The sequence below is a fragment of the Curtobacterium sp. 18060 genome (genome assembly GCF_902706105.1).
Taxonomy (GTDB): domain Bacteria; phylum Actinomycetota; class Actinomycetes; order Actinomycetales; family Microbacteriaceae; genus Curtobacterium.
Genome location: NZ_CACSJV010000023.1, coordinates 1 through 57,257, shown reverse-complemented (window position 1 = coordinate 57,257; position 57,257 = coordinate 1). Strand labels below are relative to the sequence as shown.

The 57,257-nt window shown below is 70.5% G+C and carries 46 protein-coding genes and 1 pseudogene; 44 read left to right on the top strand and 3 right to left on the bottom strand.

Annotated elements, in window-relative coordinates; all coding sequences use genetic code 11:
• The first annotated feature begins 287 nt into the window (after positions 1-287).
• The 25 genes from mraZ (at position 288) to GVL05_RS11955 (ending at position 28,841) form a co-directional block, all read left to right on the top strand.
• The gene (gene mraZ, locus GVL05_RS12075; RefSeq protein WP_071254530.1) at positions 288-719 is read left to right on the top strand and encodes a division/cell wall cluster transcriptional repressor MraZ; all 432 of its coding nucleotides are present in this window, start codon (positions 288-290) and stop codon (positions 717-719) included.
• A gap of 106 nt (positions 720-825) precedes the next feature.
• Positions 826-1,791 carry a 16S rRNA (cytosine(1402)-N(4))-methyltransferase RsmH gene (gene rsmH, locus GVL05_RS12070; RefSeq protein ID WP_123292832.1) on the top strand — a complete coding sequence of 322 codons (966 nt, stop codon included), beginning with the start codon at positions 826-828 and terminating at the stop codon, positions 1,789-1,791.
• A 1-nt stretch (position 1,792) separates the two neighbouring features.
• Positions 1,793-2,500, top strand: coding sequence for a hypothetical protein (locus tag GVL05_RS12065; protein ID WP_159573281.1), 708 nt, complete (start codon positions 1,793-1,795; stop codon positions 2,498-2,500).
• Positions 2,501-2,549: 49 nt separating this feature from the next.
• The gene (locus GVL05_RS12060) at positions 2,550-4,319 is read left to right on the top strand and encodes a penicillin-binding protein 2 (RefSeq protein ID WP_159573280.1); all 1,770 of its coding nucleotides are present in this window, start codon (positions 2,550-2,552) and stop codon (positions 4,317-4,319) included.
• Between the two features lie 14 nt (positions 4,320-4,333).
• On the top strand, positions 4,334-6,004 hold the full coding sequence (locus GVL05_RS12055) for a Mur ligase family protein (protein WP_159573279.1): 1,671 nt from the start codon (positions 4,334-4,336) through the stop codon (positions 6,002-6,004).
• The gene (gene murF / locus GVL05_RS12050) at positions 6,001-7,509 is read left to right on the top strand and encodes a UDP-N-acetylmuramoyl-tripeptide--D-alanyl-D-alanine ligase (protein ID WP_159573278.1); all 1,509 of its coding nucleotides are present in this window, start codon (positions 6,001-6,003) and stop codon (positions 7,507-7,509) included. The genes GVL05_RS12055 and murF overlap by 4 nt, the downstream gene beginning before the upstream one ends.
• On the top strand, positions 7,506-8,609 hold the full coding sequence (gene mraY, locus GVL05_RS12045; RefSeq protein WP_123938314.1) for a phospho-N-acetylmuramoyl-pentapeptide-transferase: 1,104 nt from the start codon (positions 7,506-7,508) through the stop codon (positions 8,607-8,609). Before murF ends, mraY begins: the two co-directional genes overlap by 4 nt.
• 4 nt (positions 8,610-8,613) lie before the next feature.
• Positions 8,614-10,143, top strand: coding sequence for a UDP-N-acetylmuramoyl-L-alanine--D-glutamate ligase (gene murD, locus GVL05_RS12040; RefSeq protein WP_159573277.1), 1,530 nt, complete (start codon positions 8,614-8,616; stop codon positions 10,141-10,143).
• A complete protein-coding gene (gene ftsW, locus GVL05_RS12035) occupies positions 10,112-11,371 on the top strand; it encodes a putative lipid II flippase FtsW (protein ID WP_123938312.1) in 1,260 nt (419 codons plus the stop codon). Before murD ends, ftsW begins: the two co-directional genes overlap by 32 nt.
• Positions 11,368-12,507 (top strand): glycosyltransferase, encoded by a 1,140-nt coding sequence (locus GVL05_RS12030; RefSeq protein WP_235035957.1) that lies wholly within the window; start codon positions 11,368-11,370, stop codon positions 12,505-12,507. The genes ftsW and GVL05_RS12030 overlap by 4 nt, the downstream gene beginning before the upstream one ends.
• On the top strand, positions 12,504-13,907 hold the full coding sequence (gene murC, locus GVL05_RS12025; protein WP_159573276.1) for a UDP-N-acetylmuramate--L-alanine ligase: 1,404 nt from the start codon (positions 12,504-12,506) through the stop codon (positions 13,905-13,907). The genes GVL05_RS12030 and murC overlap by 4 nt, the downstream gene beginning before the upstream one ends.
• On the top strand, positions 13,904-15,277 hold the full coding sequence (locus tag GVL05_RS20015; protein ID WP_200849217.1) for an FtsQ-type POTRA domain-containing protein: 1,374 nt from the start codon (positions 13,904-13,906) through the stop codon (positions 15,275-15,277). The genes murC and GVL05_RS20015 overlap by 4 nt, the downstream gene beginning before the upstream one ends.
• 145 nt (positions 15,278-15,422) lie before the next feature.
• Positions 15,423-16,583, top strand: coding sequence for a cell division protein FtsZ (gene ftsZ / locus GVL05_RS12015; protein WP_111085783.1), 1,161 nt, complete (start codon positions 15,423-15,425; stop codon positions 16,581-16,583).
• 7 nt (positions 16,584-16,590) lie between these two features.
• The gene (locus GVL05_RS12010; RefSeq protein WP_159573275.1) at positions 16,591-17,316 is read left to right on the top strand and encodes a YggS family pyridoxal phosphate-dependent enzyme; all 726 of its coding nucleotides are present in this window, start codon (positions 16,591-16,593) and stop codon (positions 17,314-17,316) included.
• Positions 17,317-17,359: 43 nt separating this feature from the next.
• Positions 17,360-17,938: a cell division protein SepF gene (locus GVL05_RS12005; protein WP_123292468.1), complete on the top strand. Its 579-nt coding sequence runs from the start codon at positions 17,360-17,362 to the stop codon at positions 17,936-17,938.
• 71 nt (positions 17,939-18,009) lie between these two features.
• Positions 18,010-18,306 carry a YggT family protein gene (locus GVL05_RS12000; protein ID WP_111085780.1) on the top strand — a complete coding sequence of 99 codons (297 nt, stop codon included), beginning with the start codon at positions 18,010-18,012 and terminating at the stop codon, positions 18,304-18,306.
• Positions 18,307-18,493: 187 nt separating this feature from the next.
• Positions 18,494-19,180, top strand: a complete 687-nt coding sequence (locus GVL05_RS11995) for a DivIVA domain-containing protein (RefSeq protein ID WP_165900993.1) — start codon at positions 18,494-18,496, stop codon at positions 19,178-19,180.
• Positions 19,181-19,182: 2 nt separating this feature from the next.
• Positions 19,183-19,851, top strand: a complete 669-nt coding sequence (gene lspA / locus GVL05_RS11990; protein WP_260095333.1) for a signal peptidase II — start codon at positions 19,183-19,185, stop codon at positions 19,849-19,851.
• A complete protein-coding gene (locus tag GVL05_RS11985; RefSeq protein WP_123672602.1) occupies positions 19,848-20,777 on the top strand; it encodes an RluA family pseudouridine synthase in 930 nt (309 codons plus the stop codon). The genes lspA and GVL05_RS11985 overlap by 4 nt, the downstream gene beginning before the upstream one ends.
• Before the next feature lie 387 nt (positions 20,778-21,164).
• Complete coding sequence (gene dnaE, locus GVL05_RS11980; RefSeq protein ID WP_159573274.1) at positions 21,165-24,698, top strand: DNA polymerase III subunit alpha; 3,534 nt, start codon at positions 21,165-21,167, stop codon at positions 24,696-24,698.
• 13 nt (positions 24,699-24,711) lie between these two features.
• Positions 24,712-25,062: a DUF2200 domain-containing protein gene (locus tag GVL05_RS11975; protein ID WP_200849216.1), complete on the top strand. Its 351-nt coding sequence runs from the start codon at positions 24,712-24,714 to the stop codon at positions 25,060-25,062.
• Entirely contained in the window at positions 25,059-25,934 is an 876-nt protein-coding gene (locus GVL05_RS11970) for a hypothetical protein (RefSeq protein WP_159573273.1), read from the top strand. The genes GVL05_RS11975 and GVL05_RS11970 overlap by 4 nt, the downstream gene beginning before the upstream one ends.
• Positions 25,935-25,946: 12 nt before the next feature.
• Complete coding sequence (gene hisD / locus GVL05_RS11965) at positions 25,947-27,254, top strand: histidinol dehydrogenase (RefSeq protein ID WP_123340378.1); 1,308 nt, start codon at positions 25,947-25,949, stop codon at positions 27,252-27,254.
• Positions 27,255-27,267: 13 nt separating this feature from the next.
• Positions 27,268-27,768: a transcriptional regulator NrdR gene (gene nrdR, locus GVL05_RS11960; protein WP_132100573.1), complete on the top strand. Its 501-nt coding sequence runs from the start codon at positions 27,268-27,270 to the stop codon at positions 27,766-27,768.
• Positions 27,765-28,841: a quinone-dependent dihydroorotate dehydrogenase gene (locus GVL05_RS11955; protein ID WP_131878962.1), complete on the top strand. Its 1,077-nt coding sequence runs from the start codon at positions 27,765-27,767 to the stop codon at positions 28,839-28,841. Before nrdR ends, GVL05_RS11955 begins: the two co-directional genes overlap by 4 nt.
• A gap of 419 nt (positions 28,842-29,260) precedes the next feature.
• On the opposite strand, the gene GVL05_RS11950 is transcribed toward GVL05_RS11955, so the two are convergent.
• A complete protein-coding gene (locus tag GVL05_RS11950; RefSeq protein WP_235035956.1) occupies positions 29,261-29,836 on the bottom strand; it encodes a DUF3043 domain-containing protein in 576 nt (191 codons plus the stop codon).
• Between the two features lie 53 nt (positions 29,837-29,889).
• Between GVL05_RS11950 and GVL05_RS11945 the strand changes: the two genes are divergently transcribed.
• The 6 genes from GVL05_RS11945 to GVL05_RS11920 all read left to right on the top strand — a co-directional run bounded on the left by GVL05_RS11945 (position 29,890) and on the right by GVL05_RS11920 (position 36,569).
• Positions 29,890-31,317: a dipeptidase gene (locus GVL05_RS11945; RefSeq protein ID WP_131920555.1), complete on the top strand. Its 1,428-nt coding sequence runs from the start codon at positions 29,890-29,892 to the stop codon at positions 31,315-31,317.
• 58 nt (positions 31,318-31,375) lie between these two features.
• Positions 31,376-31,747, top strand: a complete 372-nt coding sequence (locus GVL05_RS11940) for an iron-sulfur cluster assembly accessory protein (RefSeq protein WP_111085771.1) — start codon at positions 31,376-31,378, stop codon at positions 31,745-31,747.
• A gap of 143 nt (positions 31,748-31,890) precedes the next feature.
• Positions 31,891-32,793 (top strand): cytochrome c oxidase subunit II, encoded by a 903-nt coding sequence (coxB, locus tag GVL05_RS11935; RefSeq protein WP_111085770.1) that lies wholly within the window; start codon positions 31,891-31,893, stop codon positions 32,791-32,793.
• Between the two features lie 11 nt (positions 32,794-32,804).
• Positions 32,805-34,541 (top strand): cytochrome c oxidase subunit I, encoded by a 1,737-nt coding sequence (gene ctaD / locus GVL05_RS11930; protein WP_173168381.1) that lies wholly within the window; start codon positions 32,805-32,807, stop codon positions 34,539-34,541.
• A gap of 4 nt (positions 34,542-34,545) precedes the next feature.
• Positions 34,546-34,962, top strand: a complete 417-nt coding sequence (locus GVL05_RS11925; RefSeq protein ID WP_111085768.1) for a cytochrome c oxidase subunit 4 — start codon at positions 34,546-34,548, stop codon at positions 34,960-34,962.
• Positions 34,963-35,195: 233 nt separating this feature from the next.
• Positions 35,196-36,569, top strand: a complete 1,374-nt coding sequence (locus GVL05_RS11920; protein ID WP_123292491.1) for a glucose-6-phosphate dehydrogenase — start codon at positions 35,196-35,198, stop codon at positions 36,567-36,569.
• 102 nt (positions 36,570-36,671) lie between these two features.
• Here the strand turns inward: GVL05_RS11920 and GVL05_RS11915 are convergent, their stop codons facing one another.
• Both GVL05_RS11915 and GVL05_RS11910 read right to left on the bottom strand, forming a co-directional pair.
• Positions 36,672-38,603: a glycoside hydrolase family 15 protein gene (locus GVL05_RS11915; protein WP_159573272.1), complete on the bottom strand. Its 1,932-nt coding sequence runs from the start codon at positions 38,601-38,603 to the stop codon at positions 36,672-36,674.
• 97 nt (positions 38,604-38,700) lie between these two features.
• Positions 38,701-39,765 carry an App1 family protein gene (locus GVL05_RS11910; RefSeq protein ID WP_131920550.1) on the bottom strand — a complete coding sequence of 355 codons (1,065 nt, stop codon included), beginning with the start codon at positions 39,763-39,765 and terminating at the stop codon, positions 38,701-38,703.
• A gap of 139 nt (positions 39,766-39,904) precedes the next feature.
• Here GVL05_RS11910 and GVL05_RS11905 point away from each other — a divergent pair, with 139 nt between their 5' ends.
• The 13 genes and pseudogenes from GVL05_RS11905 to holA all read left to right on the top strand — a co-directional run bounded on the left by GVL05_RS11905 (position 39,905) and on the right by holA (position 57,129).
• Positions 39,905-40,552 carry a TetR/AcrR family transcriptional regulator gene (locus tag GVL05_RS11905; protein ID WP_235035955.1) on the top strand — a complete coding sequence of 216 codons (648 nt, stop codon included), beginning with the start codon at positions 39,905-39,907 and terminating at the stop codon, positions 40,550-40,552.
• Between the two features lie 215 nt (positions 40,553-40,767).
• A complete protein-coding gene (locus GVL05_RS11900; RefSeq protein WP_159573270.1) occupies positions 40,768-41,691 on the top strand; it encodes an ABC transporter ATP-binding protein in 924 nt (307 codons plus the stop codon).
• Entirely contained in the window at positions 41,688-42,404 is a 717-nt protein-coding gene (locus GVL05_RS11895) for an ABC transporter permease (protein WP_123292494.1), read from the top strand. The genes GVL05_RS11900 and GVL05_RS11895 overlap by 4 nt, the downstream gene beginning before the upstream one ends.
• Positions 42,401-43,129 (top strand): ABC transporter permease, encoded by a 729-nt coding sequence (locus GVL05_RS11890; RefSeq protein ID WP_159573269.1) that lies wholly within the window; start codon positions 42,401-42,403, stop codon positions 43,127-43,129. Before GVL05_RS11895 ends, GVL05_RS11890 begins: the two co-directional genes overlap by 4 nt.
• Positions 43,126-44,046, top strand: a complete 921-nt coding sequence (locus GVL05_RS11885; RefSeq protein WP_123340387.1) for an ABC transporter substrate-binding protein — start codon at positions 43,126-43,128, stop codon at positions 44,044-44,046. Before GVL05_RS11890 ends, GVL05_RS11885 begins: the two co-directional genes overlap by 4 nt.
• Before the next feature lie 274 nt (positions 44,047-44,320).
• Positions 44,321-45,733: a cytochrome ubiquinol oxidase subunit I gene (locus tag GVL05_RS11880; RefSeq protein ID WP_123292497.1), complete on the top strand. Its 1,413-nt coding sequence runs from the start codon at positions 44,321-44,323 to the stop codon at positions 45,731-45,733.
• A gap of 1 nt (position 45,734) precedes the next feature.
• Entirely contained in the window at positions 45,735-46,739 is a 1,005-nt protein-coding gene (cydB, locus tag GVL05_RS11875) for a cytochrome d ubiquinol oxidase subunit II (RefSeq protein WP_123340389.1), read from the top strand.
• A gap of 10 nt (positions 46,740-46,749) precedes the next feature.
• The gene (cydD, locus tag GVL05_RS11870) at positions 46,750-48,408 is read left to right on the top strand and encodes a thiol reductant ABC exporter subunit CydD (protein ID WP_159573268.1); all 1,659 of its coding nucleotides are present in this window, start codon (positions 46,750-46,752) and stop codon (positions 48,406-48,408) included.
• A complete protein-coding gene (gene cydC, locus GVL05_RS11865; protein ID WP_159573267.1) occupies positions 48,405-50,111 on the top strand; it encodes a thiol reductant ABC exporter subunit CydC in 1,707 nt (568 codons plus the stop codon). The genes cydD and cydC overlap by 4 nt, the downstream gene beginning before the upstream one ends.
• 50 nt (positions 50,112-50,161) lie before the next feature.
• Complete coding sequence (gene leuS, locus GVL05_RS11860; protein WP_159573266.1) at positions 50,162-52,702, top strand: leucine--tRNA ligase; 2,541 nt, start codon at positions 50,162-50,164, stop codon at positions 52,700-52,702.
• 184 nt (positions 52,703-52,886) lie between these two features.
• Positions 52,887-53,645, top strand: coding sequence for a helix-hairpin-helix domain-containing protein (locus GVL05_RS11855; protein ID WP_235035954.1), 759 nt, complete (start codon positions 52,887-52,889; stop codon positions 53,643-53,645).
• A 3-nt stretch (positions 53,646-53,648) separates the two neighbouring features.
• A pseudogene (locus tag GVL05_RS20365) lies at positions 53,649-55,493 on the top strand (ComEC/Rec2 family competence protein); the annotation flags it as partial.
• A 616-nt stretch (positions 55,494-56,109) separates the two neighbouring features.
• Positions 56,110-57,129 carry a DNA polymerase III subunit delta gene (holA, locus tag GVL05_RS11840; RefSeq protein ID WP_123292542.1) on the top strand — a complete coding sequence of 340 codons (1,020 nt, stop codon included), beginning with the start codon at positions 56,110-56,112 and terminating at the stop codon, positions 57,127-57,129.
• Positions 57,130-57,257 lie beyond the last annotated feature (128 nt).

Below are 57,257 nucleotides of genomic sequence, written 5' to 3'. Positions count from 1 at the left end.
GCGCCGAGCAACGCCGAGCAGCAGCGCGACACACGCCGCCGCACCTCGGCGCGCCACGGGACGCTCCACTGGCTGCGAAAGTCCTCCACTTTCCTCCACGGCCGCCACACCCGCCCAGATCCCCGGCATGACGGGCATCCGCCACCGCTGTCCGGGCTTCGGCGCTGCCGAAACGGCCCCAAAAGGGGTGCCACGGGGCGAAAAGGGAGCGGAATCCTGGCCGAAGGGAGGGCAGTGGAGTAAAGTGGGGCTTGCAACGGTCCGGTGGAGCGGAGGGGAGGCCCGACGTGTTGCTCGGTACTCATGCCCCGAAGCTCGACGAGAAGGGTCGCGTGATCCTCCCCGCCAAGTTCCGGGACGAACTGTCCGGGGGACTTGTGATGACCCGCGGCCAGGAACGCTGCGTCGTGGTCTTCAGCGCCCGGACGTTCGAGGAACTCCACGAACGCATCCGGACCGCACCGATGACGTCGAAGCGCACCAGGGACTACATGCGCCTGTTCCTCTCGGGGGCCAGCGCCGAGCAGCCCGACAAGCAGAACCGCGTGACGATCCCGCAGAACCTCCGTGAGTACGCGGGGCTCGAACGGGACCTGACGGTCATCGGCAGCGGTGACCGTGCCGAGATCTGGTCGACCACCGCGTGGGAGGCCTACTACGCCGAAGCCGAAGAGGCGTTCGCCGACAACGACGAGGAGGTGATCCCGGGGATCTTCTGATCCGTGGATCGGGACTCCCAGCCGTGAAGCCCTGACATCACTTCCCCGATGTCAGGTCGCATGGATGGGGATCCGGACCCGCGGCCCGGAAGACGAGGGGCTGCACATGGCCGACAACGACAACGGGACACCACGCTTCCCGCACACGCCGGTGATGCTCGAGCGCATCGTCGACCTGTTCACGCCGACGCTCGACGGACCGGGCAAGGTCGTCGTCGACGCCACGCTCGGCATGGGCGGACACTCCGAGGGGCTGCTCGAGCGGTTCCCGGACCTGACGCTGATCGGTCTCGACCGTGACACCGACGCCCTCGGCATCGCGGGGGAGCGCCTGGCCCGCTTCGGCGACCGCGTCCGCCTGGTGCACACCGTGTACGACGGCATCGTCGACGCGATCGAGGGCGAGGGCTTCCGCCAGGTCGACGGCGTGCTGTTCGACCTCGGCGTCAGCTCGCTGCAGCTCGACCGGGCCGAGCGCGGCTTCGCGTACAGCCAGGACGCCCCGCTCGACATGCGCATGGACCGGACCGAGGGGCAGACCGCCGCCGACGTCCTGGCCACCTACGACGAGGGCGAACTGCGCCGCATCTTCCAGCGCTACGGCGAAGAGAAGCTCGCCGGCCGCTACGCCCGGGCCATCGTCGACCGCCGCGCGAGCGTGCCGTTCGAGATGTCGGGCGACCTGGTGCAGGTGCTCCACGACGCGACCCCGGTCGCGATCCAGCGCCAGGGCCACCCCGCGAAGCGCGTGTTCCAGGCTCTCCGCATCGAGGTGAACGCCGAACTCAGCGTCCTCGAACGCGCGATCCCGGCGGCGCTCGACGCCATCGCGGTCGGCGGTCGCATCGTCGTGGAGTCGTACCAGTCGCTCGAGGACCGCATCGTCAAGCGGGCACTGGTGGCGCGCACGAAGTCGAGCGCCCCCGCCGGGCTGCCGGTCGAGCTCCCCGAGCACGCCCCCACCTTCTCCCTGATCGTCAAGGGCGCCGAGCTGGCCGACGAGGCCGAGCGCGCCGCCAACCCCCGAGCAACACCCGTGCGCCTGCGCGCGGCCGAGCGGATCCGGAAGTGACATGAGCACGAACCTCGCACTCGTCGACCCCGCCGTCGTCCCGTCCCGCGCCCCGCGCCCGGACCGTCAGCACCGACCGGAGCTCGTCGAGGTCACGCCGACCGCGGCCCAGCGCCGTGCACGGCCCCGCATCGGCTACGCCGTCACGGCGGTCGTCGCGCTCGGCATCCTGCTGCTCGCCCAGCTCGGCATCAGCATGGTGCTCAGCCAGGGGGCCTACACGCTGAGCGCCCTCGGCACGGAGCAGACGAACCTCTCCCGCACGCAGCAGTCGCTCTCCGAGGAACTCCGGGTGCTCGACTCGCCGCAGAACCTGGCCCGCAACGCGCAGTCGCTCGGGATGATCGCCAACTCCACGCCGGTGTACCTCGACCCCAAGACGGGCCGGGTGTACGGCACGCCGACGCCGGCGGTCGCCGACCAGGCCACCGCAGCGACCTCGAACCAGGTGCCGAACTCCCTGCTGAACGACGTCCCCCTCGCTGCGAAGCAGGGCGACACGTCGACGAGCAAGGAGACGGGCTCGACCACGGGCAGCGCCAGTACCGACGCGAAGGCCGACGACACCGCCGGCAACAGCACCGCCGACAGCACCACCGGCACCGCCGCGTCTGAGAAGACGAGCGGCGCCAGCGCGTCGGACGGGGGTTCCTCGAAGTCCTCCGTAGAGTCCGACGCGAACCAGCTCCAGGCGCCCTCCACCCGGTGACCTGCGGGTCTGAACCACCCTCAGCACCATCCGGGAAGGACCGCACCGCGTGACGAAGACGATCCGCAACCGCCGACTGCGCTACAGCATCGTGATGATCGCCGTGATCGCCCTGGTGGGTGTCTTCGTGGTCCGCCTCGTCGACATCCAGGTCGTGCAGGCCTCGGCCCTCAACGAGCAGTCGACGCAGAAGCGCAGCATCCCGGTGACGATCTACGGCACCCGCGGGTCGATCGTCGACCGCAACGGCACGGAACTCGCCGACAGCGTCACCCGGTACAACATCACCACCGCCCCGCGTCTGGTCAAGGCCTTCAAGGGCAAGCTCGGCGGGACCCGGGTCAAGGACATCAGCGTGTCGACGGCGCTCACCGCCCTGGCGAAGGCCTCGGGTGGCGACGTCGCGACCATGCGGAAGAACATCGCCGCGAACCCGAAGTCGGACTTCGCGTACCTGGTCAAGGGCCTCGACGTGAAGCACTACGAGGCCGTCACCGACCTCGGCATCCCGTGGATCTACAAGGAGCAGCAGGCGTCGCGGGTGTACCCGACGGGTGCGACCACGGGCAACGTCACCGGCTTCATGGGCACCGACGGCGCACAGGCCGGCCTGGAGTACGCCTACAACAAGTGCCTCGCCGGCACGAACGGCTCGGAGACGTACGAGCGCGGCGAGGACGGCGTCCAGCTGCCCGGCAGCACCGTGACGAAGAAGCAGGCCAAGGACGGCGGCACGCTCGTCACGACGATCGACAGCGACCTGCAGTACATGGCGCAGCAGACCATCGCGTCCGCCGCGAAGACCCTGCAGGCGGCGTCGGCGACGGCCACGGTCACGAGCGTGAAGACGGGCGAGCTGCTCGCGGTCGCCGACTACCCGACGGTCGACCCGAACGACGTCGACGCCACGACCGACAAGGGGGCGTTCGGCTCCCGTGCGCTCACCGACTCCTACGAGCCCGGTTCGACGATCAAGGCCGCCATCGCCGCCGCCCTGATCGACCAGGGCAAGTCGAGTCCCACCGACCAGGCGGTCGTGCCGTACTCGCGCACCTTCCCCTGGGGCGGCACGATCCACGACTCCGAGTTCCACGAGACCGAGAACCTGACGCTGACGGGCATCCTGCAGAACTCGTCGAACGTCGGCATCACCGAGCTCGGCGCGCGGCTGACGGCGCAGCAGCGGTACGACTACATGCAGAAGTTCGGACTGTTCGAGCCGGAGTCGGCGATCGACTACCCGGGCCAGCCGTCGATGGACTACGGCTCGAGCCCGAACTGGGACCAGCAGACGAACATCAACTCGATGTTCGGCCAGGGCATCTCGACGACCGCGGTCCAGGTTGCCAGCGTGTTCCAGACCATCGCGAACGACGGTGTCCGGATCCCGCTGCACTTCGTCAAGGGCTGCACCACCTCGGACGGCAAGACCATCGACGCGCCCGACGTGCAGAAGCAGCGCGTCGTGTCCGCCGACGCTGCGACCCAGGTCACCGACATGCTCCAGAGCGTGGTCACGGGCGGCACGCTCGTGGGCATGAAGCCGATCTCGGGCTACAACATCGCCGCGAAGACCGGTACCGCCGAGGTGGCCGAGGGCTCGAAGGGCTACGGCGGTCAGCGCATCACCTCGGTGGCCGGAATGGCACCCGCCGAAGACCCCCAGTATGTTGTCACGGTGACGTTCACGAAGCCGCAGACCAACAAGTGGTCGAGCGGAGCGGCTCCGGCGTTCCGCACACTCATGTCCCAGGTGCTCGAGAAGTACCGAGTAGCCCCCTCCGCGTCCGAGGCGAAGCTCTACCCGTCCACGTGGTGAGGAAGAAGGAACACTTGTCCGCACGGATCCCCCCGGTCCTCCGGCCCGAACACCCGACCCCGAGGGCGGTCGCCGAACTCGCGAACGCGTTCGGCCTCCGCGTCGTCGGTTCCCTCGACGCCGTCGAGACGACCGGTGTCACGCTGAGCGCCGCCGAGGTGCAGCCGGGTGACGTCTTCGTCGGCGTGCACGGTGCGAACCGGCACGGCGCGGAGTTCTCCACCGAGGCCGCCGAGCGCGGTGCCGTCGCCGTCCTGACCGACGACGCGGGCGTGGAGAGCGCACGAGCGGCCGGCCTGCCGGTCCTCGTCGTGGACGACCCCCGTGCCGCTCTGGGCGACGTGTCCGCCTGGGTCTACCGCACCCACCCGGACGAGGCCACCGACCTGCCGCAGCTGTTCGCCGTCACCGGCACGAACGGCAAGACGAGCACGTCGTACATCCTCGAGGGGATCCTCAAGCAGCTCGGCCTGGTCACCGGCCTGAGCTCGACCGCCGAGCGCCACATCGGCACGCTCAGCGTGACGAGCCGTCTCACCACGCCCGAGGCCAGCGAGATGCACGCGCTCCTCGCCCGGATGCGCGAGAGCGAGGTGCGCGCGGTCGCCGTCGAGGTGAGCGCGCAGGCCCTCAGCCGCCACCGGGTCGACGGCATCGTCTTCGACGTCGCGGCCTTCACGAACCTGTCGCACGACCACCTCGACGACTACGCCGACATGGAGGAGTACTACCAGGCGAAGCTCCCGCTGTTCCAGCCCGAGCACGCCCGTCGCGGCGTCGTCTCGCTGGACACCGACTGGGGCCACCGCGTGGTGCAGGACTCCCGCATCCCGGTCACGACGATCACCGTGCACCCGGACGTCGAGGCCGAGTGGCACGTCGACATCGTCGAGGCGCACGCCGCGTACACCGAGTTCCGCCTGACCGGTCCCGAGGGCCGCGAGCTCACCACCCGTGTGCCCCTGATCGGCTGGCACATGGCCGCGAACGCCGCACTGGCGATCGTCATGCTGGTCGAGGGCGGCTTCGAGCTCGGTGCCATCGCGCACGCGCTCGACAGCAACCACCGCCGCTACCCGGACGAAGACGACCGCGACGAGCACGAGGCGCGAAGCGACCGTGACCGCGACGGCGCCGTGCGCCGCGTCTCCGCCATCGAGTGCTACCTGCCCGGCCGGACCGAGCGGGTCTCGGGCGAGCACGGCCCGAGCGTCTACGTCGACTTCGGCCACAGCGCCGACGCGTTCGAGAACACCCTCGCTGCCGTCCGCCAGTTCACCTCCGGCAAGGTCCTCATGCTGTTCGGCGCCGACGGCGACCGCGACACCACGAAGCGCGGCGACATGGCCCGCGTCGCGGCGGCCGGCAGCGACATCCTCGTCGTCACCGACCACCACCCCCGCTTCGAGGACGCCGCGTCGATCCGGAAGACCCTGGTCGACGCCGCGCGCGAGGCGTTCCCGGACCACGAGCTGCACGAGGTGAGCCCGCCCGAGGCCGCCATCCGCCTGGCCGTCGGCCTGCTCGGCGAGGGCGACTCCATCCTCTGGGCCGGCCCGGGCCACCAGGACTACCGCGACATCGCCGGGGTCCGCACCCCCTACTCGGCACGCGACGAGGCCCGTCAGGCCCTGCGCGAAGCCGGTTGGGAGCCGAACTCCGGTCCGGCCGAGGACCTCCGATGATCGCGCTCACCCTCGCCGAGATCGCCACCGCGGTCGGCGGCGAGCTGATCGGTGGTGCCCAGGCGACCGACGTCGCCGAGCCCGGCGACCTGGTGGTGGAGGGGTCGGTCGAGACCGACTCACGCCTGGTCCGCCCCGGCAGTGTCTTCTTCGCCCTGCCCGGCGAGGTCACGGACGGGCGCCGCTTCGTGCCCGCCGCGACCGAGGCGGGTGCCGCGCTGGTCATCACGCCCGAGCGCGTCGAGACCACCGCGCCGCAGGTCGTCGTCGCGGACGGCTACGCAGCACTCGCCGCGCTCGCGCACGAGGTCGTCACCCGGGTCCGGATGGCATCCGCCGACCGCGTCGACGCCGAGGGGCGTCCGGCACCGCTCAAGGTCGTCGGCATCACCGGCTCGAACGGCAAGACGAGCACGAAGAACATGCTCCGGACGATCCTCGAGCAGCACGGCGAGACCGTCGCGCCCCAGGGGTCCTTCAACAACCACGTCGGGGCACCGATCTCGATGCTCCGGGTCACGTACGACACCCGGTTCCTGGTCGTCGAGATGGGGGCCAGTGGCGTCGGCCACATCGCGGCGCTCGTCCGCATCGCCGAGCCGGACGTCGGTGTCGTGCTCAAGGTGGGCCTGGCGCACGCCGGCGAGTTCGGCGGCATCGAGGCGACGCAGCGCGCGAAGTCCGAGATGGTCACCGACCTGCCTGCCTCCGCGACCGCACTGCTCAACGTCGACGACGACCGGGTCGCGTCGATGCGCGACCTGACGGCCGCCCAGGTGGTCGGCTTCGGCACGTCGGCGGATGCCGACTACCGCATCACCGGCATCGAGACGGACCGCAGCGGCACCCGCTTCACCCTCACCGCGCCTCCCGTCGATCAGGAAGGCGACCGTCCGACGGACCGTAGCCAGCCTGGAGGCCCGGATCACGTGGACGTGCGCCTCGCGATCCTGGGTGAGCACCACGCGATGAACGCGGCCGCGGCCCTGACGGTCGCCCACCGCTGGGGCGTCCCGCTCGCCGACGGCGCCGCGGCGCTCGCGTCGATGACGCGCGCCGAGCGCTGGCGCATGGAGCTGCTGCAGGGCGGCCCCGAGGGCGTCACCGTCATCAACGATGCCTACAACGCGTCGCCGGACTCGACCGCGGCGGCGCTGCGGACCCTGGCGCAGATCGTGCGTCCGGGGGAGCGGACCGTCGCCGTGCTCGGCGAGATGGCCGAGCTCGGCGAGTTCTCGACCGAGGAGCACGACCGCATCGGTCGGCTCGTCGTCCGTCTCGGCATCGGACAGCTCGTGGTCGTCGGCCGCGGCGCGATGCCCATCCACCAGGCCGCCACCCTCGAGGGATCGTGGGACGGCGAATCGGTGTTCATCGAGGACGTCGACGACGCCGTCCGGTCACTCCAGGACATGCTCCGCCCCGGCGACGTGGTCCTGGTCAAGTCCTCGAAGTCGGCCGAACTGCGATTCCTCGGCGACCGCCTCGGAGGTGTCACCGAATGATCGCGCTCCTCATCGCCGGCGCTACGTCGCTGGTGTTCACGTTGCTGCTCACCCCGTTCTTCATCAAGCTGTTCCACCGTCTCGGGTGGGGGCAGTTCATCCGTGACGACGGTCCGCAGTCGCACCACACCAAGCGCGGCACCGCGACGATGGGCGGCATCGTCCTCATCATCGGCGCCGTGATCGGCTACTTCGTCGGCCACCTGGTCGGACGTGACTCGATCACCCTGTCCGGCCTGCTCGTGCTGTTCCTCATGGTGGGGCTGGGCTTCGTCGGGTTCATCGACGACTTCCTCAAGGTCCGGCGCCAGCGGAGCCTCGGGCTCGGCGGATGGGCCAAGGTCCTCGGCCAGGTCATCGTCGGTGTCATCTTCGCCACGGTCGCCCTGGTGGTGCCGACGTCGAACGGCAAGCCCCCGGCGTCGACCATGATCTCGGCGATCCGGGACATCCCGTGGCTCGACTTCATGGCGCTCGGCACGGTCATCGGCACCGTGCTGTTCCTGGCCTGGATCGTGCTGCTCACGGTGTCGACGTCGAACGGCGTCAACGTCGCGGACGGGCTCGACGGTCTCGCGACCGGCTCGAGCATCCTGGCGATCGGCTCGTACGTCATCATCGGCTTCTGGCAGTCCAACCAGATCTGCGGCGGCGCCCGTCTCGACGCGAGCACGGAGCACGCCTGCTACACCGTGAGCAACCCGCTCGACCTGGCGGTCGTCGCGGCCGCGGTCTGCGGTGGGCTCATCGGGTTCCTCTGGTACAACACCTCGCCGGCGCAGATCTTCCTCGGCGACACCGGTTCGCTCGGCCTCGGTGGGGCGCTGGCGGGTCTCGCGATCCTCAGCCGCACCGAGCTCCTGCTCATCCTGATCGGTGGCCTGTTCTTCATCGTCACCGGCTCGGTCATCCTGCAGCGGGCGTACTTCAAGATCACCCACGGCAAGCGGATCTTCCGGATGAGTCCGCTGCACCACCACTTCGAGCTGAAGGGGTGGGCCGAGGTGACGGTCGTCGTCCGGTTCTGGATCATCGCGGGGCTCTTCGTCGCCGCGGGGGTCGGCCTCTTCTACCTCGAATGGATCGCACGCGTTGGTTGACCCGGTGTCCACGTCCTCCCGCCTCCAGTCCCTCGACAGCTGGTACTCCGAGGGGTGGAAGGGCCTGAACGTCGCCGTCCTCGGGCTCGGCGCGACCGGGTTCTCGGTCGCCGACACGCTGGTGGAGCTCGGCAGTGCGGTGACGGTCTACTCGTCCGACGCGCCGTCGGACAACGTCGACCTGCTCGACGTCATCGGCGCGCGCTTCGTGCAGACGCCGCTCGACACCGTGCCGGCCGCGCTGCAGGAGCAGGCGCCGGACGTCGTCATCGTGTCGCCCGGTCTGCCGCCGCACAACGCGACCGTCGAGTGGTCCGTCCGGAACAGCACGGTCTGGGGCGACATCGAGCTCGCCTGGCGCGTGCGCGACAAGGTCGTGCGCGGTCCGGTCGCGGCGCCGTGGATCACGATCACGGGCACGAACGGCAAGACCACCACGACGCAGCTCACGACCGCGATGTACGAGGCCGGCGGACTGCGTGCCGTGGCCTGCGGCAACATCGGCGTGCCGGTGCTCGACGTCGTCCGCGACCCGGACGGCTACGACGTGCTCGTGGTCGAGCTCTCCAGCCACCAGCTGCACTACATGGCGACCTCGGGCGACGGCGCGGTCGTGCCGCTCGCGAGCGCCTGCCTGAACATCGCCGACGACCACCTCGAGTGGCACGGCTCCGCCGCGGCGTACCGCGCCGCGAAGGCCAAGGTCTACGAGCGCACCGTGATGGCGTGCGTCTACAACACCGCCGACGACGTCACGCGCGACATGGTGCAGGACGCCGACGTCGTCGAGGGCTGCCGTGCCGTCGGCTTCACGCCGGGGGTGCCCGCGCCGGGGGACGTCGGCATCGTCGAGGACGTCCTGTGCGACCGCGCCTTCAACGAGGACCGTCGGAACAGCGCGCTCGAGCTGTCGACCCTCGCCGACCTCGAGGTCGCCGGGCTCGCCAGCCCGCACATGACGATGAACGTCCTGGCCGCCGCGGCCCTCGCCCGTGCCGGCACCGTCCAGCCGAGTGCGATCCAGTCCGCCGTCCGGGCCTTCCGCGCCGACCACCACCGCACGGAGCTCGTGGCCGAGTCGGCCGGCGTCGCGTGGGTGGACGACTCGAAGGCCACGAACCCGCACGCCGCCACCGCCTCGCTCGCCTCGTTCGACACCGTGGTGTGGATCGTCGGCGGTCTGTTCAAGGGCGTCGACGTCGACGGGCTCGTCGCACGCTTCGGCCCCGAGGTCCGTGCCGTCGTCGTGATCGGCTCCGACCGGACCCCTGTCCTGGAGGCATTCGCGCGACACGCGTCCGGGGTGCCGGTGCTCCAGGTGGAGACGACGGACACTGATCAGGTCATGCCCGAGGCGGTCCGGCATGCCGCATCGGTCGCGAGGCCGGGCGACACGGTCCTCCTCGCCCCGGCGGCTGCGTCGTTCGACCAGTTCGGCTCCTACGCCGACCGGGGGCGTCGTTTCGCGGCGGCGGTCCACGAGCACCTGGGAGGCAACGCCGATGGCGACGACGGATCTTCCGAACAGTCGTAGCACGCCGGCGACGGGCAACCCGCGTCGCACGAACGGTGCACTCGTCGCCGTCAAGAACGTCTTCGTCGCCGAGTCCAGCACCTTCTACACGATCCTCGGCGTCACGCTCTTCCTGGTCGTCTTCGGCGTCGTGATGGTCCTGTCGTCGTCGAGCGTCGAGCAGTACGCCGCGACGCACGACTTCTTCGGCGCAGCGTCCCGCCAGGGTCTGTACGCGGTCCTCGGTGTCCCGCTCATGCTCGTCGCGAGCCGGATCCCGACACGGCTGTGGCGGAAGTGGGCGATGCGGTTGCTCGGTGCTGCCCTCGTCCTGCAGCTCCTCGTGTACACACCGCTCGGCATCGACGTCCAGGGCAACCGGAACTGGATCGGCATCGGCTCGTTCACCGCGCAGCCGTCCGAGGTCGTCAAGCTCGGCCTGGTGCTCGGCATCGGCGCGATCATGTACGTCAAGCGCGACAAGCTCGACGACTGGAAAGAGGTGTTCATCCCGATCGGGATCGCCTCGCTCCTGTCGCTCGGCCTCGTGATCCTCGGTGGCGACCAGGGCACCGCGATGATCATGCTCATCCTGATCCTCGGTGCGCTCTACGTCGGCGGAGCCCGCGCCCGCCACCTGCTCGTCGGCCTGGCGGCGATGGCGGTCATGCTGCCGTTCGTCACGATGGCGTCGTCGTCCCGTCAGGTGCGCATCAGTGCGTGGCTGTCCGGCTGCACGGACTCGAACCAGTACGCCGACCTGTGCTGGCAGCCCGTGCACGGCATGTGGGCGCTGGCGTCCGGTGGCGTGTTCGGCGTCGGACTCGGCAACTCCAAGGCGAAGTGGTCGTGGCTGCCCGAGGCGGACAACGACTACATCTTCGCGATCATCGGCGAGGAGCTCGGCCTGATCGGCGCCGTCGTCGTGCTCGCCCTGTTCGTCGTGCTCGCCGTCGGCATGATCAAGATCATCCGGCAGTCCCGCGACCCGTTCGTGAAGACCGTCACGGGCGGCATCCTGGCGTGGATCATCGGCCAGGCGCTCGTGAACATCGCCGTCGTGCTCGGCCTGCTGCCGGTCCTCGGCGTCCCACTGCCGCTGATCTCGGCCGGCGGGTCCGCGCTCATCATGACCCTGGTGGCGATCGGCGTCGTGCTGTCGTTCGCCCGCGACCTGCCCGGGAAGAACGACCCGCGCACCACGAATCCGCCCCTCGACAGCACCACCACGAACGGACGACTCCGGTGAGCAAGTACCTCTTCGCCGGCGGGGGCACCGCCGGACACGTCAACCCCCTGCTCGCGGTCGCCGACCGGCTGACCGAGCGCGAGCCGGATGCCGAGGTGCTCGTCCTGGGCACCGCCGAAGGCCTCGAGTCCCGCCTGGTGCCGATGCGCGGCTACGAGCTCCTGACGATCCCGCGCCTGCCGTTCCCTCGGAAGCTGAACGGCGCGGCCCTCCGCTTCCCGCAGCGCTTCGCCGCGGCCGTCAAGCGCACCGAGCAGATCATCTGCGAGCACGAGGTCGAGGTCGTCCTCGGCGTCGGCGGCTACGCGGCGGCGCCGGCGTACATCGCGGCCCGGCGCACCGGCACCCCGATCGTCGTGCACGAGCAGAACGCGAAGCCGGGGTTGGCGAACCGCCTCGCCGCGTTCCTCACCGAGCACGTCGGCCTGACCTTCTCGAACACCCGACTGCGGCACGGCCGGGTCGTAGGCATGCCGCTCCGGCGCGAGATCGAGTCGCTCGACCGCCGTGCCAGCCGTGCCGAGGCCCTCGCCGAGTTCGGGCTCGACCCGGCTCGCCCGGTGCTCCTCGTCACGGGTGGTTCCTCGGGCGCCCGCAGCATCAACCGCACGATCAACAAGTCCGCGGCGACCATCGTGGGCGCCGGCTGGCAGGTCCTGCACGTCGTCGGTGCTGCGTCGGACATCGGTCCGAGCGACCTCGACGGCTACCACGTGCTCGCCTACTGCGACCGGATGGACCTGGCGTACGCGGCGAGCGACTTCGTCGTGTCCCGCTCCGGCGCCGGCATGGTCTGCGAGCTCACCGCGGTCGGGCTGCCGAGCGTGCTCGTGCCGTACCCTGTCGGCAACGGCGAGCAGCGGCACAACGCGAAGGACGTCGTCGACGCCGGGGGAGCCGTGCTCGTGGCGGACGGGGAATTCGACCCCGACTGGGTGACGTTCCAGCTCCTGACCATCCTGCAGGACCGGGCCCGCATCGCGGACATGACGGTCCGGGCGGGCAGCGTCGGACACCGCGACGGCGCGGACCGGATGACCGACCTCGTCCTGGACGCAGCACGAGGCACCGAACGAGGTGCCGCACGAGGAACCGCACGAGGCAACGGCGCCGCCAGCACCACGGAGGAACCATGACCATCAAGCCGGACCTGACGCAGCCGATCCCGGACGACCTCGGCACCGTGCACTTCGTCGGCATCGGCGGCGCCGGCATGAGCGGCATCGCCCGGATGTTCCTCGCCGCCGGTCACCGCGTGACGGGCAGCGACTCCCGCGAGACCGAGACGACTGGCATCATGCGCGACCTCGGCGCCGCGGTGCACATCGGCCACGACGCCGCGAACGTCGGCGACGCGGACACGATCGTCGTCACGAGCGCGCTCTGGCCAGACAACCCCGAACTGCTCGAGGCGCAGCGCCGCGGCCTGCCGGTGCTGCACCGGTCCCAGGCCCTCGCCGCCCTCATCGCCGAGCACCGCCTCGTCGCGGTCGCCGGCGCGCACGGCAAGACCACCTCGACCGGCATGATCGTCACCGCGATGGTCGAGCTCGGCCTCGACCCGAGCTTCGTCAACGGCGGCGTCATCCAGTCGCTCGGCACGAGCTCGGCGCCGGGCTCGAGCGACCTGTTCGTGGTCGAGGCCGACGAGTCCGACGGTTCGTTCCTGCTCTACGACGTCGCCGTGGCCCTGATCACGAACGTCGACGCCGACCACCTCGACCACTACGGCAGCGAGGAGGCCTTCACCGAGGCGTTCGTCGAGTTCGCCGCGAAGGCGAGCGAGCGCGTCGTCATCTCGGGCGACGACGCCGGTGCGAAGACGGTCACGGCGGGCATCCGCGCGCGTGCCGACGCCCCCGAGGTCGTCACCTTCGGCGAGGCCGTCGACGCCGACGTGCGCATCGAGCGGATCATCGAGTCCGCGGGCGTCGAGGTCGCGTTCCGCGCCGGCGGCGAGGCACACCACCTGACCCTCCGCGTGCCGGGCCGGCACAACGCGATCAACGCCGTCGGTGCCTTCGCGGTCCTGACCGGTCTGGGAGTGAGCGCCGCCGACGCGATCCGCGGGCTCGAGGCCTTCGGCGGCACCCAGCGCCGCTTCGAACTGCACGGTGTCGAGCGCGGGGTGTCGGTCTACGACGACTACGCGCACCACCCGACCGAGGTCGCCGCGGCGCTCAAGGCCGCCCGCAACGTCGTCGGCGACGGCCGCATCATCGCGATCCACCAGCCCCACCTGTACTCCCGCACCCGTCTGATGGCCGGTGACTTCGCGCGGGTCTACGAGGAGCTCGCCGACCACACGGTGGTCCTCGACGTCTACGGCGCGCGCGAGGACCCGGAGCCCGGCGTCACCGGCGCCCTGGTGCAGGAGCGCTTCGCCGACCAGTCCCGCGTGGAGTTCCTGCCGGACTGGGACGAGGCCGCCGCCCGTGCCGCCGCGGTCGCCCGCGACGGCGACATCATCATGACGCTCAGCTGCGGTGACGTGTACCGGATCATCCCGCAGGTGTTGGGAGCGTTGGGCCGGTGAGGCGACCCGAGGGGTTCGACGAGGGGGACGCCCGCAGGGACGCCCCGGTCGAGGGCGCCGACGCGCCCCGGCAGCGTCGTGGCCCCTCGATGCCGCGGCTCCCCTTCCGTGGGCGCACACCCGACGACCGGGAGGCCCGTCCCACTCCCGACGAGTCGGCTGCGGTCGACGAGGCCCCGGCCGTCACTCCCGCACCCGGTTCCTCCGGATCGCGCCCCCCAGCGGTCGGTGCGCCCCCGAGCACCGGGGCGCGACGGCCGTCCGCGGGCGCGGATCCGACCACAGATGCCGCCGACTCGACGCGCGACCGCGTCGGCGCCCTCGCGGGCGCGGCCGGCCGCCGCGTCGGCGCCGGCTTCGGTGCCGTCGCCGACCGCCTGCGCGAGTACACACCGGACGAGGAGCACCGCGACCCGCGCCCCGACGCGGGCAACGCGCCCCGAGGAGACGGGGCGCGACGACCGTCCGGGGGCGCGGCGGGCAGTGCACGCGAGCACGACGCGACCGTGACCGACGTGCTCGACGCGGGCAGTGCCTCCCGGCCGGTCCAGCACGACGACGCACCCATCGGTGCCGGCGTCCGCGCTGCCGAGACCGCGCGTGAGGCGCGCATCGCGAAGCGTCGCCGTCGCCTGCTCGAGCGGGCCGAGGTGCGGCGGTTCACCCGGCGCAGCCGCCACCGTCGTGCCGCGTGGATCACCGCGGCCGGCATCGTGCTCGTGCTCGGCGTCTCGATCCTGGTGGCGGTGTTCTCGCCGCTGATGGCCCTGCGGACGATCGAGGTCAAGGGCACCAACCGCGTCGACGAGACCGCGCTGCGGCAGGCCCTGTCCGACCAGATCGGCACCCCGCTCGCGCGGCTCGACTTCGACGAGATCAAGCAGGACATCGCCGGCTTCCCGCTCATCGAGAGCTACGTGACCGAAGAGGCCCCGCCGCACACCCTCGTCGTGACGGTGACCGAGCGCACGCCCGTCGTCGCCGTGAAGTCCGGCAGCTCGTTCGACCTCGTCGACCCGGCCGGCATCGTCGTGCAGTCGTCGCCGCAGCGTCCAGCCACCATGCCGCTCGCCGACATCGCCCGTGCGCGCCTCGGGTCCTCGAGCTTCCGCACGATGACCGAGGTCGTGCTGGCGCTGCCGTCGACCGTCCGATCGCAGGTCACGCGGGTCGCCGGGTCCACCGCCGACGACGTGACCCTGACGCTCAAGGACGGCTCGACCGTCGTGTGGGGGAGCCCCGACGACTCCGAGGCGAAGGCCGCGCTGCTCGCCGCCCTGGTGAAGGACCACGCGGCGCGGAACCCGGGTGTCGTGGTCGAGTACGACGTGTCCGCACCGGACAACGGCGTGATCCGCGCGAAGGACTGAATTGCCGACCTGATCGGCGACACGCGGCGTGGCGGGGCGACAGTGCGCGGAACCCACCCGTAGCGTCGAAGCCAGCACCACATCTACCAGCATTGCCCCTGAACTTCAAGTAGAGGTTGAGGGTTCAACCGGAGGCCTGACTGACGTGACCACGAACCACAACTACCTCGCCGTCATCAAGGTCGTCGGTGTCGGCGGCGGCGGCGTCAACGCCGTCAACCGGATGATCGAACTCGGCCTCCGTGGCGTCGAGTTCATCGCGATCAACACCGACGCGCAGGCGCTCCTGCTCAGCGACGCCGACGTCAAGCTCGACGTCGGCCGCGAGATCACCCGCGGCCTCGGCGCCGGCGCGGACCCTGAGGTCGGCCGTCGTGCCGCCGAGGACCACGCCGAGGAGATCGAAGAGGCCCTCGCCGGTGCCGACATGGTCTTCGTGACCGCCGGTGAAGGCGGTGGGACCGGCACGGGTGGTGCGCCCGTCGTCGCCCGCATCGCCAAGTCGATCGGCGCCCTCACCATCGGCGTCGTCACGAAGCCGTTCAGCTTCGAGGGCAAGCGTCGCCAGTCCCAGGCCGAGAACGGTGTCGCCGGGCTCAAGGACGAGGTCGACACGCTCATCGTCGTGCCGAACGACCGCCTGCTCGAGATCAGCGACCGCGGCATCTCGATGGTCGAGGCCTTCGCCACGGCCGACCAGGTGCTCCTCGCCGGCGTGCAGGGCATCACCGACCTCATCACCACCCCGGGTCTCATCAACCTCGACTTCGCCGACGTCAAGTCCGTCATGCAGGGTGCGGGTTCCGCGCTCATGGGCATCGGCTCGTCGCGCGGCGCCGACCGTGCCATCAAGGCCGCCGAGCTCGCCGTCGCGTCCCCGCTGCTCGAGGCCTCGATCGACGGAGCGCACGGTGTGCTGCTCTCGATCCAGGGTGGCTCGAACCTCGGCATCTTCGAGATCAACGACGCCGCGCGGCTGGTGCAGGAAGCCGTGCACCCCGAGGCGAACATCATCTTCGGTGCGGTCATCGACGACACCCTCGGCGACGAGGTCCGCGTGACCGTCATCGCCGCGGGCTTCGACGGCGGCGAGCCGGCGCAGCAGCAGAAGGAGCGTCGCTCGAGCTACGTCGACCCCGAGTCGAGCGCGACGGCCCCCGTCGCCGCCTCGACCGGTGCGATCGAGGACTCCAGCACGTCGAGCCCCTCCTGGGCCTCGCAGGAACACCAGCCGCCGGTGCAGCGCGCCGCCGACCCGGCGTTCGACGACGACGACGAGCTCGACGTCCCCGACTTCCTGAAGTAACCGCTCCATGGCAGGTGATCCGCGCCTCCCGTCCGCCTCGTCCCACGACGACGGACTGGAGGCGCGTCTCGCGTCCGTCAGAAGTGGCATCGCCGACGCGGCGCGCGCCGCAGGGCGCTCGGCCGACGACCTCACGCTGATCGTCGTCACGAAGTACCACCCGGCGTCCCTCGTCCGTGCGCTGGCGTCACTCGGCGTCACCGACGTGGGTGAGAACCGCCACCAGGAGGCACAGGCCAAGGCCGCGGAGCTCGCCGACCTCGGCCTGACCTGGCACTTCATCGGGCAGCTGCAGTCGAAGAAGGCCCGGCAGGTCCGTCGCTACGCGCACGTCGTGCAGTCCCTCGACCGCACGTCGGTCGTGGATGCCTTCGCGCCGACCGAGGCCGAGCCGGATCCACCGGTCATCGACGGGTTCGTGCAGGTCAACCTGACCGACGACCCCGGCCGCGGCGGCGTGCAACCGGACGACGTCGAAGCGATGGCCGCACGCGTGCTCGAGACCGGCACCATCCGGTTGCGCGGGGTCATGGCCGTCGCGCCGCTGGACGAGGAGCCCCGTGCGGCGTTCGCTCGGCTGCGGGCGATCTCGGACCGGGTCGTGGCGCTCGAGCCCGGCGCCACCGACATCTCGGCCGGCATGAGCGGCGACTACGCCGACGCCGTGCTCGAGGGCGCGACACACCTGCGGATCGGTACCGCAATCACGGGAAATCGGCCGGCGGCACCCTAGCCTCGTTGCAGGGCATCCACGTGCACCAACCTCCGGAGGAACCATGGCCAACCCGCTGAAGAAGACGATGGTCTACCTCGGCCTCGCCGACGAGGAACTCGACTACGAGGACGAGCAGCCGCAGCAGGCCGCGCCCGCGCGCCAGCAGGCTCCCGCCACTCCGGCCGCAGCACCGCAGGATGCCCCCGCCCCGGCGGACGCTCCCGCGGCCGCCGCAGCTCCGGCAGCGGCCCCGGCCGCCGCTCCCGCGAAGACGCACACCCACCAGCGCGGCGCCCAGGTCACTCCGCTCCGCCGCTCGCACACGACCGCACAGAAGGCGACCCCGGTCCAGGAAATGAACGAGATCCTCACCGTCCACCCGCGCGAGTACAAGGACGCCCAGTCCATCGCCGAGAGCTTCCGCGACGGGATCCCCGTCATCATCAACCTCTCGCAGATGACCGAGAACGACGCCCGACGCATGATCGACTTCGCCTCCGGCCTGTCACTCGGCCTGTACGGCAAGATCGAGCGCGTCACCAACAAGGTCTTCCTGCTGTCGCCCGCACACGTCGCAGTGAGCGGTGAGCCGGCTGAGGTAGAGTCCGACATCGAGGCGAACTTCTTCGCCCAGTCCTGAGCCGTCCCCCGGCCACCCGCCCGTGAGCGTCGTCGCATGACGGCACTCGCCCGAGACGAGCGAGCCCCATCGTGTCCGTGATCCTAGGGATCATCTCCCTCGCCCTCCTGCTGTACTTCTTCGTCATGTGGGGGCGGTTCGCGCTCGACCTCGTGCAGAACTTCAACCGGTCCTGGCGGCCGCGCGGGGGACTGCTCGTGGTCTCCGAGTTCGTCTACACGATCACCGATCCGCCGATCCGCGCGGTTCGGCGGGTCCTGCCGCCGCTCCGCATGGGGCCGGTGGCACTCGACTTCGGCTGGACGATCGTCATGCTCGTCGTGATCATCGCCCGGGTCGTCGTCAACGGCATCGCCGTCGCGGTCTGACCCGATCCAGGTCCGCGACACGCGCCGCGCCGATGCAGTGGTCGTCGTTCCTCCCCGTCGTCGGTGTACGGTGGTCGGGATCGATGCTCGCCTCCGGCGCGGCATCCGCACCACACGTGGTGACTGGTAAGTTCGGTCACGACGCAAGTGGTTCCACACGTTCAGCAGTTCTATTGAGGTGACGGCAATGGCTTTGACGCCGGAAGACGTAGTCAACAAGCGGTTCCAGCCGACGAAGTTCCGCGAGGGCTACGACCAGGACGAGGTCGACGACTTCCTCGACGAGGTCGTGGTCGAGCTGCGTCGCCTGACCGCGGAGAACGACGAGCTCCGCCAGCGCCTGCAGGCGGCCGAGTCGGCCCCGCAGTCGGCGCAGGCCGAGCAGCCCGCTCCCGCGGCAGAACCCGAGCCGGAGCCCGTGCCGGCCCCGGTCGAGGCGGCTCCCGAGCCCGCTCCGGTCGCAGCGGCCGCCCCGGCGACCACGGTCCCGGCGGACGAGGACACCGAGGGCACCACGAACCTCCTGACGCTCGCGCGTCGTCTCCACGAGGAGCACGTCCGCGAAGGCGTCGAGAAGCGCGACGCGCTCATCGCCGAGGGCACCGCCCAGGCAGCGCGTCTCGTCTCCGAGGCCGAGGCCAAGCAGCGCCAGATCATCGCCGACACCGAGAACACGAACCGTCAGCGTGTCCAGGTGCTCGAGCAGGAGCAGCGCCAGCTCGAGGGCAAGATCGACGAGCTCCGGACGTTCGAGCGCGACTACCGCGCCCAGCTCAAGAGCTACATCCAGGGGCAGCTCTCCGAGCTCGACTCCTCGAACGAGCAGTCCGGTCTCACCCCGGCGCCGGCATCGGCGCAGGGCTTCGGCAACTGACGTTGTCGCGACCAGCATCACGAGCGAAGGTCAGTGTCCGCGCTATCGCGGCACTGGCCTTCGCCGCTGTCGTGGTGGTGGCGTTCGACCAGGTCGCGAAGGCACTGGTCGTCGCGAACCTGCCGTACGGCACCCCCGTCCCGATCCTGGGCGGGGCGCTCCAGTTCCTGTACGTCCGGAACCCCGGGGCTGCGTTCTCCTTCGCGGTGAACATGACGTGGGTGTTCTCGATCATCTCGGCGGCGGTCGTCGTCGCGATCATCATCTACTCGCGTCGGATCCGGTCGATGTGGTGGGCCGTCGTGCTCGGCATGCTGCTGGGCGGCGCGCTCGGCAACCTGATCGACCGACTCTTCCGTGAGCCCGGCTTCGGCCGCGGCCACGTGGTCGACTTCATCTCGACGCCGTGGATGATGCCGGCCATCTACAACGTCGCCGACTCGTTCATCTGCATCAGCATGGTGGTCTTCGTGCTGCTGGTGATCCTCGGGGTGAACCTCGACGGGTCCCGCACGGTGTCCGCCAAGCGCGCTGCGCAGGCGGACACGACGGAGCCGCTCGACGGTGGGGCCGCGTTCTCGTCAGCTGACGCTGCTGTCGACGAGCCGACCCGCGCCTCCAGGCCGAACGACGGCGACCGGCGCGACGCGCTGGGGCACGACGCCACGTGAGCGAGTCGCGTTCCCTTCCCGTCCCCGACGGGCTCGCCGGCGAGCGTGTCGACGCCGCCATCGCGAAGCTCCTCGGGTTCAGCCGCTCGTTCGCGGCCGACGTGGTCGCCGCCGGTGGGGTCCGGGTCGACGGCGTCCCCGTCGACAAGTCCGACCGCCTGCACGCCGACTCGTGGCTCGAGGTCGAGTGGTCCCCGAAGGAGCCGCCGCGCATCGTGCCGGCGGCCGTGCCCGGGATGACGATCGTGCACGACGACGAGGACATCGTCGTCGTCGACAAGCCCGTCGGCGTCGCCGCACACCCCTCGCCCGGCTGGGACGGCCCGACTGTGCCCGGGGGCCTCGCCGCAGCTGGGTTCACCATCGCGACCTCGGGCGCCGCCGAGCGTGCGGGCATCGTGCACCGCCTCGACGTCGGCACGTCGGGACTCATGGTCGTCGCGAAGACCGAGCTCGCGTACACCCACCTCAAGCGGGCGTTCAAGGAGCGCACGGTCGAGAAGGTCTACCACGCACTCGCGCAGGGGCACCCCGACCCGACCTCCGGCACCGTCGACGCCCCGATCGGCCGGCACCCGTCGAGCGACTGGAAGTTCGCGGTCACCGCCGACGGCAAGCCGAGCGTCACCCACTACGAGACCCTCGAGGCGTTCCGGTCGGCGACCCTGCTCGAGGTGCACCTCGAGACCGGGCGCACCCACCAGATCCGCGTGCACATGGCCGCGACCCGCCACCCGCTGGTCGGCGACACGATGTACGGCGCCGACCCGGTCCTGGCGCAGGAGCTCGGGCTGACCCGCCAGTGGCTCGACGCCGTGCGACTCGGTTTCGACCACCCGCGCACCGGCGAGTGGGTGTCGTTCCAGGCGGAGTACCCCGACGACCTGCGCCTCGCGCTCGACCGCATCCGAGCCGCTTCGTCCTGAAGCGCGCGCGCCGGTCGCGTGGTTCGCGTCGTCGCGTCGGTCGCCGAGGTTCCGAAATCTCGGCATGTCGGCGCGCTGTGCGTCGGTCTGTGGAACCCCGGCGGAGCGCACGCGGCGTGTTGTGGAACCTCGACGGGGGAGCGACGGGCGTGCCGCATCCGTCACGTTCACACCCCGGACGGGAGGCCCGTGGCGACGCCGCCCCGTGCCTCCCGTCCGCCGCGTGCGGGCTCCACCGCCGTGCGGACACGTTCCTGCACCCTCGCCGGACTGCGCCCGGCTTGTCGTGCGACCTCGGCATCGGACCGCTCGGACACGCGCGGATTTGTCCGCGGTCGCGGTTAGGCTGTTCGCGTCCCGCAAGCAGCTCGTTCGACCGGAGGTTCCGTGGCGGATTCCGACTCCTTCGTCCACCTGCACGTGCACAGCGAGTACTCGATGCTCGACGGCGCTGCCAGGCTCGGCGACCTCGTGCAGGAGACCGCTGCGCAGGGCATGCCGGCCGTGGCGGTGACCGACCACGGCAACATGTTCGGCGCCTTCGAGTTCTGGAAGGCCGCCAAGGCCGGCGGCGTCAAGCCGATCATCGGGACCGAGGCGTACATCACCCCCCGGACGCACCGCACGGACAAGACCCGTGTGCGGTGGGGCGACGGCGGTGGGGACGACGTCTCCGGTGCTGGCTCGTACACGCACATGACGATGTTCGCCGAGAACACGACGGGCATGCACAACCTGTTCCGGCTGTCGTCGAAGGCGTCGCTCGAGGGCTACTACTTCAAGCCGCGCATGGACATCGAGCTGCTCGAGGAGTACCACGAGGGCATCATCGCCACGACGGGGTGCCCGTCGGGCGAGGTCCAGACGCGCCTGCGCCTCGGCCAGTACGACGAAGCCGTCAAGGCCGCCGCCGACTACCGCGACATCTTCGGCAAGGAGAACTACTTCGCCGAGGTCATGGACCACGGACTCGAGATCGAGCGTCGGATCATGAGCGACCTGATCCGGCTGGCGAAGGACCTCGACATCCCGCTGGTCGGCACGAACGACCTGCACTACACGCACTCGCACGACGCCAAGTCGCACGCCGCCCTGCTCTGCGTGCAGTCGGGTTCGACGCTGAACGACCCGAACCGGTTCAAGTTCGACGCCGACGAGTTCTACCTGAAGTCCCCGCAGCAGATGCGGCACGTCTTCCGCGACAACCCCGAGGCCTGCGACAACACGCTGCTCATCGCCGAGCGGTGCAACGTCGAGTTCGACACCTCGGCGAACTACATGCCGAAGTTCCCGGTGCCGGCGGGCGAGACCGAGCACTCCTGGTTCGAGAAGGAGGTCGCGAAGGGGCTGGATTACCGGTACCCGGACGGCATCCCGGCCGAGGTGCAGGAGCGTGCCGACTACGAGGTCGGCATCATCAACCAGATGGGGTTCCCGGGGTACTTCCTCGTGGTCTCCGACTTCATCCTGTGGTCGAAGAACAACGGCATTCGCGTCGGTCCCGGCCGTGGTTCCGGTGCCGGCTCGATGGTCGCGTACGCGATGCGCATCACCGACCTCGACCCGATCCGGCACGGCCTGATCTTCGAGCGGTTCCTGAACCCGGACCGCGTCTCGATGCCCGACTTCGACGTCGACTTCGACGACCGGCGCCGCGGTGAGGCGATCAAGTACGTCACCGAGAAGTACGGGTCGGAGCGCGTCGCGCAGATCGTCACGTACGGCACGATCAAGGCGAAGCAGGCGCTGAAGGACTCCTCGCGCGTCCTCGGGTTCCCGTTCGGCATGGGCGAGAAGCTCACCAAGGCGATGCCGCCGCCCGTGATGGGCAAGGACATCCCGCTCACCGGGATCTTCGACAAGGACCACCCGCGCTACAAGGAAGCCGTCGACGTCCGCACCGTGGTCGAGAACGACCCCGAGGCGAAGACCGTCTTCGACACCGCGCTCGGGCTCGAGGGGCTGAAGCGCCAGTGGGGCGTGCACGCGGCCGGCGTCATCATGTCGAGCGATCCGCTCATCGACATCATCCCGATCATGAAGCGGGAGCAGGACGGCCAGGTCGTCACGCAGTTCGACTACCCGGCAGCGGAGTCGCTCGGCCTGATCAAGATGGACTTCCTGGGGCTCCGCAACCTCACGATCATCAGTGACGCCCTCGACAACATCAAGAACAACCGTGGCATCGAGCTCGACCTCGAGACCATGGGACTCGAGGACCCCGAGGCGTACGCGCTCCTGCAGCGCGGTGACACACTCGGTGTCTTCCAGCTCGACGGCGGGCCGATGCGCGGGCTGCTGCGCCTGATGAAGCCCGACAACTTCGAGGACATCTCCGCGCTCATCGCCCTGTACCGTCCGGGCCCCATGGGTGCGAACTCGCACACGAACTACGCGCTCCGCAAGAACGGCGAGCAGGCGATCACGCCGATCCACCCGGAGCTCGAAGAGCCCCTGGCGGAGATCCTCGGCGGGACCTACGGCCTGATCATCTACCAGGAGCAGGTCATGGCCATCGCGCAGAAGGTCGCGGGGTTCTCCCTCGGCCAGGCGGACATCCTCCGCCGCGCGATGGGCAAGAAGAAGAAGTCCGAGCTCGACAAGCAGTACGCGGGCTTCGAGAAGGGCATGTTGGACAACGGCTACTCGGCCGCGGCGATCAAGATGCTGTGGGACATCCTGCTGCCGTTCTCCGACTACGCCTTCAACAAGGCGCACTCCGCCGCGTACGGTGTCGTCTCGTTCTGGACCGCCTACCTCAAGGCGCACTACCCGGCCGAGTACATGGCGGCGCTGCTCACCTCGGTGGGCGATGCCCGCGACAAGCTCGCGTTGTACCTGAACGAGTGCCGCCGCATGGGCATCAAGGTCATGCCGCCGGACGTCAACGAGTCGATCGGCTTCTTCGCCGCTGTCGGTGAGGACATCCGGTTCGGCATGGGTGCGATCCGCAACGTCGGGTTCAACGTCGTCGACGACATCGTGAAGGCCCGCACCGACAAGGGCGCGTTCGAGTCGTTCCACGACTTCCTGCGCAAGATCCCGATCTCGTCGGCGAACAAGCGGACCGTCGAGTCGCTCATCAAGGCGGGTGCCTTCGACGAGTTCGGCGACTCCCGCCGCGCCCTGGTCGAGATCCACGAGGGCGCGGTCGAAGGCGCCGTCAAGGTCAAGCGCGACGAGGCCCACGGCAACGTCGGCTTCGACTTCGACTCGTTGTTCGCCGAGGTCGCCGAGGAGTCGCCGGCCACCGGTCCGGTGTCGCAGGTGCCCGACCGTCCGGAGTGGTCCAAGCGCGACAAGCTCGCGTTCGAGCGCGACATGCTGGGGCTCTACGTCTCTGACCACCCGCTCGCGGGTCTCGAGATCGAGCTCGCGAAGCACCAGTCGATCACCATCGCCGACCTCATCGCGGCCGACGACTCGGTCGAGGGGGAGACCGTCACGGTCGCGGGGCTGTTGACGAGCGTGCAGCACCGGGTGGCGAAGACGAGCGGCAACCCGTACGGCATCGTCGACATCGAGGACTTCGGCGGCCAGATCGGCGTGATGTTCCTCGGCAAGACCTACCAGGAGTTCGGACCGTCGCTCGTGGCCGACTCGATCGTGGTCCTGCGCGGGCGCGTGAACGTCCGCGACGACGGCAAGGCCCTGCACGCGGTGAGCATGTTCCAGCCGGCGATCGGCGACGCGATGGGCTCCGGTCCGCTCACGTTGTCGCTGCCGGAGCGGCAGGCCACCACCTCCACGGTGACGGAGCTCGCCGCAGTGCTCGGACGGCACCAGGGCGAGACCGAGGTCCGGCTGAAGCTGCTGAAGGACGACGTCGCGCGCACGTTCGAGCTGCCGTTCCCGGTGAACCTGACACCCGACCTGTTCGGCGAGCTGAAGAGCCTGCTCGGGCCGCGCTGTCTGGTGTAGCAGGGATGTGATCGTGGCCGGACACCGGATCTTCGGGGCGCCCTTCGCGGCGGTCTACCCGCACTACCTGGCGAAGGTGGAGCGGAAGGGCCACACGAAGGGTGATCTCGACGCCGTCATCACGTGGCTGACCGGGTTCGACGACGCAGCGCTCGCACGGCACCTGGCGGACGAGACCACGTTCGAGGACTTCTTCGTCGCCGCGCAGCTGCACCCGAACGCGCCGCTCATCACGGGCGTGATCTGCGGAGTGCGGATCGAGGAGATCGACGACCCGCTCATGCGGCAGATCCGGTACCTCGACAAGCTCGTCGACGAGGTCGCGAAGGGCCGTCCGATGGCGAAGGTGTTGCGGACCGCGTGACCGGAGCCGACGGGAGCGTTCCCGGCGCCGAGGTGCTGCGTGCCTTCGGGGTCGCCGAGTCCACGCCTGTGCCGCTCGCGGGCGGGCGCGGGCTGACCTGGCGTGCCGAGGGCATCGTCCTCCGGCCCCACGACGATCCGGCGGTGACCGACTGGCGTGCCGGCGTCCTGGCGGAACTCGAACACGCAGCGGAGTCCGAGCACCCGGCTGAGTTCCGCACGCCTCGGCCCGTGGCCGCCCGCGACGGCAGCTGGAGGTCGGGGGACTGGGAGGCGTGGGAGTTCGTGCCCGGTGCGGCCGACGAGTCCCGCGTCGAGGACGTGATCCGGGCGGGCCGTGCCTTCCACCGCGCGATCGCCGGCCTGGAGCGGCCCGCGTTCCTCGGCACGGATCCCGGCGCCGTCACCGCCCCGTGGGCCCGTGCCGACCGGATGGCGTGGGGCGAGGAACCGCTGCCGGCGGACCCGATCCTCGCCCGGCTCGCCGCGGCGTTCCGGCCGGTCCGAGCGCCGTCGCAGCTGGTCCACGGTGACCTGCTCGGCAACGTGCTGTTCGCTGACGGGCAGCCGCCGACGATCATCGACTGGCCGCCGTACTGGCGTCCAGCGGAGTTCGGCGCAGCGATCGCAGCCGTCGACGCTGTCTGCTGGCACGGCTTCCCGGTCGGGCGACTGGCAGCCCTCGGCAGGACCGCGCATGGGGCTGCGGCCGAGGCAGACGAGCCGGAATGGACGTCGCTGCTGACCCGGGCGCTCGTGTTCCGCATCGCCACACTGCACCTGCTCGGTGTCTGGGACGCCGCGGCCGTGGCACACCACCGGCCGGTCGTCGACGCACTCGTCGGACGGCGGACGCCCACGTCACCTCGGTAGGCTTGTTCCCTGATGATGCAGCGAATCGACCTCCGCGGCGGCCTGCCCGCCCGTGCCGAACTCCTCCGACTCATGCCGCGCGCCGTGGGTGACGTCTCGCACGCGGTCGACGCCGCCCGTGAGCTGGTCGAGGACGTCCGACACCGCGGAGCGGACGCACTGCACGACCAGGCCGAACGCTTCGACGGCGGCGCCCCGGCGAACGTCCGGGTGCCGGTCGCCGAGATCGCGGCAGCCGTCGCCGGGCTGACCCCCGAACTGCGGGAAGCGCTCGACGAAGCCATCCGCCGCGTCCGAGCCGCCAGCGCCGCACAGGTGCCGGCCGGCTCCGTCACCACGCTCGCCGACGGCGCCGAGGTGCACCAACGCTGGCAGCCGATGCGCCGCGTCGGCCTCTACGTGCCCGGCGGCAAGGCCGTCTACCCGTCGAGCGTCGTCATGAACGTCGTGCCCGCACAGGTCGCCGGGGTCCGCTCGATCGCACTCGTGTCCCCGCCGCAGCGCGACCACGGCGGTGCGGTCCACCCGACGATCCTGGCCGCGGCCGGACTGCTCGGCATCGACGAGGTCTACGCGATGGGCGGTGCCGGCGCGATCGGCGCGCTGGCGTACGGCGTCCCCGCGATCGACCTCGAGCCCGTCGACCTGGTCACCGGTCCTGGCAACAACTACGTGGCCGCCGCGAAGCGCCTGGTGCGCGGTGTCGTCGGCATCGACGCCGAGGCCGGCGCGACGGAGATCCTCGTGATCGCCGACGAGACCGCCGACCCCGGGTTCGTCGCCGCCGACCTCATCAGCCAGGCCGAGCACGACGAGCAGGCCGGCAGCGTGCTGGTGACGACGTCGGCGACGTTCGCCGATGCGGTCGAAGCCGCCATCCCGGAACGCACGGCGGTGCTCGGGACGGCTGCGCGCCTCCAGACCGCCCTGGACGGACCGCAGTCCGCGATCGTGCTGGTGGACTCGCTCGCCGACGCCGCGACCGTGAGCAACGCGTACGGGCCGGAGCACCTCGAGATCCAGACGGCCGACGACGACGCGGTGCTCGCCGACATCGACGCCGCCGGAGCGGTGTTCGTCGGGCCGAGCACGCCCGTCAGCCTGGGGGACTACCTGGCCGGGTCGAACCACGTGCTGCCCACAGGCGGCCAGGCGCGCTTCGGTTCCGGGCTGTCCGCGTCGACGTTCCTGCGGCCGCAGCAGGTCATCCGGTACTCGGCGTCGGCGCTCGACGAGGTCGCCGCGCACATCGTCGCGCTGTCGACCGAGGAGCAGCTCCCCGCGCACGGCGCCGCCGTGACGGAGCGCACGAACCGATAGCCTGGGCGACGACATGTTCTGCCCTTTCTGCCGCCACCCGGACTCCCGCGTCGTCGACTCACGGACGAGCGACGACGGAACCTCCATCCGCCGCCGTCGACAGTGCCCGAACTGCGGACGACGCTTCTCGACCACCGAGACCGCGTCGCTCAACGTCGTCAAGCGCAACGGCGTCACCGAACCCTTCAGCCGCGACAAGATCGTCTCCGGCGTGCGCAAGGCCTGCCAGGGGCGCCCGGTCACCGACGGCGACCTGGCCGTGCTCGCGCAGCGCGTCGAGGAGACCGTGCGGTCGTCCGGCTCGAGCCAGATCGACGCGAACGACATCGGCCTCGCGATCCTCGCGCCGCTCCGTGAGCTGGACGAGGTCGCGTACCTGCGGTTCGCCAGCGTCTACCAGGCCTTCGACTCGCTCGAGGACTTCGAGGACGCCATCAGCCAGCTCCGCCGTGACCACCACGCTGCGGGCGCGCCTTCGGGTGCCGCCGGCTCGCCGGCGGGTGCCGGCGCGTGAGCGGGGTCGCGGAAGGCCTGGTCCGGTCCGGGTACGCCGTCGTCTTCCGGTCGGTCTTCGCCAAGATGGACCCCGAGCGGGCCCACCACCTGGCGTTCGCCGTCATCAAGGCGCTGCCGCACGTGCCGTTCGTCGGCGGTCTGGTCGAGCGGTACTCCCGCCCGGCAGCTGCTGACGGCATCACGACGATGGGCATCCACTTCCCGTCGCGCTTCGGCCTCGCCGCCGGGTTCGACAAGGACGCCCGCGGCATCGGCGGCCTCGGCCTGCTCGGTTTCGGCCACGTCGAGGTCGGCACGATCACGGCGAAGCCCCAGCCCGGCAACGAGCGTCCGCGCCTGTTCCGTCTCATCGAGGACCGCGCCCTCATCAACCGGATGGGCTTCAACAACCACGGCGCCGGTGCTGCTGCCCGACGGCTCGAGCGCGCCCGACGCAACCCGGGTCGCCCGGTCATCGGGGTGAACATCGGCAAGAGCCGGGTCGTCGCCGTCGAGGACGCCATCGACGACTACCTCGAGTCGACACGTCGCCTCGCGCCGTTCGCGGACTACCTGGCAGTCAACGTCAGCTCACCGAACACGCCCGGACTGCGCGGCCTGCAGGAACTCGACCAGCTCCGACCGCTGCTGTCCGCCGTCCGCGACGCCGCCGGTGACACGCCCGTGCTGGTGAAGATCGCGCCGGACCTGACCGACGAGCAGGTCGACGCCATCGCCGGCCTCGCGGTGTCGCTCGGGCTGTCGGGCATCATCGCCAACAACACGACGATCTCCCGTGAGGGGCTCGCCGCGGACCCGGCCGACGTCGAGGCAATGGGTGCCGGGGGACTCTCCGGCGCTCCCGTGGCCGCGCGCTCGCTCGAGGTGCTGCGTCGGGTCCGTGCCGCGGTGCCCGCCGAGTTCTGTGTCATCGCCGTCGGCGGGGTGACGACCGAGCAGGACGTGCAGGACCGCATCGACGCCGGGGCCACCCTCGTGCAGGGCTACACGGCGTTCCTCTACGAGGGGCCGAGCTGGGCCACGCGCATCAACCGCTTGCGGCGCAAGCGGTTGCGCCGCGCCGCGCGCTGAGCCGGCGGGCGGGCGGGCGCGTGCCGTCCGGCGCGTCCCGGACGTCCCGCCCGTCGTTCCCGGCCGTCCCGCCTGGCACCCTCCAGGTTCCGAAATCTCGGCATCTCGCGGCCCTCGGCGGCCCTCTGCGGAACCTCGGCGGCGCGCACGCGGCGAGTCGTGGAACCTCGCCCACCACCCCTGGGTCGGGAGGCCCGGTGCGGCCCCGCCACGGGCCTCCCGTCCGTCGGTGCGTGGCCACGCCCGGCCGCGGCCGCTGAGTGTCCGAGATTTCGGAACCTGGGCGCGCGGGCGGGCCGTCTGTGGAACCTCGGCGACGCGCACGCGGCGAGTCGTGGAACCTCGGCAGCGCGCGTACGCCGGAACGACGAAGCGCCACCCGGCCAGGCCGGACGGCGCTTCGGACAGCGACGCTGGGGTCAGAGGGCGGGGTACTGCCCGCGCTTGACCTGGGGCTTCGGCAGACGCAGGAACCGCAGCTGCCACGCCCGCGTCAGGATGTAGAGGAACGTGCCGCGCTGCATCTCGCCGAACTTGGTGGTGAGCTTGCGACGCATCGACAGCCAGAGGACCACGCAGTCGATCACGAACAGGGCCACGAACGCCCACACGAGCAGGAGCGAGTACGAGGCGATCGCGGTCTGCGAGGCGGCGAACCCGACGATCAGGAACAGCACGAGCACCGGCATCATGATCTCGCCGACGTTCCAGCGCGCGTCGATCCAGTTGCGGACGAAGCGACGCTGCTCACCGCGGTCCTTCGCCGGCAGGTAGCGCTCCTCGCCGTTGGCCATGCCGACGCGGGCACGCTCGCGGTCGGAGTTGAGACGCGCGCGGGCGGCCTTCTTGTCGACCGGCGTGTTGCCGACGAGGGGGCGGCGGTTCGCTGCCTCGCGCTCACGGCGGGACGGCGTCGGGCGGCCCTTGCCCTGCTCGAGGAGTTCTTCCTCGGTGGGGTTCACGGTCGTGTTGGTCTTGGGGGCTGCCTTCGCCACGGTGCGTTCCTAACGGCGTTGTGCGTGCGGGATCGTCCTCTAGATTACCGGGCATGACCGACACCGCACAGCCCAGCTCCGCGACCGACCCCGCTCTCCTCGACGCCCTGCGCGAACAGGTGCAGGGTGCACTGCCCACGACGATCGCCGATCTGTCCGCGCTGGTGCGGATCCCGTCGGTGTCGTGGTCGGCGTTCGACGAGTCGCACGTGCTCGCGAGCGCGCGTGCCGTGGCGGACCTGGCGCTGAGCACCGGGGTCTTCGCCGAGGACCAGGTGGAGATCATCCGTTCGGCGATCAGCGACGACGAACCGCTCGAGCTCGGCCAGCCCGCCGTGCTCGCCGTCCGCCCGGCCCGGAACGGCAAGCCGACCGTGATGCTCTACGCCCACCACGACGTGCAGCCGCAGGGCGACGACGCCCTGTGGGAGACGCCGCCGTTCGAGCCGACCCTCCGCGGTGACCGGCTGTACGGTCGCGGCGCCTCGGACGACAAGGCCGGCGTGATGACCCACATCGCCTCGCTCCGGGCGATCCACGCGCAGTTCGGCGACGACCTCGACCTCGGGGTGGTCCTGTTCGTCGAGGGCGAGGAGGAGTTCGGCTCCCGGTCGTTCCGCACCTTCCTCGCCGACCAAAAGGAGCGCCTGGCAGCCGACGTCATCGTGGTCGCCGACAGCGACAACTGGTCGGTGGACGTGCCGTCGATCACGGTCTCGCTCCGCGGCAACGTCACCTTCAAGCTCACCCTGACGACCCTCGAGCACGCCAGCCACAGCGGGATGTTCGGGGGAGCGGCGCCGGACGCCATGATCCCGATGGTCAAGCTGCTCGCGTCCCTGCACGACGACGCCGGTTCGGTCGCCGTCGACGGGCTCACCTCGTACGAGGCCGACGTCCCGGCACGGACCGACGACGAGCTCGCCGTCGACGCGGCCCTGGTCGAGGGCGTCCGACCGATCGGCACCGGCGAGGTCCTGTCCCGCATGTGGTTCCAGCCGTCGATCACCGTGACCGGCATGGACGTACCGAGCGTCGCGAACGCCTCCAACACGCTGCTGCCGACCGTCTCCGCCCGCGTGTCGGTGCGGGTCGCACCCGGCCAGCCCGCCACGGAGGCGTACGCGGCCGTCGAGCGGCACCTGCGGGCACATGTGCCCTTCGGCGCCCGCATGGAGATCTCCGAGCCGGACAGCGGCGACGGCTTCCTCGTCGACACGGCCGGCTGGGCCGTCCAGGAGGCCCGCACGGCCATGCGCGAGGGCTGGGGTGCCGAGGCAGTCGAGCAGGGCATCGGCGGCTCGATCCCGTTCGTCTCGGACCTCGCCGCGGAGTTCCCGGAGGCCCAGATCCTGGTCACCGGTGTGGAGGACCCGGACACCCGCGCCCACAGCCCGAACGAGTCGCAGCACCTCGGCGTCCTGCACCGGGCCATCGCGTCCGAGGCGATCCTGCTCGCCAGGCTCGCGACGCGCAGCTGACGGTGCTTACAATCGACGCCAGGCGCGGTGAACCGCACCGCCCGGAGGGAGACGCGCGATGAGCGACACCATCACCACCGACGCACCGGTGACCGAGGCGGCCTCGCACGGCGTCCTCCTGAGCGACGCCGCGGCCGGCAAGGTGGCGAGTCTCCTCGAGCAGGAGGGCCGCGACGACCTGCGCCTGCGCCTCGCCGTCCAGCCCGGGGGCTGCTCGGGTCTGATCTACCAGCTGTACTTCGACGAGCGCCTGCTCGACGGTGACGTCACCGCCGAGTTCGACGGGGTCGAGGTCGTCGTCGACAAGATGAGCGTCCCGTACCTCGACGGCGCGACGATCGACTTCGAGGACACCATCCAGAAGCAGGGCTTCACGATCGACAACCCGAACGCGCAGGGCAGCTGCGCGTGCGGTGACAGCTTCCACTGATCACCAGCCGATCCGACACGCGAGCGGTACCGAGCTGCGAGTAAGCTAGGAGTGTTCCAATCAAGCTGGGAGCCAGCCAAGTGTCGCCTTCGTGCGACTCGGCGGGTTCGGCTCCGGGCTCACGTCTTTTGCGAGAGGTAACAGTGCGTTCGAATCGCCGTATACGTTGGGCGGCCGTCCCGGTGGCCGTCGGTCTGGTCATCGCACTGGCTGGCTGCACGCAGCAGCAGATGAACGGATGGCTCCCCGGCACGGAGGAGACGAAGGACGTCACCAACCACACGAGCCGCATCGTCGGCCTGTGGACCACCAGCTGGGTGGTGCTCCTCGCCGTCGGTCTCATCGTCTGGGGCCTGATCATCTGGGCCGCCATCGTGTACCGCCGCCGGAAGGGCCAGACCGGCCTGCCCGTGCAGATGCGCTACAACATGCCGCTCGAGATCTTCTACACGATCGTGCCGCTCATCCTGGTGCTGGGCTTCTTCGCCTTCACCGCGAAGGACCAGGCCGCGATCGAGAAGCCGTTCGACGACCCCGACGCCACCGTGCACGTGTACGGCAAGCGCTGGGCGTGGGACTTCAACTACATCAACAAGGACAACCCCGAGGACAGCGTCTACTACCAGGGCATCCAGGCCCAGGAAGAAGAGAACGCCAAGGGCGCCATCGACGAGTCGCAGCTGCCGACCCTCTACCTGCCGCAGGGCAAGAAGGTCGCGATCGAGCTCTCCTCGCGCGACGTCGACCACTCCTTCTGGATCATCGACTTCCTGTACAAGAAGGACATGCTCCCGGGCAAGACCAACTGGGAGTACTTCATCCCGGAGAAGCTCGGGACGTACCAGGGCAAGTGCGCGGAGCTCTGCGGTGAGTACCACTCGCTGATGCTCTTCCAGGTGAAGGTCGTCACGCCGGCGCAGTACCAGGACTACCTCGACACCCTGAAGGACCAGGGCAAGGTCGGGCTCCTCGGCGACGAGTACAACACCAACACGAACGAACCGAACAACAAGGCGCCGGTCGAGGCGTCCAGCGAGAACAAGTAGGGGCTCGTCAGATGACAACGTCTTTCGTCGGCCAACCGACCCAGACTGCTTCGCCGGACTTCCAGGCGTCGAAGGTGGGCCGGAAGGGCAACATCATCGTCCGGTGGATCACCTCCACCGACCACAAGACCATCGGGTACATGTACCTGATCGCGTCCTTCGTCTTCTTCCTGCTCGCGGGTGTGATGGCCCTGGTCATCCGTGCCCAGCTGTTCGAGCCCGGCCTGCACGTGGTCGCGACGAAGGAGCAGTACAACCAGCTCTTCACGATGCACGGCACGATCATGCTGCTGATGTTCGCGACGCCGCTCTTCTCGGGCTTCGCGAACGCGATCATGCCGCTCCAGATCGGTGCTCCCGACGTCGCCTTCCCGCGACTCAACGGCTTCGCGTTCTGGCTCTACCTGTTCGGCTCGCTCATCGCGGTCGGCGGCTTCCTCACCCCGCAGGGTGCGGCCTCGTTCGGCTGGTTCGCCTACGCGCCACTGAGTGACACGACGTTCACACCAGGGCTCGGCGGCACACTCTGGGTCTTCGGACTCGGCATGACCGGCTTCTCGACGATCCTCGGCGCGGTGAACTTCATCACCACCATCATCACGATGCGTGCCCCGGGTCTGACGATGTTCCGCATGTCGATCTTCACGTGGAACACCCTCGTGACGGCGCTGCTCGTGCTGATGGCCTTCCCGGTGCTCGCCACCGCGCTGTTCGGCCTCGGGCTCGACCGGGTGTTCGACGCGCAGATCTTCAACCCGGCCAACGGCGGTGCGCTGCTCTGGCAGCACCTGTTCTGGTTCTTCGGGCACCCCGAGGTGTACATCATCGCGCTGCCGTTCTTCGGCATCGTGTCCGAGGTCTTCCCGGTCTTCAGCCGCAAGCCGATCTTCGGGTACAAGACCCTCGTCTACGCGACCATCGCGATCGCGGCCCTGTCGGTCACGGTCTGGGCGCACCACATGTACGTCACCGGTGGCGTGCTGCTGCCCTGGTTCTCGCTCATGACGATGCTCATCGCGGTCCCGACCGGCGTGAAGATCTTCAACTGGGTCGGCACGATGTGGCGCGGTTCGGTGACCTTCGAGACCCCGCTGCTCTGGGCCGTCGGCTTCCTCATCACGTTCACGTTCGGTGGCCTCACCGGTGTGATCCTGGCGTCGCCGCCGCTCGACTTCCACGTGTCCGACTCGTACTTCGTCGTGGCGCACTTCCACTACGTGGTCTTCGGCACCGTCGTCTTCGCGATGTTCTCCGGCTTCTACTTCTGGTGGCCGAAGTGGACGGGCAAGATGCTCAACGAGCGTCTCGGCAAGATCCACTTCTGGCTCCTGTTCATCGGGTTCCACACCACGTTCCTCATCCAGCACTGGCTGGGCGTCATCGGCATGCCGCGTCGCTACGCGACCTACCTGCCGAACGACGGCTTCACCTGGATGAACCAGCTGTCGACGATCGGCTCGATGATCCTCGCGATCTCGTTCCTGCCGTTCATCTTCAACGTCTACGTGACGGCCCGGAACGCGCCGAAGGTCGCCGTGAACGACCCGTGGGGCTACGGCCGCTCGCTCGAGTGGGCCACCAGCTGCCCGCCGCCCCGCCACAACTTCACGTCGATCCCGCGGATCCGTTCCGAGTCCCCGGCCTTCGACCTGAACCACCCCGAGGCAGGTGTGCCGATCGGTGTCGGCCCCGCGAAGGACGCCCCGGATGCCCCGACCTACGACGCCGCGAAGGGCGAGGTGAAGTAAGCCGATGCGCGCGAACACCAACCTGTTCTGGATCCTCTTCGGGTTCTTCATCCTCGCGGACGCCGCGTACACGATCTGGGCGCTGCTCTACTACGGTCACCCGGAGTGGGTCGGCACCGTGGCGATCGGTCTGACCGGCATCATGTCCGCGTTCATCGCCTTCTACCTCGGCAAGGTCATGGCGTCCCAGGGCGGCGTGCTGCCCGAGGACCGCCCCGACGCCAACATCGAGGACGGCGACGCCGAGCTCGGGCACTTCAGCCCGTGGTCCTGGTGGCCCATCCTGCTGGCCGCAGCGGTCGCCGTCTGCTTCCTCGGTGTCGCAGCCGGACTGTGGATCGTCCCGATCGGACTCGCCCTGGTGGCGGTCACCCTGGTCGGCTGGGTCTACGAGTACTACCGCGGCAACTTCGGGCACTGACCTGACGCTGCAACGCACCTGACACTTCGGGCGGCACCACATCCGGTGCCGCCCGAAGTGCGTCCAGGCGCTGCACGACCACAGCACACGACCCGGCGCTGCCAACGCAGCGCACGACCCGGCGCTGCACACCACAGCGCCCCACGATCTCCGGTCCCCGATCCGGAACAAACGGGCCCGCCCGCGGCTTGACTGGAGCGGACCTCCCACCACAGCGAAAGGAGTCACCTCAGGTGACCGACAAGCGCACCCTCATCATCTTCGGCGCGACGGGCGACCTCGCCTCCCGCCTGCTGCTGCCGGGCCTCGGCACGTTCCTGCAGAGCGGTCGAGCGGTTCCCGTCCAGCTCATCGGAACGGGCCGCAGCGCCCGCAGCGAGGAGCAGTGGAAGGACATCGTCACGAAGTCCTTCGCGTCGCAGGACGTCAAGGGACCCGAGGTCGACGCGACGCTCGCGTCGACCCAGTTCATCCAGGGCGACCCCACCGACCCGGAGCACCTCACGGCACTGCTCGACGCGGCCGAGGCCGAGCCGATCCTCTACTTCGCCCTGCCCCCGCAGATCGCCTCCGACATCTGCGAGGCACTGCAGCAGGTCGAGCTCCCCGCCGGCACCACCCTCGCCTTCGAGAAGCCGTTCGGCACCGACGTCGCGAGCGCCCAGGCCCTCAACGAGACCGTGCTGAAGCTCGTCCCGGAAGAGCGCGTGCACCGCACCGACCACTTCCTCGGACGCACCACGGTCCTGAACATCATCGGTCTGCGCTTCGCGAACCGCCTGTTCGAGCCGATCTGGAACGCCGACAACATCGAGAAGGTCGACGTCTTCTACGACGAGACCCTCGGTCTCGAGAACCGCGCCCAGTACTACGACGAGGCCGGCGCGATGGTCGACATGATCCAGTCGCACCTGCTGCAGATCCTCGGCATCGTGACGATGGACGCCCCGGCGGACATCGACGCGGTCGAGTTCCGCTCGTCCCTGGCCCGGGTGCTCCGTTCGACGCGGCTCAAGGGCGACGACGCGAAGATCGCGTCGCGCCGCGCCGTCTACACGGCCGGCACGATCGACGGCAAGGAGCTGCCGTCGTACCAGGACGAGGACGGCGTCGACAAGTCGCGGAGCACCGAGACGCTCGCCGAGATCTCGGTCGAGGTCGACACGGCCCGCTGGAAGGGCGTCCCGTTCACGCTGCGGTCCGGCAAGGCACTCGGCAACAGCCGGAAAGAGGTCCTGATCACCTTCAAGCCGGTCACGCGCCTGCCCTCCGGCCTGAGCGGTCGCCCGAAGGCGGACACGCTCCGCATCGTCCTGAACCCGGACGAGATCGAGCTGACCGTGTCGGCCAACGGCGGTGGCAACCCGTTCGAGATGGGCCAGGTCACCCTGTCGTCGTCGTTCAGCGACGGCGAGCTGACCCCGTACGGCGAGGTCCTGAACGGCATCTTCCACGACGACCCGTTGCTCTCGATCCGCGGCGACGTGGCCGAGCGCTGCTGGGAGATCGTCGAGCCGGTCGTCAAGGCCTGGAAGGCCGACGAGGTTCCGCTCGAGGAGTACCGCGCCGGTTCGCGCGGCCCGGCGGACTGGGAGTCGTCGTCCTGACGGACGTGACCGTCGCGCCCTGAACGGGCGGAACTGCGGACGGGAGGCACGGTGCCAGCTGGCACCGTGCCTCCCGTCCGTTTCGTGGTCAGCACCACCGCATCAGGCGGGGGTGCCCGCCCGCTCGCCCTCGCCGGTCCACGAGCGGGTGCCGCCGTCGTGCACGGGCAGCCGCGTGCGGTGCCCGGTCGACGCGCCCCGCGCCCGCGCGATCGCGTCCGACGCGGACACGAGCGTCAGGTGCGACAGCACCTGCGGGGTGTTGCCGACGTGGTGTCCGGTGGCGACGTCGATCTCCTCGGAGAGCATGCCGACGTCGTTCGCGTACCCGACGAGCACGTCCATGAGGCGCTCGGCGTCGTCGATCCGGCCCGATGCCGCGTACTGCTCGACCAGCCAGAACGAGCACGCCAGGAACGGGTGCTCCGCGCCGGCGAGCCCGTCGAACCCCGACGACGTCCGGTACCGCAGCACGAGACCGTCGGAGCCGGTGGACAGGTCCTGCTCGATGGCGGCGACGGTGCCGGTCATGCGGGCGTCGTGGGCGGAGACGTAGCCGATCTGCGGCAGGACGAGCAGGCTCGCGTCGACCTCGTCGGTGTCGTAGTGCTGCCGGTAGCTGCCGCGTGCAGCGTTCCAGCCGTGCTCCTCGATCTCGGCCCGGACCTGGTCGCGCAGGGTGCGCCAGCGGTCCACGGGCCCTTCGAGACCGAACTCCTCGACCGCGGCGACCCCACGGTCGAACGCGGCCCAGATCATCGCGCGCGAGTGCGTGAAGTGCCGTCGCGGGCCGCGCATCTCCCAGATGCCGTTGTCGGGCTCCTGCCAGTGCTCCTCGACGTAGCCGAGCAGGGCGCGTTGCAGGGCCCACGAGTCGGCGTTCTCCTCGACCCCGAGCTCGCGGGCGTCGTGCAGGGCGGCCAGGACCTCGCCGAACACATCGCCCTGGTACTGCGTGTACGCGCCGTTGCCGACCCGGACGGGCGTCGAGCCGGCGTACCCGGGCAGGTGCGGGAGCTCCCGTTCCGGCAGTTCGCGCTCCCCGGCGATGCCGTACATGATCTGCACGTCGGCCGGGTCACCCGCGATGGCGCGGAGCAGCCAGCCGCGCCAGTGCGCCGCCTCGTCGCGGTAGCCGTGCGCGATGAGCGAGGCGAGGGCGAGGGAGGCGTCGCGGAGCCACACGTAGCGGTAGTCCCAGTTGCGTTCGCCGCCCGGGTCCTCCGGCAGGCTCGAGGTCACGGCGGCCACCACGCCGCCGGTCTCGCCGTGGGTCATCGCGCGGAGCAGCAGGAGGGAGCGGCGGGCGGCGTCGGCGTAGCGACCCTCGGTGCGCGCCGTCGCCATCCAGTCCGTCCACCACGTCACGGTGCGGTGGAGCTCGGCGTCGACGTCGACGGGCTCCGGGGGTTCCCGGTGCGAGGGGTACCAGGTGAGCACGGTGTCGAGCACGTCACCGTCGTGGATGATCGCGGTGGCCGTGTGCCGGTGGTCGGAGGCCCGGAAGCGCGGGCCACGCACGATGACCGACCCGGGGCCGGCGGTGGCGAGCAGTGCCGGGTCCTCATCGCCGCCGATCTGTCGTACCCACGGCAGCGCGAGGGCGTAGTCGAACCGGATCCGCAGGGTCTGCTGCACCTCGACCGTGCCGCTCAGTCCGCGGACACGGCGGACGATGGACGGCCGGTGCGCGCCGACGGGCATGAACTCGGTCACCTCGACGACCCCGTCCGCTGTGGTCCACACCGTCGACAGGACGAGCGTGTCGCCGTGGTACTTCCGGTGCGCCGTCGCCGCGGGGTCGCTCGGTCGGAGCGTCCAGTGCCCGTGGTCCTCGGTGCCGAGCAGCGAGGCGAACGTGGCGGTGCTGTCGAACCGCGGCAGGCACGCCCAGTCGATCGTGCCGTCGCGGCCGACGAGTGCGGCGGTCGAGGTGTCGCCGATGACGGCGTGGTCCTCGATCAGGTTCGGGGGAGTCGCGGGGGGCGCGGGTGCTCGCTCGGTGTCGGCGGTCCGGTCCGTGTCGGTGCTCATGCCCCGATCGAACACCCGGAGGCCGAGCGTCGTGGCCGCGCGGACGGGCCGCCGGCCGTCTGGCGGCCGTGTGCCGTCGGTGTGCCTGAAGCCTCGCTCAGGCCGGGTCGGAGGCGTCCGCCTCGGCGAGCCCGACCCGCGCGAGTTCGGACCAGAGCCCGGCACCGTCGGGTGCGTAGACCCACGGCGCCGAGGTGTCGCGGGAGCGTTCCTGCGCCCGGGAGCGTCCGCCGGCCAGGACCGCCTCGCTCGTGGACAGCTGCCGGATGGCGACGCCCGCGACGTTCTCCGGGTGCTCGCGGGCGAACTCGCCGTACAGCGACTCGTCGTGCTGGCCGTCGTCGCCGACGAGCAGCCACTGCACGTCCGGGAAGTCCTTCGCCAGGCGCCGCAGGTTCTGCTGCTTGTGCAGCTGCCCGCTCCGGAAGAAGCGGTCGTGCGTGGGGCCCCAGTCGGTGAGCAGGAGCGTGCCGGACGGGTACATGTTGCGGGTCAGGAAGCGCTGCAGGGTCGGCGCGACGTTCCAGGCACCGGTGGACAGGTACACCGTCGGGGACCCGGGGTGCTGCGCCTGCACGCGTTCGTACAGCACGGACATGCCCGGCACGGGGCGGCGGGCGTGCTCGGTGAGGACGAAGGAGTTCCACGCCGCCAGCATCGGACGGGGGAGCGAGGTCACCATGACGGTGTCGTCGATGTCGGACAGCAGCCCGAAGCGGGTGTCGGGGTGCACGACGAACACGTCCGCTTCGACGTCGCGCCCGCCGCCGGCCGACAACCGGACGGTGCGCCAGCCCGGCTCGAGGTCGATCGGCACGATGGTGTCGACGACCCCGCCACGGTCGGTCTCGACGACGTGCGAGACCCCACCGGCGGTGATGGTGACCTCGGCGTGGTCGACCGCGACGCTCGTGAAGCTCTTCCACCCGCGGACACCGGCGTACGAGACGTCGGAGGCGAGGCCACGGCGGGTCAGCAGCACGCGGCAGAGGATGCGGACCCATCCGGGAGCGCCGTAGCCGGTGTAGGGGACGACGGTCGGGACCAGGCCACGGCTTCGGGCGCGGTGCTCGCGGAACTCCTGGACGGCGTCCTCGATGCGGGCCGCGCGGTGCAGGAGCGGCTCGGCCAACGACGGCTCGTGGGGCGTCGGGTCGGGCATCGCCCCATCATCCCATGCAGGACCCGGAAGTCCACGTCCCGCGGCACCTGTGGTGAGTCGCAGCCATGTTCCAGCCGGTCTCTGCGAAAATCGTCCTCGTCACACCAACGAACCGCGCTGGAGCGCAAGAGGAGAACACGTGCTCGTCACCGAGGTAACGAACGCTCTGCCGGGGGGATCATCACTGCTCAGGAACGAGCCGGTCCAAGCCCGCAGTTCGGCGCGCCTCGCGGGTCTGCTCGACGCTGCTGCCGCGGTGATCGACGAGATCGGGTTCGAGCGACTCACGACCGCGATGGTCGCCGAGCGGGCCGGAGCGTCCATCGGCACCGTCTACCGCTACTTCCCGGACCGCATCGCCGTGGTCGACGCCCTCGCCATCCGCTGCACGCAGCGGCTCGCCGCGCGCTTCGTCGCGGCGCTCGACGCGAGCGGCGCGGAGACCTGGCAGCAGGCCTGCGACGCACTGATCGACGAGACCGCCGAGCTGTACCGCACCGAGCCCGGCTTCCGCGCGATCCGCTTCGGCGACACCGCGGACACCGGCACCGGTGACGCCGAGGACCGCATGGGGGCGCTCGGCGCCGCCGTCGGGCAGGTCATGCGCGACCGGTTCGGGCTGCCCGACAACGAGCGCATCGCACGTGCCTGGGTGGTGCTGGCCGAGTCCGGCCACGCCGTGCTGGCGCGGGCCCACCGCGACCGCGAGCACCCCGACACGGCGCTCATCGCCGAGTACCGCACGATGAGCCGTGCCCACATGGAGTCCGTGGTCGCCGCCGGCTGACCGCCGCGGGGTCCCGCACCCATCCGACGACGCCCGTGCTTCCGAACAGGAGGCGCGGGCGTCGTCGTCCGCGCTGGTTCCGTCGTGCGCTCGGTCCGGTCCACGGCGGTGCGCACCTGTCCGGGACGCGCCGCGTGCCGGAACGGGTGAACCGCTGTCGGACCCGACGGGTACTCTCATCCGGAGTCGGGCTACCTCCGAACAGAAGGGCACCCATGATCGAGTTCCGCTCGGTACGAAAGACCTACCCGGACGGCACCACCGCGGTCGACGACTTCGACCTCGTGATCCCGTCCCGGACCACCACCGTCTTCGTCGGCTCCAGCGGCTGCGGCAAGACGACGCTGCTCCGGATGATCAACCGCATGGTCGACCCCACCTCGGGTTCCGTGCAGATCGACGGATCCGACGTCTCCGGCGTCGACCCCGTGAAGCTCCGGCGGAGCATCGGGTACGTCATGCAGAACTCCGGTCTGCTGCCGCACCGCAAGGTCGTCGACAACATCGCGACCGTTCCCCTGCTCACCGGGGTGTCGAAGACCGATGCCCGCACGCGTGCGCTCGAGCTCATGGACACCGTGGGACTCGACCGGGCGTTCGCCGACCGGTACCCGTCCCAGCTGTCCGGCGGGCAGCAGCAGCGCGTCGGTGTGGCCCGCGGCCTCGCCGTCGACCCGAACATCCTGCTCATGGACGAGCCCTTCGGCGCCGTCGACCCGCTGGTCCGCAACGACCTGCAGGACGAGCTCATCCGCCTGCAGCGTGAACTCGGCAAGACCGTCGTGTTCGTGACGCACGACATCGACGAGGCGTTCAAGCTCGGCGACCAGGTCGTCATCCTGAAGAAGGGCGGCGAGATCGCCCAGCAGGGCACGCCTTCCGAGATCCTCGCCGAGCCGGCGGACGACTTCGTCGCGAACTTCATCGGCGTGGGCCGTGGGCGTCGGTCGCTGCGCGTCGAGCACACCCCCACGGGCCCCATCGTCGTGGACGGTGACGGGCGTGCAGCCGGTGTCCTCACCGGACCGGTCAACGTCGTCGACGCCGCCGCAGCGGTGCAGGCCGACCCCGCATCGAACCAGGCCGGAGCGTCGCTCGACGCCCCGGGTGCTCCGGCGCAGGGTGAGGGCACGCGGTGAAGTGGGTCCTCGCGAACCTCGACACGATCCGTGACGCCACGGTCGCGCACCTGGCCATCGCCATCCCGCCGATCATCATCGCGTTCCTGCTGTCCATCCCCATCGGCTGGCTCGTCGTCCGCCTCCAGCGCCCCGGTGGATCGCGGTTCGCCTCGGGTGTCGGCAGCGGCATCGTGACGTTCGCCGGGCTGCTCTACGCGATCCCGTCCCTGGCGCTGTTCGTGGCGCTGCCGGGCATCATCGGCACCGGGCTGCAGAGCCCGGTCAACGTCGTGATCGGGTTGACCCTGTACGGCCTCGCGCTCATGGTCAGGTCGACCGTCGACGGGCTCACCTCGGTGGACTCGGGGACGAAGTCGGCCTCGACCGCGATGGGGTACTCGTCGGCGCAGCGGTTCTTCCGCGTCGAACTGCCGCTGGCCGGGCCGGTGCTGCTCGCCGGGCTGCGGGTGGTCTCGGTGTCCACGATCTCGCTGACCACCGTCGGCGCCGTCCTCGGCATCCAGAGCCTCGGGTCGCTGTTCACGGACGGCCTCGGGCGCGGGATCTACGAGGAGATCATCTCCGGCATCGTCATGGTCCTCGTCCTGGCGTTCGTGCTCGACGGGATCCTGGTGCTGCTCGGCCGGATCGTCATGCCGTGGACCCGGACGACCTCGGTGTCGCGCCGCCGGACCCGCCGTGTCCTGCAAGCAGCGGAGGTCGCCTCGTGATCATCGGACAGGCCTTCGCCTGGGTCTTCGACCCCACCAACTACTCCGGGTACAACGCGATCCCCGGCCGCCTCTGGGAGCACATCTGGATCACGCTGCTCGCCGTGGTGATCGCCTCGCTGATCGCCGTGCCGATCGGGTACGCCATCGGCCACACGCGCCGCGCACGGGGCTTCTCGATCGCCGTGTCCGGCGGGATCCGCGCACTGCCGACGCTCGGCGTGCTCTCCCTGTTCGGACTCCTGCTCGGCATCGGCCTGCAGGCTCCGCTCCTGGCGCTCGTCGTGCTCGCCATCCCCTCGGTGCTGGCTGGTGCGTACTCGGGCATCGAGTCGGTCGAACCCGTGACCGTCGACGCCGCCAAGGCCCAGGGCATGACGGGCTGGCAGATCCTGTGGAAGGTCGAGGTCCCGCTCGGCCTGCCCCTGCTGATCGGCGGCTTCCGCGCAGCCGTGCTGCAGGTCGTGGCCACGGCGACGCTCGCCGCGTACGTCGGCGCCGGCGGCCTCGGCGGCTACTTCTTCCTCGGTCTGAAGACCCAGGACTACGCCGAGATGCTCGGCGCCTCCATCCTCGTGATCGCACTCGCGATCGCGTTCGAGATCGTGTTCGCCGTGCTGCAGCGGGCGTCGGTGCCCAAGGGCACCGCCGACCCGTCGGCCCGGCAGCGCCAGGGATCGCGCGAGCGAGCCCGCAATCCCATCCCGGAAGGAAATCCATCGTGATCACAGCAAAGATCCGTGCGGGCGTCGCAGCAGCGCTCGCACTGGGCGTCGCCGCCGCCCTGACCGGCTGCGCGTCGAGCGACCCGCTCGACAGCGGCTCCAGCGCGTCGTCCGACTCCAAGACGATCGTCGTCGGCTCGCAGCAGTACTACTCGAACGAGATCATCGCCGAGCTGTACGCACAGGTCCTCGAGAAGAACGGCTTCGAGGTCAAGCGCAACTTCAACATCGGGCAGCGCGAGGTCTACATCCCGCAGCTCGAGAAGGGCGCGATCGACGTCATGCCCGAGTACAGCGGCAACCTGCTGCAGTACTTCGACAAGGACTCCACGGCGAAGACCGCCGACCAGATCGACGACGGCCTCGAGACGGCGCTGCCGAAGGGCCTCCGGGTCCTCGACGAGGCCGAGGCGACCGACCAGGACAGCTACACCGTCACGAAGAAGTTCTCCGAGGACAACGACGTGACGAGCCTGGCCGACCTGAAGGACGTCACGTCGAAGCTCACCGTCGGCGCGAACTCCGAGTTCCAGACCCGTCCGTACGGTCCGAAGGGCCTGAAGTCGGTCTACGGCGTCGACGTCGACTTCAAGGCGGTCGAGGACTCCGGCGGAGCCCTGACGGTCAAGGCGCTGAAGGACGGCACCGTCCAGCTCGCCGACATCTACAGCGCCGACCCGAGCATCAAGGCGAACGACTTCGTCACGCTCGAGGACCCGGAGAACCTGATCCTGCCGCAGAACGTCATCCCCGTCGTCTCCGACAAGGTGAACGACAAGGCCGCGGACGCGATCGACTCGGTCAACGAGAAGCTGACGCCCGAGGCCCTGATCGAGCTCAACACCAAGAGCACGGCGGACAAGGAGAAGGCGTCCACCATCGCCAAGGAGTTCCTGACCGACGAGGGCCTGCTGTAACAGCAGTCCTCGTGCGTTAGACGACAGGCGTCGGGCAACTGCCCGGCGCCTCTCGTCGTTCGGCGGAGCGGGAACCGGCACATCCGTGCCGCACGGTTGTGCCGTGCAACACCCTTGCACGTTCGTGCACGGAACATTTCTACAAGTTGTCGAAGTCGGTGGTGACGCGGTACCGTTGAAGAGTCCCAACGGCTGTGACATCTGATGTATCCGTTCCACAGGAAGACACTGACGTGCACCGACTGCGCGCGGCGACCCGACTGGGAAGTGCCGCATGACCGACCTCCTCGACCCGCTCATCCTGTCGCGGTGGCAGTTCGGTCTGACGACCATCTACCACTTCCTCTTCGTCCCGCTGACGATCGGCATGGCCGCCGTGGTGGCCGTGTTCCAGACCGCCTGGTACCGGACCGGTCGCGCGCACTACCTGCAGCTGACCCGGTTCTTCGGACGCATCTTCCTGATCAACTTCGCGATGGGCGTCGTGACGGGCATCGTGCAGGAGTTCCAGTTCGGCATGAACTGGTCGAACTACTCGCGCTTCGTCGGTGACGTCTTCGGCGCCCCGCTCGCGCTCGAGGGGATCCTGGCCTTCTTCTTCGAAGCCGCGTTCATCGGCGTCTGGATCTTCGGCTGGGACCGCTTGCCGAAGGGACTGCACCTGGCGAGCATCTGGTGCGTCAGCGCCGGCACGATCATGTCGGCGTACTTCATCATCGCCGCGAACGCGTTCATGCAGCACCCGGTCGGCTTCTCGATGAACGAGGCCAAGGGCCGCGCGGAGCTCACCGACATCTGGGCGGTCCTCGGCAACAAGGTCGCCCTCGCCGCCTTCCCGCACACGTTGTTCGCCTGCTTCATGGTCGCCGCAGCAGTGATCATCTCGGTCGCCGCCTACCACCTGGCGCGGAACCAGAACCTCGAGACGATGATGCCGGCGCTCAAGTTCGGCATGTGGACCATGGTGGCTGCGGGGGCCCTGACGGTGCTCACCGGCGACCAGCTCGGCCTGACCATGGTCGACACCCAGCCGATGAAGATGGCCGCGGCCGAAGCGCTCTACAACACGGCGACCGGCAAGGACGCCTCGTTCTCGATCTTCACGCTCGGCACCCCCGACGGCGTGCACGAACTGTTCTCGATCCGGGTGCCCTACCTGCTGTCGTTCCTGTCCACGCACACCTTCAACGGCACGGTCGAGGGCATCAACGACCTGCAGGCGCAGTACACCCAGGTGTACGGGCCCGGCGACTACAAGCCGATCATCTGGGTCACCTACTGGTCGTTCCGCTGGATGATCGCGCTCGGCGTCGGTGCGGTCATGGTGTCGCTCGCCGGCCTCTGGCTGACCCGCAAGGGCCGGTTCCCGACGAAGCGCTGGATCTGGCGCGTCGCCACCTGGACCGTCCCGCTCCCGATGGCCGCGATGATCGTCGGCTGGATCTTCACCGAGATGGGTCGCCAGCCGTGGCTCGTGTTCGGGTTGCTCAAGACCAGCGACGGCGTCTCGCCGAACGTGACCGGGCTCGAGGTCCTCATCTCGCTCGTCGTGTTCACCGTGATCTACGGCTCGCTGGCGGTGGTCGAGTTCAAGCTCATCAAGAAGGTCGCGCAAGAGGGCCCTGCCGCTCCGGCAGAGGTCGACGAGGAGACCGGCGAGGTCAAGCACGAAGTGACGGTGTACTGAGATGGATCTGCCTGTCCTCTGGTTCGCGATCGTCGGCGTGTTCTTCGTCGGCTACTTCGTCCTCGACGGCTTCGACTTCGGGGTCGGCATGTCCCTGCCCTTCCTGGGCAAGGACGACACCGACCGTCGGGTGCTCATCAACACGATCGGCCCGGTCTGGGACCTCAACGAGACGTGGGTCATCGTCGCCGGCGCCTGCCTGTTCGCGGCGTTCCCCGAGTGGTACGCCACGATGTTCTCCGGGTTCTACCTGGCGCTGCTGCTCATCCTCGCGGCGCTGATCCTGCGCGGTGTCTCGTTCGAGTACCGCCACCAGAACAAGCACCTCGAGTGGAAGCGTCGCTTCGACCTGATGATCATCGTCGGCTCCGCCCTGCCGTCGTTCCTCTGGGGCGTCGCGTTCGGCAACGTCGTCCGCGGGATCCCGATGGACTCCGGGCACAACTACACGGGCACGCTCTTCGACCTGCTCAACCCGTTCGCGCTCCTGACCGGCGTGGCGACGCTGCTGGTGTTCTTCACGCACGGCGTCGTGTTCGTGGCGCTGAAGACCGAGGGCGAGATCCGCGAGCGGGCGAAGCGCCTGGCGACCCGGGCCGGCATCCTGACGATCGTCGTCGGTGCCGCGTTCCTGGTCTGGATGGCGTTCGTCCGGGCGACTCCAGCCTCGCTCGTGCTCTCGGTGGTCGCGGCACTCGCGCTCGTCCTGGCCGTGCTGTGCAACGCCTGGGGCAAGGAGGGCCGGGCGTTCACGCTCATGGCCGTCACCATCGCCGCGATCGTGCTCGCCATGTTCACGGCGATCTTCCCGGACGTCATGCCCGCCACCAACGACCCGGCGAACAGCCTGAACGTGTACAACGCCTCGAGCGGTTCGTACACGCTGACGGTGATGAGCTGGGTGGCGCTGATCTTCGTGCCCCTCGTGTTCGCGTACCAGGCCTGGACGTACTGGGTGTTCCGCAAGCGTGTCTCGCGGGCCCAGGTCACCCAGGCCGCGCACTAGGCAGGCGACGGTGAAGCCGCTCGACCCGCGACTCCTGCGCCTGTCGCGGACGGCGCGCGGCTTCATCGTCGCGGCCGCCGGCACCGGCGTCCTCCGCACGGTCGCGACCATCGCGATCGCGTGGGGGATCGCCGCCGCCGTGACCCTCGGCATCGACGCGGTCCAGGACGGCCGTGTCCCGGGCGCCTTCGGGCAGGCACTCGCGCTGCTGGGCGGCGCGTTCGTGCTCCGTGCCGTGGCGGCCTGGGCGACCGACGACCTGGCGGCCCGCGCCGCGGCGAAGGTGAAGAGCGAGATGCGCACCACGGTGCTCGCCCGCGCCGCCGAGCGGGGTCCGTCCTGGCTGGCGGGCCGGTCGAGCGCGGGGTTCGCCACCACCCTCGGGCCGGGCCTCGACGCGCTCGACGCCTACTTCGGTCGCTACCTGCCGCAGCTCGCACTCACCGCGATCGCCACACCGCTGCTGCTGGTCGCGATCGGCCTCGGTGACCTGACGAGCGGGTTGATCATCCTGTTCGCCCTGCCGGTCATCCCGGTGTTCATGATCCTGATCGGCCTCGCGACCCAGTCGTTGCAGCGGAAGCAGTCCGACGCCCTCGCCAAGCTGGGCGGCGCCTTCCTCGAGGCCGTCGAGGGCCTGGCCACCCTCAAGGTGTTCGGTCGCGCCCGGCGCCAGGTCGGCCGCATCGGCGCCGTCACGGACGAGTACCGTCGCGGCACGCTCGGGGTGCTCCGGCTGTCGTTCGTCAGCGGGTTCGCGCTCGAGCTCGCCGCGAGCCTGTCCGTCGCCCTCGTCGCGGTGTCGATCGGCATCCGGCTGGTCGACGGCTCGCTCGGGCTCGGCGCCGCGATGTTCGTCCTGGTCCTCGCCCCCGAAGCGTTCGCCCCCATCCGCCAGGTCGGCGCGGACTTCCACGCCGCCCAGGACGGCGTCGAGGCATCGGCAGCGGTCCTCGACGTCCTCGACGACGACACGGAGCCCGCGCCGCACCACGACACGGACCCCGCGGCGACCGCTCCGGCTGCCACGGCGCTGGCCGTGCACGGTCTGACCGTCCGCCGGCCCGACGTGGTGATCGGCCCGCTCGACCTGCACGCCGACCCCGGCACCGTCGTCGTGCTCGCCGGCCCGAGCGGCTCGGGCAAGTCGAGCGTCATCGCCGCACTCCGCGGCGTCCTGCCGCACGACGGCACCGTGGTCGTCCCCGGCGCCGCCGGTACGACCGCCGCCGGCCGCACCACCTGGGCCGACCAGCGACCCCGCCTCGTGCGCGGGACCGTCGCCGAGAACGTCGCGCTCAGCGCGACCCCCGACGCCGTGGACGTCCAGACCGCGTTGCGCGACGCGGGGCTGGGGGTCGACCCGGGCCTCCCGATCGGCGCCGGCGGCAGCGGACTGTCCGGCGGCCAGGCGCAGCGCGTCGCCGTCGCGCGGGCGCTGTACCGCGCCCGCCGCGTCGGCACGCCGTTGGTCCTGCTCGACGAACCGACTTCGGCGCTCGACGCCGAGGCCGAGGCCCACGTCGTCGCCGCGATCCGCGGCCTGGCGGCCGACGGCGCGGTCGTCGTGGTGGCCAGCCACCGACCGGCGGTCGTGGCCGCGGCCGACGTCCGGGTCGACATCGGCACCGGTGGGTCTGTCACCGTCCGGACGGGGGTGCGCGCATGAGCCGGCAGCGGGTGCTGTCCCGGGAGGCCCGTGGAGCGTCCGTCCTGCGGCTCGCGATGCCGCACGGGTCGGGTTGGGCGAAGGCGGTCGCCGCCGGCGCGCTCAGTGCGGTCTGCGCCGTGGCGCTCCTCGCCGCGAGCGGCTACCTCATCACCCGTGCCGCGGAGCACCCGCCGATCCTCTACCTGACCCTCGTGATGGTCGGCGTGCGGGCGTTCGCACTCGGGCGTGCGGCGCTGCGCTACGTCGACCGGCTCGCCGGGCACGACGCGTCCTTCCGGCAGCTCGCGGTGGTGCGCACCGAGATGTACCGGCGGCTCGCCTCGGTCGCACCGGCAGGGCTCGGCAGCACCGGCCGTGGCGACCTGATGACCCGCCTGGTCACCGACACCGACCGGCTGCAGGACCTGCCCATCCGCGTCGTCGGGCCGCTGGTGTCCGCCGGGGTCGTCGCCCTGCTGTCCGTCGTCGCGGTGGCGATCGTGTCGGTGCCGGCCGCCCTCGTGCTCCTGCTCGGCCTGGCGGTCGCGGCGCTGCTCGGGTCGGTCGTGACACGGTCGATCGCCGAGCGCTCCGACCGTGAGACCGCGGCGGAACGTGGTCGGGTCGCCGACCTCGTGCTCGACACCGTGCGGACGCTCGACGTGTTCGCGGCCTACGGCACCCTCGACGAGCGGCTGGCGCACATCGCCCGTCTCGACGCCGGCGTCACCCGTGCAGTGCGCCGCCGTGGCACGGTCGAGGCGCTCGTCGGTGCCCTGGTCGGGCTGGTCGGCGGCGGCGCGGTCATCGGGATCCTGGCCGTCGGTGCACCGGTCGTGGTGTCCGGGGCGCTCGACGGACCGCTCTGGGCGCTGACCGTGTTCGTGCCGCTCGCCCTGTTCGAGGTCGTCGGCGGGGTCCCGCTCGCCGTCCTCACGCTGCGCCGCGTGCGCGCCGCCGCTGAGCGGGTCGAGCAGGTCGTCCCGGCCCGGGTGCCCGCGGGCATCGTGCCCGAACCCGAGCAGGACGCCGACCCGGCCGAACTGGCGGTGTTCGGTCCGGTCACCGTGGCGGTGCGCGACCTGACCGTGCAGTGGCCCGGAGCCACGACGCCGGCGGTCGACGGGGTCTCGCTCGACCTGCACCCCGGCGAGGTCGTCGTGCTCGAAGGGCCGAGCGGCGCGGGGAAGTCCACCCTCGTCGACGCGCTCGTCCGGTTCGTCGACCACCAGGGCTCGTACACGCTCGACGGGGTCTCGGCGAAGGACATGCACCCCGACGCCGTCCGTGCCCGCATCGGGCTCATCGAGCAGGACCCGTTCGTGTTCGACCAGCCCGTGCGACAGAACCTGCTGTTCGCCCGCGAGACCGCGACCGACGACGAGCTGCTCGCCGTGCTCGACCGGGTCGGCCTCGGCGAGTGGGTCGGACGTCGCGGCGGGCTCGATGCGTCGGTGGGGGAGCGCGGTGGCCTCGTCTCCGGCGGACAAGCGCACCGGCTCGCCCTGGCGCGCGCGCTCCTGCACGCGTTCCCGGTGCTCGTGCTCGACGAACCCACGGCCGACATCGACCCGGACCTCGGCGACGCCGTCCTGCACGACCTCGTGACGACGGCCCGCGCAGCGGGACGGACGGTCGTGATCGTGTCGCACGTGCCGGTCCGGGCGGACCTGGTCGACCGCACCCTGCGGATGGCCGCCGGCCGCCTGCTCGTCGGATGACCCGACAGGCGGACGCTGGACGGGCCTCCCGGCTTGTATCGTTGACGTCCGTGACCACCGAGCAGCACGCCGAGGACCCGAACGCCTACGACTTCCGTCGTATCCAGGAGAAGTGGCAGCCCCGCTGGGAAGAGCTCGGGCTCTTCACCACCGACCTGGACGACACGCGTCCGCGCAAGTACATCCTCGAGATGTTCCCGTACCCGTCCGGCGACCTCCACATGGGGCACGCCGAGAACTGGGCCCTCGGCGACTTCGTGGCGCGCTACTGGCGCCAGCAGGGCTTCAACGTCCTGCACCCCATCGGCTGGGACTCCTTCGGCCTGCCCGCCGAGAACGCCGCGATCAAGCGCGGGGTGGACCCGAAGGACTGGACCTACGCGAACATCGCGCAGCAGAAGGCGTCCTTCAAGCGCTACGCGCCGTCGTTCGACTGGAGCACCGAGATCCACACCTCGGACCCCGAGTACTACAAGTGGAACCAGTGGCTGTTCCTGAAGATGTACGAGAAGGGCCTGGCGTACCGCAAGGACAGCTGGGTCAACTGGGACCCGGTGGACCAGACCGTGCTCGCGAACGAGCAGGTCCTGCCCGACGGCACCTCGGACCGCTCCGGTGCCGTCGTCGTCAAGAAGAAGCTCACGCAGTGGTACTTCAAGATCACGGAGTACGCCGACCGCCTGCTCGACGACCTCAACCAGCTCGAGGGACGGTGGCCCGCCAAGGTCATCGCGCAGCAGCGCAACTGGATCGGCCGGTCGGTCGGCGCCGACGTCGACTTCGTCATCGAGGGCCGTGACGAGCCCGTCACGGTGTTCACGACGCGCCCCGACACGATCCACGGCGTGACGTTCCTCGTCGTCGCACCGGACTCGGACCTGGCGGCGTCGCTGGTCGCTTCTGCGTCCTCCTCCGTCCGTGCGGACTTCGATGCCTACCTCGTCGCCACGCAGAAGACGTCGGAGATCGACCGGCAGAACGCCGACCGCCCGAAGACCGGTGTGCCGCTCGGCCGTTTCGCGATCCACCCGCTGACGGGGGAGCGCCTGCCGATCTGGGCCGCCGACTACGTGCTCGCCGACTACGGCCACGGGGCGGTCATGGCCGTGCCGGCGCACGACCAGCGCGACCTCGACTTCGCCCGGGCGTTCGACCTGCCGGTGAAGGTCGTCGTCGACACCAACGCCGCGGTCACCGGAGCGATCCCGGTGATCACCGAGGACACCGAGCTGCCCGACCTCAACCCCGCCACCACGGGCGAGGCGCTGACGGGTCAGGGCCGGATGATGAACTCCGGCCCCCTCGACGGCATGTCGAAGCAGCACGCGATCACCGCCGCGATCTCCCTGCTCGAGGAGCGCGGGACCGGTCGCGCCGCCAAGACCTACCGCCTGCGCGACTGGCTCATCTCGCGCCAGCGCTTCTGGGGCACGCCGATCCCGATCATCCACGGCGCCGACGGCAGCGAGCACCCCGTGCCGCTCGACCAGCTGCCGGTGCGCCTGCCCGACACCGAGGGGCTCGACCTCAAGCCCAAGGGCACCTCGCCCCTCGGCGGAGCGACCGACTGGGTCAACGTCCCGAACCCCGTCGACGGGACACCCGCGCTTCGTGACACCGACACGATGGACACCTTCGTCGACTCGTCGTGGTACTTCCTGCGCTTCCTGGCGGCGAACGACGACACCCAGGCGTTCGACCCCGCCGTCGCTCGCAAGTGGGCGCCGGTCGACCAGTACATCGGCGGCATCGAGCACGCGATCCTGCACCTGCTGTACGCGCGCTTCGTCACCAAGGTGCTCTTCGACCTCGGTTACCTCGACTTCACCGAGCCGTTCTCGGCACTGCTCAACCAGGGCATGGTGCTGTCCGGCGGCTCGAAGATGTCGAAGTCCAAGGGCGGCGTCTCGCTCGGCGACGAGCTCGACGCGAACGGCGTCGACGCGATCCGCCTGGTGATGGGCTTCGCCGGCCCGCCCGAGGACGACATCAACTGGGAGGACGTCTCGCCGTCCGCCTCGGCACGCTTCCTGGCCCGCGCCTACCGCCTGGCGACCGACGTCACGTCGACCCCCGACGTCGTCTGGGCCGAGGGCGACCGCGCCCTGCGCCAGGTGACGCACCGGTTCCTGGCCGATGCGCCGGGCCTGATGGAGTCGTTCAAGTTCAACGTCGTGATCGCACGGCTCATGGACCTGGTCAACGTGACGCGCAAGGCGATCGACAGCGGCCCCGGTGCCGCCGACCCCGCCGTGCGCGAAGCCGTCGAGACCGTCACGCTCGGCCTCGCCGTGTTCGCGCCGTACACCGGCGAGGAGATGTGGGAGCAGCTCGGGTACGAGGCCACCGTCGCGCTGCACGGTTGGCGGAAGGCCGACCCGACGCTGCTGGTGCAGGAGACCCTCACCGCGGTCGTCCAGGTCAACGGCAAGGTCCGCGACTCGTTCGAGGTGTCGAAGTCGATCGAGCCGTCCGAGCTCGAGGCACTCGCGCGGAACTCGGCGAACGTGCAGCGGTACATCGGTGACCGCGAGATCGTGAAAGTCATCGTGCGGGCGCCGAAGCTCGTGAACATCGCCATCAAGGGGTAGCCCTCGGGCGGCGCGGCCGTCCACGGGGTGGGCGTCTGGCCGTCCACAGGGTGAGCGTCTGGCCGTCCACAGGGTGGGCGTCCGACGCACCTGTCCACAGACCAGCACTCCGGAGCCCGGCCGATCGGCCGGGCTCCGTAGCGTTCGGGGCATGTCGTCGCCCTCGTCACCGGACCCTCGGTCAGTGGACGGCGCGCCCGCATCGGGACGCGTGCTCTGGTCGCGACTGGTGCTGTCGCCGCGGGCCGCGGTGGTGCTGGCCGGGGTCGTTGTGGCTGTGGCGCTGGTGGTGGTCCTGGTCGGGTCGCTGACGGGCCGTGGTGGTGCAGGGGCGGGCGGGGTCGTCGTCAGTGGTGCGCCCACCGCCGGCGCGCCGACTGTCGGCCCTCCGGCTGCCGGCGTGCCGACCGCCGGTGCGCCCACCGCCGGGGTGCCGACCGCTGGGTCTGGTGCGGCGCGTGTGGTGGTGCACGTGCTCGGGGCGGTCGAGCGCGACGGCGTGGTGCGCCTGCCGCCGTCGAGCCGGGTGACCGACGCGATCGAGCGGGCCGGCGGCGCGACGGCGGATGCGGACCTGGACCGACTGAACCTGGCGCGGGTCCTGACCGACGGCGAGCGGCTGTACGTGCCGCGCGTGGGCGAGGACGAGGTCCCGGCGGCGCTCGATCCGGTCGACGGCGGTGCGGCCGCGGCGGGCAGCGGCGCTGACGACGGTACGGGTGCCGCGGGTGCCGCGGGAACCGGCGCCGACTCCGTCGTCGACCTGAACAGCGCCGACCAGGCTGCGCTCGAGACCCTGCCCGGCATCGGCCCGGGGTTGGCCGGCCGGATCCTCGCCTGGCGCGACGAACACGGCCGGTTCACCGCGGTCGAGGACCTGCTCGACGTCAGCGGCATCGGCGACGTCCGGTTCGCGGAGCTGCGTGACCGCGTGCGGGTCTGAGCCGTGCCCGTGCAGCTGCGACCCAGTGCGACGGACCTGCGGGTTGCGGTGCCGGTGGCGATCGCCTGGATCGTGACGACCGTGCTCGTCGGGGGACCGGCGGCAGCGCCCGTGGTCGGGATCGTGGCCGCCGTGCTGGCAGTGCTGGCCGTGCTGGCCGTGCTCGCCGGTGGGAGTGCGATCGGCGCGGGTCGTCGTTGCTCGGGCCGTCGCTGCCGCACCGTGACCGCCGGTGCCGGCCTGGTGCTCGTCGCGGCGGCGCTGACCGCGTTGCTCGCGGTGTCGGTCACCGTGGGTGAGACCCGACGAACGCCGGAGGTGCTCCGGGCACTCGCCTCCGCGTCGGGCACCGTGTCGTTCGACGCAGTCCTGTCGCGCGACCTGGGCCCGGGCGACCGCTCCGTGCTCGCGACGCTCGAGCGTGCCGACACGGAGCGTGCGCTCCGGGTACCGGTCCGGCTCGTGCCACCGGGCGACGGTGCGCTCGTGCCATCGGGTGACGATCACGACCGCGTGCTGGCCGCGGGAACGCGGGTGACCGGCACCGGGACGATCGAGGCCGACGTCCCCGGTTCCGCGACCGCGTTCGTGCTGTTCCTCCGGGGTGTGCCCGCCACCGAGCCACCCGGGGGACTGCTCGGAGCCACCGACACCGCCCGCCGGGCCTTCGTCCGTGCGACCGCCGACCTGCCCGAGCCCGGGGCTGCGCTCCTGCGTGGCCTGGCGATCGGCGACCGGTCCGGCCTCGACGCCGCGACCGAGGCAGCGATGGAGACCTCGGCACTGACCCACCTGACCGCGGTGTCCGGGGCGAACTGCGCGGTGATCGTCGGCCTCGTCGTGGTGGTCGGGCGACTCTGCGGGATGCCTCGGGGGCTCCGGGCGGCGTCGGCCGTCGCCGTGCTGCTCGCGTTCGTGGTGCTCGTGCGGCCAGACCCGTCGATCGTCCGGGCCACGGTGATGGCGGTCGTCGTGCTGGTCGTGCACCTGTCCGGCCGCCCCGTGCGCGGCGTGCCCCTCATCGCCCTGGCCGCGATCGGCATGCTGGTGGTCGACCCCTGGTTCGCGCGGTCGTTCGGGTTCGCGCTGTCGGTACTCGCCACGACCGGCATCGTGGTGCTCGGACCTCCGCTCACCACGCTCCTCGCCCGACAGCTGTGGACCCCGGCGGCCGCTGCCCTCGCCGTGCCGGTGGCGGCGCAGGTCGCCTGCTGGCCCGTGACGATCCCGCTGTCCGCGGCGCTGCCGACCTACGCGGTGCCGGCGAACCTGCTGGCCGAGCCCCTGGCACCGATCGTCACCGTCGTCGGCCTCGGTGCGTGTCTGCTCGCGCCGGTCTGGCCGTGGGGTGGGTCGGTGCTGGCAGCCGTCGCCTGGGCCCCCGCGTCGGCGGTCGGCGGCATCGCCCACGGCGCAGCGCTGCTGCCGTACGCGTCGGCGCCGTGGCCGGGTGGGACCGTCGGGGTGGTCGGCGCCGTGGTCGTCAGCGCGTGCCTCGCGGTCGCCGTGCTGAGCACTCCGATGGTGCGGAGCCGCCTGCTGCTCGTCGCGGGAGTCGTCGTGGTGGTCGGTGTCGCCGCCGTCGCGGTTCCCGTGCTGGTCGTGCGCGGTACCGTCCCGCGCGACTGGGCGGTCGCGGCGTGCGACGTCGGACAGGGTGACGCCGTGCTGGTCCGTGGCGGCGACAGCACGGCACTGATCGACACCGGGGACGACCCGGACCGCCTCCGGGCCTGCCTCGACCTGCTGCGGGTCCGCCGGATCGACCTGCTCGTCCTCACGCACTTCGACCGCGACCACGTCGGGGCGGTCGACGAGGTCGCGGGCATCGTCGACACGGCGCTCGTCGGACCGGTCGGCCGTGCGTCGGACAGCCGCGTCGTGCAGGACCTGCAGCGCGGTGGCGTCGACGTCCGGCAGGCCGACGACCGGGTGTCCGGCGTGCTCGGGTCGCTCGGTTGGCGCGTGGTGTGGCCGCGGGCGGGCAGCCCGGACGCCGGCAACGACGCGAGCATCGTGCTCGTGACCGAGCCGCTGCCGGGCGGCGACTGCCCCACGTGCGTGTCCGGGGTGTTCCTCGGCGACCTGGGGGAGACCGCGCAGCGTCGGGTCCGCTCCGGCAGTGCGCTGCCAGCAGGCCCTGTCGACGTCGTGAAGGTCTCGCACCACGGTTCGGCCGACCAGGACCCGCTGCTGTACCGGCAGCTCGCGGCCCGCGTCGGACTCGTCGGCGTCGGCGCGGACAACACGTACGGCCACCCGACACGGTCGGCGCTGTCGATGCTCGCATCGTCCGGGACCGCCGCGTACCGGACCGACGAACTCGGCACCGTCGTGGTGGGTCGGGCGGCCACCGACGACCTGCGGGTGTGGACGGAGCACACGCCGTCGGTGGCCGCCCGTAGGATCGTCGGAGCACTCGTCGCACCGGCACCGTCCGGGTCGGCACCACCGGAAGGACCGCATGCCCGCCAAGAAGCCCGCGCGCGCCGCAGCGAAGATCGACCAGGTCCCCTGGTCGGGGATCCGGCCGGCCCCGGTCGTGCTCGTCACCGGGCCCGAGGCGTTCCTGGCCGACCGGGCCAGCAGTGTGCTCAAGGACCTGCTCGTGGGCGAGGACCCGGCGCTCGAGGTGCACGACCTCGAGGCCGACCAGTACGCTCCCGGGCTGCTCGCGACCCTCGCCAGCCCGTCGTTGTTCGGCGAGCCGCGGCTCGTGCGGGTCACCAACGTCGAGAAGTGCACCGACGCCTTCATCACCGAGACCATCTCGTACCTGCAGGCCCCGGCCGACGACGTCACCCTGGTGCTCCGTCACGGCGGCGGGGTGCGTGGCAAGAAGCTGCTCGACACGATCCGCAGCGGGGTCGGCGGTGGGGTCGAGGTCCTGTGCGACGAGCTCAAGCGCGAGACCGACCGCATCGACTTCGTGAACGCCGAGTTCCGCGCCGCTCGACGCAAGATCGCGCCGTCGGCGGTCCGCACCCTCGTGGTCGCCTTCGCGGACGACCTGGCCGAGCTCGCCGCCGCGTGTCGCCAGCTCCTGGCGGACGAAGCGCAGGAGATCACCGACAAGGTCGTCGACAAGTACTACGGCGGCCGCGTCGAGACGAACGCGTTCAAGGTGGCCGACATCGCCCTGGCCGGACGGTCCGCTCCGGCGATCGTCGAGCTGCGGCACGCGCTGGCGACGGGCGAAGCCCCCGTGCCGATCGTCGCGGCGTTCGCGAGCAAGATCCGCACGATGGCGAAGGTCAGTGCCTTCCGCGGGCCGAGCGGTCAGGCAGCGTCGGCGCTCGGCATGGCCCCGTGGCAGGTGCAGCGCGCGCAGCGTGACGTCGCCTCGTGGAGTGAGACGGGTCTCGCGAACGCGATCACGAGCATCGCTGAGGCGGACACCGCGGTGAAGGGCGGCTCGCGCGACGCGCACTACGCACTCGAGGTCATGGTCCGCACCATCGCCCGACGCGGCGAGGCGCGCTGAGGCGACCCGCGCCTCCCGGTCGTCGCGCGCTCGTCGCGCGCCCACACCCGCGCACTTGGTGAGCAGAAATGGTCGAGTACCGACCGGCCACTCGACCATTTCTGCTCACGAAGCGTGCGGCCCGCCGC

Excerpts from the sequence above, each read along its gene's own strand:
- rsmH (WP_123292832.1), top strand. The coding sequence starts at position 826 with ATGGCCGACAACGACAACGGGACACCACGCTTCCCGCACACGCCGGTG.
- GVL05_RS12065 (WP_159573281.1), top strand. The coding sequence starts at position 1,793 with ATGAGCACGAACCTCGCACTCGTCGACCCCGCCGTCGTCCCGTCCCGC.
- murF (WP_159573278.1), top strand. The coding sequence starts at position 6,001 with ATGATCGCGCTCACCCTCGCCGAGATCGCCACCGCGGTCGGCGGCGAG.
- mraY (WP_123938314.1), top strand. The coding sequence starts at position 7,506 with ATGATCGCGCTCCTCATCGCCGGCGCTACGTCGCTGGTGTTCACGTTG.
- ftsW (WP_123938312.1), top strand. The coding sequence starts at position 10,112 with ATGGCGACGACGGATCTTCCGAACAGTCGTAGCACGCCGGCGACGGGC.
- murC (WP_159573276.1), top strand. The coding sequence starts at position 12,504 with ATGACCATCAAGCCGGACCTGACGCAGCCGATCCCGGACGACCTCGGC.
- GVL05_RS12010 (WP_159573275.1), top strand. The coding sequence starts at position 16,591 with ATGGCAGGTGATCCGCGCCTCCCGTCCGCCTCGTCCCACGACGACGGA.
- GVL05_RS12005 (WP_123292468.1), top strand. The coding sequence starts at position 17,360 with ATGGCCAACCCGCTGAAGAAGACGATGGTCTACCTCGGCCTCGCCGAC.
- GVL05_RS11995 (WP_165900993.1), top strand. The coding sequence starts at position 18,494 with ATGGCTTTGACGCCGGAAGACGTAGTCAACAAGCGGTTCCAGCCGACG.
- hisD (WP_123340378.1), top strand. The coding sequence starts at position 25,947 with ATGATGCAGCGAATCGACCTCCGCGGCGGCCTGCCCGCCCGTGCCGAA.
- nrdR (WP_132100573.1), top strand. The coding sequence starts at position 27,268 with ATGTTCTGCCCTTTCTGCCGCCACCCGGACTCCCGCGTCGTCGACTCA.
- GVL05_RS11945 (WP_131920555.1), top strand. The coding sequence starts at position 29,890 with ATGACCGACACCGCACAGCCCAGCTCCGCGACCGACCCCGCTCTCCTC.
- GVL05_RS11940 (WP_111085771.1), top strand. The coding sequence starts at position 31,376 with ATGAGCGACACCATCACCACCGACGCACCGGTGACCGAGGCGGCCTCG.
- ctaD (WP_173168381.1), top strand. The coding sequence starts at position 32,805 with ATGACAACGTCTTTCGTCGGCCAACCGACCCAGACTGCTTCGCCGGAC.
- GVL05_RS11925 (WP_111085768.1), top strand. The coding sequence starts at position 34,546 with ATGCGCGCGAACACCAACCTGTTCTGGATCCTCTTCGGGTTCTTCATC.
- GVL05_RS11915 (WP_159573272.1), bottom strand. The coding sequence starts at position 38,603 with ATGAGCACCGACACGGACCGGACCGCCGACACCGAGCGAGCACCCGCG.
- GVL05_RS11910 (WP_131920550.1), bottom strand. The coding sequence starts at position 39,765 with ATGCCCGACCCGACGCCCCACGAGCCGTCGTTGGCCGAGCCGCTCCTG.
- GVL05_RS11900 (WP_159573270.1), top strand. The coding sequence starts at position 40,768 with ATGATCGAGTTCCGCTCGGTACGAAAGACCTACCCGGACGGCACCACC.
- GVL05_RS11880 (WP_123292497.1), top strand. The coding sequence starts at position 44,321 with ATGACCGACCTCCTCGACCCGCTCATCCTGTCGCGGTGGCAGTTCGGT.
- cydB (WP_123340389.1), top strand. The coding sequence starts at position 45,735 with ATGGATCTGCCTGTCCTCTGGTTCGCGATCGTCGGCGTGTTCTTCGTC.
- cydC (WP_159573267.1), top strand. The coding sequence starts at position 48,405 with ATGAGCCGGCAGCGGGTGCTGTCCCGGGAGGCCCGTGGAGCGTCCGTC.
- holA (WP_123292542.1), top strand. The coding sequence starts at position 56,110 with ATGCCCGCCAAGAAGCCCGCGCGCGCCGCAGCGAAGATCGACCAGGTC.